Source organism: Streptomyces sp. NPDC052109, from assembly GCF_040680195.1.
Taxonomy (GTDB): Bacteria; Actinomycetota; Actinomycetes; order Streptomycetales; family Streptomycetaceae; genus Streptomyces.
The window spans coordinates 1-57,671 of record NZ_JBFAWF010000032.1 but is presented as its reverse complement, the minus strand read 5'-3'; the positions used below and the strand labels follow the sequence as shown (position 1 = coordinate 57,671).

The 57,671-nt window shown below is 70.6% G+C and carries 50 protein-coding genes and 1 pseudogene (1 of these 51 running past the window's edge); 14 read left to right on the top strand and 37 right to left on the bottom strand.

The genetic code is table 11. The annotated features are described in order from the left end of the window. From AB0L59_RS38640 to AB0L59_RS38565, 16 genes are all read right to left on the bottom strand, one after another. A protein-coding gene (locus AB0L59_RS38640) for a cytochrome P450 (RefSeq protein ID WP_365591821.1) crosses the window boundary here: on the bottom strand, positions 1-395 show its 5' end (the start). Its footprint begins 1,096 nt before the window's first position; 395 of the gene's 1,491 nt are visible here — the first part of the coding sequence; its start codon is at positions 393-395; its stop codon lies off the left edge, out of view. A 47-nt stretch (positions 396-442) separates the two neighbouring features. Continuing rightward, positions 443-1,063: an ATP/GTP-binding protein gene (locus AB0L59_RS38635; RefSeq protein ID WP_365591819.1), complete on the bottom strand. Its 621-nt coding sequence runs from the start codon at positions 1,061-1,063 to the stop codon at positions 443-445. Then, positions 1,044-1,469: a DUF742 domain-containing protein gene (locus AB0L59_RS38630; RefSeq protein WP_365591817.1), complete on the bottom strand. Its 426-nt coding sequence runs from the start codon at positions 1,467-1,469 to the stop codon at positions 1,044-1,046. Before AB0L59_RS38630 ends, AB0L59_RS38635 begins: the two co-directional genes overlap by 20 nt. Continuing rightward, the gene (locus AB0L59_RS38625; protein ID WP_365591815.1) at positions 1,466-1,870 is read right to left on the bottom strand and encodes a roadblock/LC7 domain-containing protein; all 405 of its coding nucleotides are present in this window, start codon (positions 1,868-1,870) and stop codon (positions 1,466-1,468) included. Before AB0L59_RS38625 ends, AB0L59_RS38630 begins: the two co-directional genes overlap by 4 nt. Further along, a complete protein-coding gene (locus AB0L59_RS38620) occupies positions 1,867-3,534 on the bottom strand; it encodes an ATP-binding protein (protein ID WP_365591813.1) in 1,668 nt (555 codons plus the stop codon). Before AB0L59_RS38620 ends, AB0L59_RS38625 begins: the two co-directional genes overlap by 4 nt. A gap of 402 nt (positions 3,535-3,936) precedes the next feature. Beyond that, positions 3,937-6,789, bottom strand: coding sequence for a DEAD/DEAH box helicase (locus tag AB0L59_RS38615; RefSeq protein ID WP_365591810.1), 2,853 nt, complete (start codon positions 6,787-6,789; stop codon positions 3,937-3,939). 82 nt (positions 6,790-6,871) lie between these two features. Next, entirely contained in the window at positions 6,872-7,816 is a 945-nt protein-coding gene (gene tatC / locus AB0L59_RS38610) for a twin-arginine translocase subunit TatC (protein ID WP_365591808.1), read from the bottom strand. A gap of 47 nt (positions 7,817-7,863) precedes the next feature. Next, positions 7,864-8,148, bottom strand: a complete 285-nt coding sequence (gene tatA / locus AB0L59_RS38605; protein WP_365591805.1) for a Sec-independent protein translocase subunit TatA — start codon at positions 8,146-8,148, stop codon at positions 7,864-7,866. A gap of 236 nt (positions 8,149-8,384) precedes the next feature. Continuing rightward, positions 8,385-8,579: a hypothetical protein gene (locus AB0L59_RS38600; RefSeq protein ID WP_365591802.1), complete on the bottom strand. Its 195-nt coding sequence runs from the start codon at positions 8,577-8,579 to the stop codon at positions 8,385-8,387. 470 nt (positions 8,580-9,049) lie between these two features. Beyond that, positions 9,050-9,310 carry a hypothetical protein gene (locus AB0L59_RS38595; protein WP_365591883.1) on the bottom strand — a complete coding sequence of 87 codons (261 nt, stop codon included), beginning with the start codon at positions 9,308-9,310 and terminating at the stop codon, positions 9,050-9,052. Positions 9,311-9,464: 154 nt separating this feature from the next. Further along, on the bottom strand, positions 9,465-10,457 hold the full coding sequence (locus AB0L59_RS38590; protein ID WP_365591800.1) for a WYL domain-containing protein: 993 nt from the start codon (positions 10,455-10,457) through the stop codon (positions 9,465-9,467). A gap of 15 nt (positions 10,458-10,472) precedes the next feature. Next, positions 10,473-11,426 (bottom strand): WYL domain-containing protein, encoded by a 954-nt coding sequence (locus AB0L59_RS38585; RefSeq protein WP_365591797.1) that lies wholly within the window; start codon positions 11,424-11,426, stop codon positions 10,473-10,475. Positions 11,427-11,593: 167 nt separating this feature from the next. Then, on the bottom strand, positions 11,594-11,965 hold the full coding sequence (locus AB0L59_RS38580; protein WP_189880969.1) for an FKBP-type peptidyl-prolyl cis-trans isomerase: 372 nt from the start codon (positions 11,963-11,965) through the stop codon (positions 11,594-11,596). Between the two features lie 85 nt (positions 11,966-12,050). After that, positions 12,051-13,067, bottom strand: a complete 1,017-nt coding sequence (locus AB0L59_RS38575) for an FKBP-type peptidyl-prolyl cis-trans isomerase (protein ID WP_365591794.1) — start codon at positions 13,065-13,067, stop codon at positions 12,051-12,053. Positions 13,068-13,210: 143 nt separating this feature from the next. Further along, complete coding sequence (gene pafA, locus AB0L59_RS38570; protein WP_365591791.1) at positions 13,211-14,572, bottom strand: Pup--protein ligase; 1,362 nt, start codon at positions 14,570-14,572, stop codon at positions 13,211-13,213. A gap of 9 nt (positions 14,573-14,581) precedes the next feature. Further along, entirely contained in the window at positions 14,582-15,841 is a 1,260-nt protein-coding gene (locus AB0L59_RS38565; RefSeq protein WP_365591880.1) for an MFS transporter, read from the bottom strand. A 121-nt stretch (positions 15,842-15,962) separates the two neighbouring features. Here AB0L59_RS38565 and AB0L59_RS38560 point away from each other — a divergent pair, with 121 nt between their 5' ends. Next, a complete protein-coding gene (locus tag AB0L59_RS38560; RefSeq protein WP_365591788.1) occupies positions 15,963-16,991 on the top strand; it encodes a LacI family DNA-binding transcriptional regulator in 1,029 nt (342 codons plus the stop codon). A 73-nt stretch (positions 16,992-17,064) separates the two neighbouring features. On the opposite strand, the gene prcA is transcribed toward AB0L59_RS38560, so the two are convergent. The 6 genes from prcA to arc all read right to left on the bottom strand — a co-directional run bounded on the left by prcA (position 17,065) and on the right by arc (position 23,126). Continuing rightward, positions 17,065-17,820: a proteasome subunit alpha gene (prcA, locus tag AB0L59_RS38555; protein WP_365591785.1), complete on the bottom strand. Its 756-nt coding sequence runs from the start codon at positions 17,818-17,820 to the stop codon at positions 17,065-17,067. 62 nt (positions 17,821-17,882) lie between these two features. Further along, a complete protein-coding gene (gene prcB, locus AB0L59_RS38550) occupies positions 17,883-18,728 on the bottom strand; it encodes a proteasome subunit beta (protein WP_365591783.1) in 846 nt (281 codons plus the stop codon). Continuing rightward, positions 18,680-18,856, bottom strand: a complete 177-nt coding sequence (locus AB0L59_RS38545) for an endonuclease domain-containing protein (protein ID WP_365591877.1) — start codon at positions 18,854-18,856, stop codon at positions 18,680-18,682. Before AB0L59_RS38545 ends, prcB begins: the two co-directional genes overlap by 49 nt. Before the next feature lie 365 nt (positions 18,857-19,221). Next, positions 19,222-19,440, bottom strand: coding sequence for a ubiquitin-like protein Pup (locus tag AB0L59_RS38540; RefSeq protein WP_365591780.1), 219 nt, complete (start codon positions 19,438-19,440; stop codon positions 19,222-19,224). Between the two features lie 172 nt (positions 19,441-19,612). After that, the gene (gene dop, locus AB0L59_RS38535) at positions 19,613-21,124 is read right to left on the bottom strand and encodes a depupylase/deamidase Dop (protein ID WP_365591777.1); all 1,512 of its coding nucleotides are present in this window, start codon (positions 21,122-21,124) and stop codon (positions 19,613-19,615) included. A 235-nt stretch (positions 21,125-21,359) separates the two neighbouring features. After that, on the bottom strand, positions 21,360-23,126 hold the full coding sequence (gene arc, locus AB0L59_RS38530; RefSeq protein ID WP_365591775.1) for a proteasome ATPase: 1,767 nt from the start codon (positions 23,124-23,126) through the stop codon (positions 21,360-21,362). A gap of 522 nt (positions 23,127-23,648) precedes the next feature. On the opposite strand from arc, the gene AB0L59_RS38525 reads away from it, so the two are divergent. Further along, positions 23,649-23,951: a ferredoxin gene (locus AB0L59_RS38525; RefSeq protein WP_365591772.1), complete on the top strand. Its 303-nt coding sequence runs from the start codon at positions 23,649-23,651 to the stop codon at positions 23,949-23,951. A gap of 51 nt (positions 23,952-24,002) precedes the next feature. On the opposite strand, the gene AB0L59_RS38520 is transcribed toward AB0L59_RS38525, so the two are convergent. The 3 genes from AB0L59_RS38520 to AB0L59_RS38510 all read right to left on the bottom strand — a co-directional run bounded on the left by AB0L59_RS38520 (position 24,003) and on the right by AB0L59_RS38510 (position 27,792). Further along, the gene (locus AB0L59_RS38520) at positions 24,003-24,584 is read right to left on the bottom strand and encodes a hypothetical protein (RefSeq protein WP_365591767.1); all 582 of its coding nucleotides are present in this window, start codon (positions 24,582-24,584) and stop codon (positions 24,003-24,005) included. 236 nt (positions 24,585-24,820) lie between these two features. Then, on the bottom strand, positions 24,821-25,723 hold the full coding sequence (locus AB0L59_RS38515) for a tRNA (adenine-N1)-methyltransferase (protein ID WP_067050546.1): 903 nt from the start codon (positions 25,721-25,723) through the stop codon (positions 24,821-24,823). Between the two features lie 143 nt (positions 25,724-25,866). Further along, positions 25,867-27,792 (bottom strand): site-2 protease family protein, encoded by a 1,926-nt coding sequence (locus tag AB0L59_RS38510; protein ID WP_365591764.1) that lies wholly within the window; start codon positions 27,790-27,792, stop codon positions 25,867-25,869. Positions 27,793-27,970: 178 nt separating this feature from the next. Between AB0L59_RS38510 and AB0L59_RS38505 the strand changes: the two genes are divergently transcribed. After that, complete coding sequence (locus AB0L59_RS38505) at positions 27,971-29,086, top strand: PD-(D/E)XK nuclease family protein (RefSeq protein WP_365591761.1); 1,116 nt, start codon at positions 27,971-27,973, stop codon at positions 29,084-29,086. 14 nt (positions 29,087-29,100) lie between these two features. Then, entirely contained in the window at positions 29,101-29,772 is a 672-nt protein-coding gene (locus AB0L59_RS38500; RefSeq protein ID WP_365591758.1) for a response regulator transcription factor, read from the top strand. 72 nt (positions 29,773-29,844) lie between these two features. On the opposite strand, the gene AB0L59_RS38495 is transcribed toward AB0L59_RS38500, so the two are convergent. From AB0L59_RS38495 to metH, 4 genes are all read right to left on the bottom strand, one after another. Further along, entirely contained in the window at positions 29,845-31,425 is a 1,581-nt protein-coding gene (locus tag AB0L59_RS38495; protein ID WP_365591755.1) for an ABC transporter substrate-binding protein, read from the bottom strand. 96 nt (positions 31,426-31,521) lie between these two features. Then, a complete protein-coding gene (locus AB0L59_RS38490; protein WP_365591752.1) occupies positions 31,522-33,126 on the bottom strand; it encodes an ABC transporter substrate-binding protein in 1,605 nt (534 codons plus the stop codon). 433 nt (positions 33,127-33,559) lie between these two features. Continuing rightward, a complete protein-coding gene (locus tag AB0L59_RS38485; protein WP_365591749.1) occupies positions 33,560-34,261 on the bottom strand; it encodes an HAD family phosphatase in 702 nt (233 codons plus the stop codon). Positions 34,262-34,589: 328 nt separating this feature from the next. After that, positions 34,590-38,105, bottom strand: coding sequence for a methionine synthase (metH, locus tag AB0L59_RS38480; protein ID WP_365591747.1), 3,516 nt, complete (start codon positions 38,103-38,105; stop codon positions 34,590-34,592). A 280-nt stretch (positions 38,106-38,385) separates the two neighbouring features. On the opposite strand from metH, the gene AB0L59_RS38475 reads away from it, so the two are divergent. The 6 genes from AB0L59_RS38475 (at position 38,386) to AB0L59_RS38450 (ending at position 45,553) form a co-directional block, all read left to right on the top strand. After that, complete coding sequence (locus tag AB0L59_RS38475) at positions 38,386-39,150, top strand: IclR family transcriptional regulator (RefSeq protein WP_365591744.1); 765 nt, start codon at positions 38,386-38,388, stop codon at positions 39,148-39,150. A gap of 369 nt (positions 39,151-39,519) precedes the next feature. Further along, the gene (locus AB0L59_RS38470; protein WP_365591742.1) at positions 39,520-40,314 is read left to right on the top strand and encodes an MIP/aquaporin family protein; all 795 of its coding nucleotides are present in this window, start codon (positions 39,520-39,522) and stop codon (positions 40,312-40,314) included. Between the two features lie 63 nt (positions 40,315-40,377). Beyond that, complete coding sequence (gene glpK, locus AB0L59_RS38465; RefSeq protein ID WP_365591740.1) at positions 40,378-41,916, top strand: glycerol kinase GlpK; 1,539 nt, start codon at positions 40,378-40,380, stop codon at positions 41,914-41,916. Positions 41,917-41,963: 47 nt separating this feature from the next. Next, complete coding sequence (locus AB0L59_RS38460; RefSeq protein ID WP_365591737.1) at positions 41,964-43,580, top strand: glycerol-3-phosphate dehydrogenase/oxidase; 1,617 nt, start codon at positions 41,964-41,966, stop codon at positions 43,578-43,580. A gap of 214 nt (positions 43,581-43,794) precedes the next feature. After that, positions 43,795-44,466, top strand: a complete 672-nt coding sequence (locus AB0L59_RS38455) for a FadR/GntR family transcriptional regulator (protein WP_365591734.1) — start codon at positions 43,795-43,797, stop codon at positions 44,464-44,466. 166 nt (positions 44,467-44,632) lie between these two features. Next, the gene (locus AB0L59_RS38450; protein WP_365591732.1) at positions 44,633-45,553 is read left to right on the top strand and encodes a PAC2 family protein; all 921 of its coding nucleotides are present in this window, start codon (positions 44,633-44,635) and stop codon (positions 45,551-45,553) included. Positions 45,554-45,689: 136 nt separating this feature from the next. On the opposite strand, the gene mshC is transcribed toward AB0L59_RS38450, so the two are convergent. The 4 genes from mshC to AB0L59_RS38430 form a co-directional block, all read right to left on the bottom strand. Next, entirely contained in the window at positions 45,690-46,919 is a 1,230-nt protein-coding gene (gene mshC / locus AB0L59_RS38445; RefSeq protein ID WP_365591729.1) for a cysteine--1-D-myo-inosityl 2-amino-2-deoxy-alpha-D-glucopyranoside ligase, read from the bottom strand. Between the two features lie 102 nt (positions 46,920-47,021). Further along, entirely contained in the window at positions 47,022-47,861 is an 840-nt protein-coding gene (locus tag AB0L59_RS38440; RefSeq protein WP_365591726.1) for an SCO1664 family protein, read from the bottom strand. Then, a complete protein-coding gene (locus AB0L59_RS38435; RefSeq protein ID WP_365591723.1) occupies positions 47,825-48,415 on the bottom strand; it encodes a DUF3090 domain-containing protein in 591 nt (196 codons plus the stop codon). The genes AB0L59_RS38440 and AB0L59_RS38435 overlap by 37 nt, the downstream gene beginning before the upstream one ends. A 111-nt stretch (positions 48,416-48,526) precedes the next feature. Continuing rightward, complete coding sequence (locus tag AB0L59_RS38430) at positions 48,527-49,213, bottom strand: histidine phosphatase family protein (protein ID WP_365591721.1); 687 nt, start codon at positions 49,211-49,213, stop codon at positions 48,527-48,529. 62 nt (positions 49,214-49,275) lie between these two features. Here AB0L59_RS38430 and corA point away from each other — a divergent pair, with 62 nt between their 5' ends. Then, positions 49,276-50,271: a magnesium/cobalt transporter CorA gene (corA, locus tag AB0L59_RS38425; RefSeq protein ID WP_365591718.1), complete on the top strand. Its 996-nt coding sequence runs from the start codon at positions 49,276-49,278 to the stop codon at positions 50,269-50,271. 15 nt (positions 50,272-50,286) lie between these two features. Here the strand turns inward: corA and AB0L59_RS38420 are convergent. Then, positions 50,287-50,886, bottom strand: a pseudogene (locus tag AB0L59_RS38420) (ferritin-like domain-containing protein). Positions 50,887-51,114: 228 nt separating this feature from the next. Beyond that, a complete protein-coding gene (locus AB0L59_RS38415; protein WP_365591715.1) occupies positions 51,115-52,170 on the bottom strand; it encodes an LLM class F420-dependent oxidoreductase in 1,056 nt (351 codons plus the stop codon). 162 nt (positions 52,171-52,332) lie between these two features. Here AB0L59_RS38415 and AB0L59_RS38410 point away from each other — a divergent pair, with 162 nt between their 5' ends. Next, positions 52,333-53,316 carry an aldo/keto reductase gene (locus tag AB0L59_RS38410; RefSeq protein WP_365591712.1) on the top strand — a complete coding sequence of 328 codons (984 nt, stop codon included), beginning with the start codon at positions 52,333-52,335 and terminating at the stop codon, positions 53,314-53,316. Continuing rightward, on the top strand, positions 53,313-55,526 hold the full coding sequence (locus AB0L59_RS38405) for an ATP-dependent RecD-like DNA helicase (protein ID WP_365591710.1): 2,214 nt from the start codon (positions 53,313-53,315) through the stop codon (positions 55,524-55,526). Before AB0L59_RS38410 ends, AB0L59_RS38405 begins: the two co-directional genes overlap by 4 nt. A 97-nt stretch (positions 55,527-55,623) precedes the next feature. On the opposite strand, the gene AB0L59_RS38400 is transcribed toward AB0L59_RS38405, so the two are convergent. Further along, positions 55,624-56,316 (bottom strand): hypothetical protein, encoded by a 693-nt coding sequence (locus AB0L59_RS38400; protein WP_365591708.1) that lies wholly within the window; start codon positions 56,314-56,316, stop codon positions 55,624-55,626. Between the two features lie 47 nt (positions 56,317-56,363). On the opposite strand from AB0L59_RS38400, the gene AB0L59_RS38395 reads away from it, so the two are divergent. After that, the gene (locus AB0L59_RS38395; protein WP_014671721.1) at positions 56,364-56,552 is read left to right on the top strand and encodes a DUF5703 family protein; all 189 of its coding nucleotides are present in this window, start codon (positions 56,364-56,366) and stop codon (positions 56,550-56,552) included. An 83-nt stretch (positions 56,553-56,635) separates the two neighbouring features. Here the strand turns inward: AB0L59_RS38395 and AB0L59_RS38390 are convergent, their stop codons facing one another. Then, positions 56,636-57,463 (bottom strand): chaplin, encoded by an 828-nt coding sequence (locus tag AB0L59_RS38390; RefSeq protein ID WP_365591705.1) that lies wholly within the window; start codon positions 57,461-57,463, stop codon positions 56,636-56,638. Between the last annotated feature and the right edge of the window lie 208 nt (positions 57,464-57,671).

Sequence of the window (57,671 nt, the reverse complement as noted above, 5' to 3'; positions counted from 1 at the left end):
ACCGCCGCGCGCAGCCGCTGGTGCTCGTCGCCCTCGGCGTGCGAGCAGATCGGCTGCCAGGCGATGTGCGGCATGAGGGGGTGGTCGGGCTTGACCGTGCCCTCCGTCAGCGGGCTCCAGATCCGGCTGTCGCGGGTGAACAGCGAGGGGCTGCGCACCAGATGTAGGTTCTCGGCGTGCCCGAGGACCACCCACATCGGTACGTCCTCGTGCAGCAGCACGGGTGCCACGGAGCCGTGCTGCTCCCGCAGCCGCTCGTAGAGGTCGCCCAGGTCCGCCGCGTCGGGGCCGTAGAGCCGGTGCAGCCCGCCGGGGCCGAGGGCGTGCGCGGGGCAGCCCGGCGGCGGGCCCGGGGTGGGGTCGGTGTCGGTCAGCGAGGGGGATTCAGACGTCACGGTGTCGCTCCGGAACGAAAAAGGGTGTGGGGGTGGATCGGCTGCGGTCAGGTCAGGGCGCGGGACAACGCGATGGAGTGCAGGAAGCGCATCAGGGTCATCAGCACGTCCTTGCTGGAGGCCCGGCGGCGCACGTCGCACTCGACGATCGGGATCTCCGGGGTCAGGTCGAGCGCGGTGCGCAGTTCGTCGACCGGGTAACGGGGCGCGTCGGGGAAGGAGTTGATGGCGACGACGAAGGGCACGCCGCGTTCCTCCAGCCGGCCCATGACGTCGAAGCTCACTTCCAGGCGTCTGGTGTCGACGAGGACGACCGCGCCGAGCGCGCCTTCGAACAGGCCGTTCCACAGGAACCAGAAGCGCTCCTGGCCGGGGGTGCCGAAGAGGTAGAGCACCAGCCTGTCGGTGATGCTGATGCGGCCGAAGTCCATCGCCACGGTGGTGGCCGTCTTGGAATCGGATCCGTAGTTGTCGTCCACGCCGATGCCGGCCTGGGTCATGGTCTCCTCGGTGGTCAGCGGCCTGATGTCGCTGACGGAACCGACCATGGTGGTCTTGCCGACACCGAAACCGCCCACGATCACGATCTTCACCGCGGTCTCGGCCGTGTGCGGCAGATGATCCTCGGTGCGCGGACCGGGGATGGTGTCAGAGCCGTTGAAGTCCATGCATCACCGCTTCGAGGAGTGAACGGTCGGGGAGCGCCTGGCGGACGACCGGGGCGCGCACCTTTACCAGTTCGGCCGTGATCAGCTCGGTGATCAGGACGGTCATCGCGCTGAACGGCAGGTTCAGATAGGCCGAGAGCTCGGCCACGGACAGGGGGTTGGCACACAGCCGCAGCACCGCGGCCTGCTCCGGTGAGGCGGCCGGCTGGGGCGCGTCGCGCGCCACGATCAAGGTCACGAGGTCGAGTTCGGCGCGTGCGCCGTCCTCGGATCCGGCGACCGTGTAGAGCCGTTCGGGGTTCTTGGGCTCGGCCTCGCCGTCCGCCGGCCCGGACGCCGGCGGCTGCGGCCGCGGAGGCGGCGGTGGGGGCTTCGGTTCGCGCCGTTTGCGCCGTGGAGGTGTCATACGCTCTGCCCGTTCCGCCGCGGCGGACTGGTGAGGTGGGCGCCGATGCGGACCACGAGGTCGCGCATCATGCCGCTCATCCGTCCCGGCTCGCAGGTCACGTCGGCGAGCACGGCGAGGTAGGCGTTGTCGCCGGCGTTCATGAGGTAGAAGTAGCCGCCGTCGATCTCGAACACGACGACCTGCATGTCTCCGGCGCCGGGGAGCTCCTTGATGATGGCGCCGGCCAGGCTCTGCACGCCGGCGCAGGCGGCGGCGACGCGGTCGGCGGCGTCGGGGTCGCCTCCGTAGCGGGCGATGCGCAGTCCGTCCGCGGAGAGGACCACGATCATCTCGATGCCCGGCACGCCGTCGTTCAGCTGCTTGAGCATCCAGTCGATGTTGCCTCGCTGCTGGATCACTTGAGGTCCCCCTCGTCGTCGGCCTCGGTGGTGCCCTCGACGGGCTCGTCCGCATAGTCGTTGAGCAGGTGCACGTACTTTTCCGGGTGCCTCGTGAAGTCGGTCAGTTCCGGCCCGGTGGCGCCCTCGGGCATGCCCTTGCGCAGGCCGTTCCAGAAGTCCTCGATCCCCTGGCCGAGTGGCCGCTCCATGAGCTTCTTGCGCTCGGGGTCCATCTCGGGCTCGGGTTCGGGTGTGGGCTGTGACCAGATGGTCGGCCTGCCCTCCCGCTCGGCCCGCTCGAGCTCGGCCTTCTCGGCGAACCGCTGGCTCAGCGGCGTCTTCATCCGGCTGCGGCGCTGCGGCAGCCCGCCCGCCGTCCACTCGGTGACCACGGGGACGTCGTCCTCCATGGAGATGCCGGCCGGGATCTTGGGGCTGGTGGGGCGGCGCCTCTTCGGCGGGCGCTTGGGGCCCTCGACGGCGCCGAGCGCGGGAATCGGCGTACCGGTGGCGCCGATGCCGTGGGCGGCGCCGACACCGGGCTCGGTGGTCGTCATCACACGCGGCACGATGAGGATCGCGCGGACACCGCCATAGGCGGAGGCCCGCAGCGAGACCTCCATGTCGAACATCTTGCACAGGCGGCCGACGACGGCGAGCCCGAGGCGCGGGTTCTCCCCGAGGTTGTGGGCGTCGTCGCCGTTCTTGGCGTCCTCGATCATCCGCTCGATGCGGGCGCGGGACTCCTCGCTCAGGCTGACGCCGGCGTCCTCGATCTCGATGACGACGCCGGACTGCACCTCGGCGGCCGTGACGTGCACCTTCGTCGAGGGCGGTGAGTAGCGGGTGGCGTTGTCGAGGAGTTCGGCGGCGGCGTGGATGACCGGCTCGACGGATGTGCCCTTGATGTTGATGTTGACGATGGAGTTCAGCTGGATGCGGCGGTACTCCAGGATGCGCGACATGGCGCCGCGCAGCGTGCTGTAGAGGGAGACCGGCAGGGGCCACTGACGGCCGGGGCGGCCGCCGCCGAGGACGGAGATGGTGTCGGCGAGACGGCCGATGAGCGAGGTGCCGTGGTCGATGCGCAGCAGGTCGTCGAAGACCTCGGGGTTGCGGCCGTGGTCCTCCTCCATCTCCCGCAGTTCGTTGGACTGCTGGTGGACGATGGCCTGGACGCGGCGGGCGATGCTCACGAAGGACTGCTCGGTGGCCTCGCGCATGTTGATCTCGTGCTCGGCTCCGCGCATCGCGGCGCGGAACAGCTGCCGGTACGCGTCCGGCAGACTGCGCAGTTCGGGGTCGACGTCGTAGCCCTTGACCATGACGTCGCGCAGCGGTTCTCCCACGCGCAGCCGCAGCAGGCCGTGGGGGATGACGTCGGTGGCGAAGCGCTCGATCAGCTCGTCGTGGGCGGCGATCCGGTGCTCCAGATACGCGCTGTGACGGGCGTGCTCGGCCTGTTCCTCGCGGAGCCTGCGGCCGCGGCGGGCGGCCTCCCCGCCCGTGGCGAGGACCAGCAGCACGGCCAGCGCCCCCACCGCGCCGACGGCGATCCGGGCCGACGCCGGCACCAGGGCGACGGCGGCCCCGGTCGCGGCGGCCATCAGTATGGCCGGGGGCAACAGCACGCGCGCATAGGGACGTTCACGGCGACCGGGAGGCTTCTGAACACTCACCATGGATGCCTTCTGAGACGAATCGGCTGGGTGTCGGGAGAGCTTTCGGGGGGAAGGTTCATGAACTGTCGGGATCTATCGCATGTTTGGGAACAGGCGCACGAATTCACCTCAACTCGGTGCGCCGCGGGCGAGCTTAGTCCGACCGGATCATCGCCGTGTCATATTCGGCAAGCACCTGAAATCGCCCGTACGACAGGAGTACGCTCGGCCCCATTTACACGCAGGGCTGCCATTCGAACACGTTCGGTCACTGGGTACGGGCATGCGAAAGTGACTCACCGTGATGAGTGAAAGTGCAGGTGGGTCAGGGTTCTTCCGGGCACCGGACAGGTGCCACTCCGTGGAGGAGCGCGGGGAACTGCGCGATCAACGGCAGTTCACCCGCGCCCGCGATGCGTCAGGTCATCCCACCGACGAGTAGGCGACCACACCCCGCAGCAACTGATCCACGGCCTTGCGCGCGGCCTTGGCCACGGTCGAGCCCTCCACAGGAGCCGCCGCGGAGATCTGGCCCAGCACGTCGATCACCTGCTTGCACCACCGCACGAAGTCCCCCGCGGGCATGTCCGCCTCGCGCAGCACCTCGTCGAGCCCCTTGCCCGAGGCCCACATGTACGCGGCCCAGGCGAAGCCCAGATCCGGCTCGCGCTGCCCGACGCCCTCGGTCTGGTTGATCCGGAACTCCTCCTCCAGACCGTCCAGCCGGCCCCAGATCCGCACCATCTCACCGAGCGCGGCCCTCGCCTGGCCCGACGGGAGCTTGGGCGCCATCGCGTCGTCGCCGACCCGTGCCTCGTACACCAGCGCCGAGACGCAGGCGGCGAGTTCGGCCGGGCCGAGGCCCTCCCAGACCCGCTCGCGCAGGCATTCGCTGGCCAGCAGATCGAGTTCCCCGTAAAGCCGGGCGAGCCGCTTGCCGTGCTCGGTGACCTCGTCGCCGCGCAGGTAGTCCAGCTCGGTCAGCAGGGCCACGATCCGGTCGAAGGTGCGCGCGATCGTGTTCGTACGGCCCTCGATGCGGCGCTCCAGCTGCGAGGTGTCGCGCAGCAGCCGGTGGTAGCGCTCGGCCCAACGGGCGTGGTCCTCACGGTCGTTGCAGCCGTGGCAGGGATGCGCGCGGATGGCGGTGCGCAGGCGGGCGATCTCACGGTCGTCGGCGGCCTGGGAGCGCTTCTTGCGGGCCCGCTCCGCGGGGATGTGCCCGGCCTTGGTGCGCAGCGCGGAGGCCAGGTCCCTGCGGGACTGTGGCGAGCGCGGATTGAAGGACTTCGGGATGCGCATCCGGTCCAGCGGCTCCACCGGCACCGGGAAGTCCATCGCCGCCAGCCGCTTGACCTGGCGTTCGGCGGTCAGCACCAGCGGGCGCGGGCCGTCGTAGTGATCGTAACCGCGATGGCCGTTGGAGCGGCCGGCGGGCAGGCCCGGGTCGAGCACCAGGGCCAGGCCCGCGTACTTGCCCGTGGGGACGTGGATGACGTCGCCCGGCTTGAGCCGCTCCAGGGCGCCGGCCGCCTCGGCGCGCCGCAGGTTGGCGCCCTGCCGGGCCAGCTCGGTCTCGCGGTCCTTCAGTTCGCGGCGCAGTCGCGCGTACTCCTCGAAGTCGCCGAGGTGGCAGGTCATGGAGGCCTTGTAGCCTTCCAGGCCCTCCTCGTTGCGCTGCACCTGGCGGGAGATCCCGACGACCGACTTGTCGGCCTGGAACTGCGCGAAGGACGTCTCCAGCAGTTCGCGCGAGCGGTGCCGGCCGAACTGCTCGACCAGGTTGACCGCCATGTTGTACGACGGCTTGAAGCTGGAGCGCAGCGGGTACGTGCGCGTGCCCGCGAGACCGGCGAGGTGCTCGGGGCTCATGCCGCGCTGCCACAGCACGACCGCGTGTCCCTCGATGTCGATGCCCCGGCGGCCGGCGCGGCCGGTCAGCTGGGTGTACTCGCCGGGGGTGATGTCGGCGTGCTGCTCGCCGTTCCACTTGACGAGCTTCTCCAGCACCACCGAGCGGGCCGGCATGTTGATGCCGAGCGCGAGGGTCTCGGTGGCGAACACCGCCTTCACCAGGCCGCGCACGAACAATTCCTCCACGACCTCCTTGAAGGTCGGCAGCATGCCCGCGTGGTGGGCGGCGATGCCGCGCTCCAGGCCCTCCAGCCATTCGTAGTAGCCGAGGACGTGCAGGTCCTCGGGCGGAATGGAGGCGGTGCGCTCCTCGACCAGGGCGCGGACCCGTTCCCGGGCCTCCTCGTCGTTGAGCCGCAGGCCCGCGTACAGGCACTGCTGGACGGCGGCCTCGCAGGCGGCGCGGCTGAAGATGAAGGTGATGGCCGGGAGCAGGCCCTCGGAGTCCAGTCGCTCGATGACCTCGGGCCGGCCCGGTGTCCACACGCGCGAGCGCTGTCTGCGCTCGCGCTCCCGGTCGGCCTCGCGCATCGCCCGGCCGCGCCGCCGGTCCTGGTACGAGGGTCTGCTGGCCTCCATGCGGGCCAGGCGGACCAGGTCGGGGTTGACGGCCTTCTTGTGGCCCTCGCCCTCCTCGAACAGGTCGTACATCCGGCGCCCGGCGAGGACGTGCTGGAACAGGGGCACGGGCCGGTGCTCGGAGACGATCACCTCGGTGTCGCCACGGACGGTGTCCAGCCAGTCACCGAACTCCTCGGCGTTGGACACGGTGGCCGACAGCGACACCAGGGTCACCGACTCGGGCAGGTGGATGATCACCTCTTCCCAGACGGCGCCGCGGAAGCGGTCGGAGAGGTAGTGGACCTCGTCCATGACGACGTAGCCGAGGCCGAGGAGGGTCTGGGAGCCGGCGTAGAGCATGTTCCGCAGGACCTCGGTGGTCATCACGACCACCGGGGCGTCGGAGTTCACGCTGTTGTCGCCGGTGAGCAGGCCGACCTTGCCGGTGCCGTAGCGGCGGCACAGGTCGGCGTACTTCTGGTTCGACAGCGCCTTGATGGGTGTCGTGTAGAAGCACTTCTTGCCCTGCTGCAGGGCGAGGTGGACGGCGAACTCGCCCACGATCGTCTTGCCCGAGCCGGTGGGGGCGGCCACCAGTACGCCCTTCCCCGCTTCGAGTGCCTGGCAGGCCTCGATCTGGAAGGGGTCGAGGCCGAAGTCGTACATCTCGCGGAAGGACGCGAGCGCGGTGGCCTGCTCGGCTGCCCGCCTGCGGGCCGCCGCATACCGCTCGGCCGGTGAGAGGTCCTCTGTCATCGTGCTTTCGAGCGTACCGGGCCCCGCTGACAACAGGACGATCATTATCCCGATCATTTGCCTCGCGACACGACGATGCCCCCGTCCACCAGGGCGGGGGCATCGTGCGGCTCGGTGAGGCGCGGGCTCAGGTCACGTCGTCGTAGCCGTTGACCCGGTCCGTGCCGGTCGGCTCGGGCAGGGACCGGCTGGCCGCGACGGGCTCGATCTCGCCGATGTCCTCGGGAGTGAGGTCGAGCTCGGAGGCCTCGTCGTCGGCGGGGCCCTGCGCCTCGCGGCGGGCCCGGCGCCGGTCGTTGAGCAGCGAGAAGCCCACGGCGATGAAGAACAGCCCCCAGATCGGTGCCGCCAGCGCCAGCATCGTCCCCGGGTCGGGGCTGGGTGTGGCCACGGCCGCGAAGGCGGCGATACCGACGATCATGCCGCGCCACCAGCCGAGCATCCGCCGACCGGACAGGATGCCGGTGAGGTTGAGCATCACCAGCAGCAACGGCATCTCGAAGGCGAGGCCGAAGACGACGACCATGCGCGTGACCAGGTCGAGGAGGTCGTCCAGCGGGAGCAGGTTCTCCGCACCGCCCGGCGTGAGGTCGACGAGGAACTTCGCCGTCACGGGCAGCACGTGGAAGGCGAGGTAGCCACCGACCAGGAAGAGGGGGAAGCCGAAACCGACGAACGCGTAGGCGTACTTCTTCTCGTGCCGGTGCAGGCCGGGTGCGACGAACGCCCACAGCTGGTAGAGCCAGACCGGCGCCGCCAGTACGACACCGGCCGTCAGCGCGGTCTTCAGGGCCAGGGTGAACGGCGCCAGCAGGCCGCTGACCGTGATGTGCGCACAGTGGACGTTCTTGGTCTTGGCCAGCTGCCCGAAGGACTGCCCGCAACCGACCGAGTGGAGCACCGGCTGGGTGATGAAGTTGATGATGTCCTTGTAGAAGAAGGCCGACACCACCGCGACGACGACGATCGCCAGAACGCCCTTCGCGAGCCGGTTGCGCAGCTCACGCAAGTGATCCGCGAGCGGCATCCGCCCCTCGGGATCCTTCTCCGTATTGCGGGCAGACTTGAGCAACCCACATCCTCATCTCGTGCAACGGACCGGACGCCCCGGTCCTCGCGTCAGCGCTGGGTCGTGTCGGTCGGCTCGTTGACCGGGCGGGAGCTGGACACGTCGCCGGGCGCGGCCTGGATCGTGCGCTGGGCGGGGGTCGGCTCCTCGGCGGGCTGCGCGGAGGTGGTGGACTGCTTCCCCTCGTCCTTCATCGCCTTGGCCTCGCTCTTGAGGATGCGCGCGGACTTGCCGAGAGAACGCGCCATGTCCGGAAGCTTCTTGGAGCCGAACACGAGGACGATCACCAGAATCAGCAGCACCAGGTGCCACGGCTCAAGTGCGTTGCGGAACATAAAGTCTTCACCTTCTCACTGAGGCGGGGCGACGGGGCGTGTCCGACGGGTCGGACATTTGTCTGACCATCGTGCTGGCAGCGATCGTAACGCCCTGGGGTGAACGGTGGACAATCCCCGTGCGTACGCCCGCTCCGCGGACCGCGCCTCAAATTCCGGGCCGCGACCAGCAGCGTACCTGGCCGAACCCGCAAGGTGACAGGCCGAAGTGCCCCAAATCGCACGACGTGACGCAATCACAGGGCATCTACAGCGCGGGCCGCGCTGCCGGCCGCCCGCTCCAGATCCTCGGCCGCCCTGTCGATACGGCGCGCGGAGTCGGCGACCTGCTGTCCGAGGCGCCTGGCCTCCAGGAAGACCCGGACGGCGAGCACCCCCAGCACCGCTAGACCCAGGAAACCCACCGCTACCGCGAACATCGGCCAGAACATGACGTCGAGACTAGACCGTCCCCAGCGGTGCGACGCAGCCGCCTGCGCCGCGAAGTGCGGCTCCGGGGCCCCCGCACCGGGCGGCTTCGGGGGGCCTGGTACCTGGGCTCGCGGCCGCGGGGAGCTGCACGTCGATTCCACCCTCAGGGCCCTCCACCCCGAGTCCGGCGTCCGGGTCCCGCACCCGGCTCCGCCCTCAGCACCCCGCACCCCGAGCGCGGCCTCAGGCTCCCGCACCCCGAGTCCGGCTTCGGGGTCCTCCACCCGACTCCGCCCTCAGGGCCCGACACCCCGAGCACGATCTCAGGCGCCCGCACCCCGGGCCCGGGCCAGGCTCCCGCGCCCCGGGCCCGGCTTCCCGGTCCTGCACCCCGAGTCCACCCTCAAGGCCCGACACCCACCTCCGCCCTCAGCACCCCGCACCCCGAGCGCGGCCTCAGGCTCCCGCAGCCCCGGCGGGCCGCGGCGTGCTACACCGTGGAGTGCAGCCGCAGCGTGCTGACGCCGCCGCCGGTGAGCAACTCGACAATGCGCTCACCTGCGGGCTTGCGGACGGCGGCACCGCACTCCGGGCAGGTGAAGGAGTAGAACGTCGTCCGGCTGCTGGCGCCGATGGCCAGGCGCAGCGCGCTCGCGGCGAGCTCGAAGCGGCCCCGGCAGTCCGGGCAGCCCGCCTTGAACACCACGGGGACCGCTCTCCTCATCCCGGCGAAGGCGGCCGCCACCGTCATCTCACCCGCACCGGACACCCGAGACTCGCTCACAGGCCTCGCTCCTTCTCGTGGGTCGTTCACCGGCCGTCGATGCGCCGTTGTCATCTGCGGCGCCGTCGTGGCTGGTCGCGCGGTTCCCCGCGCCCCTGGGCGCGCGCAGCGCCCCGGCAGCTCACTCCGGCGGCGCCGTGTCGTACGCCGCCAGGGCCTCCGCCGCCGCCCGGCGGGCGCTCTCGGCCAGCTCGGGCGGGGAGACGATCCGGCCGTCGGCGCCGAGCCGCAGCGCGAGGCGCCGCAGGGAGGCCGGATCGGGGGTCCGCAGAGTGATACGCAGCCCGCCGTCGGGAAGCTCATCGGCGCTGTCGTGCGGGTAGTACTCGGCCACCCAGCGGCCGCCCGGGCCGACCTCGACCACGACCTCCGGGTCCTCGGCGGCCGGCTGCACCAGCCCCTCGGAGAGGTCGCGCAGCTCTATCTCGGGCGGCGCGGACGGCTCGTCCAGGATCCTGATCTCGGCGACCCGGTCGAGCCGGAAGGTCCGCCGGGCCTCGGAGCGACGGCACCAGGCCTCCACATAGGTGTGGCCGACGCTGACCAGGCGGATCGGGTCGATCTCGCGCTCGGTGACCTCGTCGCGGGCCGGGGAGTAGTAGCGGATCCACAGCCGGCGGCGCTCGGAGATCGCCCGGTCGACGTCGGCGAAGACCCCGCCCTCGGACTCGAAGGTCACCGACAGCCGGGAGCTGGCGCCCGCAGCTTCGCCGGCGGCGGCCTCCACCTTGGCCGTGGCGCGCAGCAGGGCCTGCCGGTCGCCCTCCCGCAGGCCCGGCAGGGTCGAGACCGCGCGGGCCGCCACCAGCAGCGCGGTGGCCTCGTCGGCGGCCAGCCGCAGCGGCTCGGCGGCCTCCTCGCCGAGTGCGGCCGGGTTGTGCCACCAGATGCGCTCGCCGTCGGTGTCGATGTCCAGCAGGTCACCGCCGCGGAAGCTGGTGCCGCACATGGGCAGCAGATCGAGGTCGGCGACCAGCTCGTCCTCGGTGATGCCGAAGGCACGCGCCACGTCGGCGATCCGCGCGCCGGGCCGCTCACGCAGATACGTCACCAGGGAGAGCATCCGACGGGTCTGGTCGATGGCGTTCACGGGCCTGACCGGTTTGCCTGCCACAGTCCTGCTCCCCCCTCAGCCCTTGGCCACGGCACGCAGCCGGTCCACCACGTCCGCGCGCAGCTCGGCCGGCTCCAGGACCACCACGTCCGGCCCGAACTCCACCAGCCAGGCGTCCAGGCCGTGCCCGTACGGAATCTCCAACTCGTCCCACCCGTCGCCGAGTTCCCGCACCTTGCCGGCCTTCGCCCGGAGGGGGTAACCGGCGCCGGAGCGCAGCCGGATCAGGGCCGTGCCGTCGGCGATCTCGCCCGCCCAGCTCGCGACGGTCTCGCGCACGGTCACCACGTCGGGCACGGGCGCGGTGAAGCCCGTACCGCGCGAGCGGACCCGGCCGGTGATCCGGGACAGCCGGAAGACCCGCTCGGCGCCCCGGTCCCGGTCGAAACCGGCCAGGTACCAGTGGCCGCGCCAGCACTCCAGCGCCCATGGCTCCACGTGCCTGGGCTCGGGGTGGGCGGCGGAGGCCTTGCGGTAGTCGAAGACGACCGGGCGGCGGTCGCGGCAGGCCAGCATCAGCGGCTCGAACGCGGCCTCGTGCACCGGAATGCGGGGTTCGAGGGCGCCGTGCGCCTCGTACGGGTCGACGCCCTCGGGGAGCCCCGCGGCGCGCAGCTTCTGCAGCGCACCACTGGCGGCGCCGGCCAGACGGGCCTGCTGCCACACCTTCGCGGCGAGGCCGAGCGCCGCGGCCTCTTCGGCGTCCAGGGTGATGGGCGGCAGACGGTTGCTGTCGCGGCGGGCCATGTAGCCGACCTCGCCGTCGAGGTTCTCCACCGTCTCGATGACCAGACCCAGCTCGCGCAGGTCGTCCTTGTCCCGCTCGAACATCCGGTTGAAGGAGTCGTCCGAGCCCGCCTCGAGGTAGGCCTCGATGGACGCACGCAGCTCACGCTTGCTGAGTGGCCGCCGGGTGCCGAGCAGACACAGCGCGAGGTTCATCAGCCGCTCGGCCTTGGCAATGGCCATCGACGCCCTTCACCTTCCCTATCGTGCTTCCGACCGATGACCGTACCGCTCCTCGGTGCGGTGACAAAAGCCGAGGGCCCATGCCCGGACAGGCATGGGCCCCAGGTGATCGGATCCGGTCGGACACGGCCGGTCGATCAGGCGATCATGTGGGGATCGGGCGGGGATCAGACGCCCAGGAGGTCCACCACGAAGATCAGCGTCTCGCCCGGCTTGATCGCCGGGGTCGGGCTCTGGTTGCCGTAGGCGAGGTGGGCGGGGATGGTCAGCTGGCGGCGGCCACCGACCTTCATGCCCTGCACACCCTGGTCCCAGCCCGCGATGACACGGCCCCCACCCAGCGGGAAGCGGAACGGCGTGCCCCGGTTCCAGCTGGCGTCGAACTCCTCGCCGGTGCTGAAGGCGACACCCACGTAGTGGACGGTGACGGTCTGACCCGCCTGCGCCACCGGCCCGTCGCCCTCCCAGATGTCCTTGATCTCGAGGTCCGCCGGGGGCTCGCCGCCCGGGAAGTCGATCTCGGGCTTATCGATGCTCACGTCAAAAGCTCCTGCTTGTGTACGACACGAAACGCCGACAGTCTTTCATCTCCGCAGCTCTGCCGCCCGCAACGGACACGAGCGACTACATCGCCGCCAGGATGTCCACCGTGAACACGAGCGTCGCACCCTTCTTGATGACACCACCGCTCGGCGGAGTGTTGCCGTAACCCAGCTCCGGCGGCACGACGATCAGCACCCGGCTGCCCACCTTCTTGCCGGTCAGCCCCTGCGCCAGGCCCTTCACCGCCTGCTGCATCTGCTCCAGCGCGAACTCGCTGAGCCGGCCCGAGCCGTACGTCCGCTCGAACGTCTTCCCGCTGTCCCAGACCAGCCCCTGGAACTGGCACAGCACCGTCTGGTCGGCCTTCAGCTCGGGGCCGTCGCCTTCCAGGACGTAGGTCGACACGAGCTTCTTCGGCGGGTTCGTCTTCGGGACGGTGACCTTCGGGACGCCGCCGTCGGTGTTCGTGGCCACCTTCGGCAGCGCGGCGTCGCTCTGCGCGACCTCCTTGCCCTTGGCCGAGCTCTTGGAGTTGAACGACTCGATCAGGTCGATGACGAACACGAGCGTGTCCGTGCCCTTGATGCCCGCCTGCGCGTTCCCCGACGTGCCGTAACCCCACGTCGGCGGCACCGCCATCAGGACCCGGCTGCCCGTCTTCCTGCCCGCGAGCCCGTACCGCCAGCCGTCGATGATGCTGCCCTGGGCCAGCTGCATCACCAGCGGACGCTTGCGGTCGTAGGAGTTGTCGAAGACCTTGCCCGTGTCCCAGATCTGCCCCAGGTAGTTCGCCTGGATGAAGTCGTTCTCCGCGACCGTACGACCAGCGCCCGCGATCACCGTCTTCACCGCCAGGTTCTTCGACGGCTCACCCGGGCCCTTGGCCACCGTCGGCTTCTCACCGAACTTCGTGCCCGCCGTGATCGCCGGCAACGGCCCGTCCACGATCTTCGGCGGAGGAGGCGTGGACACCGACGGCGACGGCGACGGCGACGGCGAGGCACTGGCCTTGCTGGAACTGGACTTGTTGTCACCGCACGCGGCGAGTGTGACCAGACCTGCGGGAACGGCGGCGAGGATGAGGGAACGTCGGCGCACGGAAGAGCCTCGTAATCGGTCGATCTTGTGGATGGCGTGCGCGCAACTCTACGGCGTGAGAAGGGCGCCGTACGGGAAACGTACGACGCCCGTGTGGCGTTCCGGCATTTCACGCCCGAAACGCTTGACTCACCAGCCTTTGGCTACATTCCGGCGATCAGCTTCTCCACCCGGTCGTCCACCGAACGGAACGGGTCCTTGCACAACACCGTCCGCTGCGCCTGGTCGTTCAGCTTCAGATGCACCCAGTCGACCGTGAAGTCCCTGCGCTGTTCCTGTGCCCGCCGGATGAAGTCGCCGCGCAGCCGCGCCCGAGTGGTCTGCGGCGGGACCGACTTGCCCTCGAAGATCTTCAAGTCGTTGCAGACCCGGGTCGCCTGACCCTTCTTCTCCAGCAGGTAGTACAGGCCACGACGACGGTGGATGTCGTGGTAGGCGAGGTCTATCTGAGCGACCCGCGGATGCGACATGGTCATGTTGTGCTTGGCCCGGTACCGCTCGATGAGCTTGTACTTCATCACCCAGTCGATCTCGGTGGCGATCCGGTCCAGTTCCTCGGTCTCGATCGCGTCCAGCGTACGACCCCACAGCTCCAGCACCTGCGCGACCGTGCCCGTGCGGATCCCGCGGCGGTCGCAGAAGTCCACCGCCTTGTCGAAGTACTCCCGCTGCACCTCCAGCGCCGACGCCTCCCGGCCGCTCGCCAGACGCACCTTGCGCCGGCCCGTGATGTCGTGACTGACCTCCCGGATCGCCCGGATCGGGTTCTCCAGCGTCAGATCCCGCATCACCGTGCCCGCCTCGATCATGCGCAGCACCAGGTCCGTGGCCCCGACCTTCAGCAGCATCGTCGTCTCGGACATGTTGGAGTCACCGACGATGACGTGCAGCCGGCGGTAACGCTCCGCGTCCGCGTGCGGCTCGTCGCGCGTGTTGATGATCGGCCTCGACCGGGTCGTCGCCGAGGACACGCCCTCCCAGATGTGCTCCGCGCGCTGGCTCACGCAGTACACCGCACCACGCGGCGTCTGCAGCACCTTCCCCGCACCGCACAGCAACTGCCTGGTCACCAGGAACGGGATGAGGATGTCCGCGAGCCGGGAGAACTCCCCGTGCCGCGCCACCAGATAGTTCTCGTGGCAGCCGTAGGAGTTGCCCGCCGAGTCGGTGTTGTTCTTGAACAGGTAGACGTCGCCCGCGATTCCCTCCTCGTGCAGGCGTCGTTCCGCGTCCACCAGGAGTCCTTCGAGAATGCGCTCGCCGGCCTTGTCGTGGGTGACCAGTTCGATCACGTTGTCACACTCGGGTGTCGCGTATTCCGGATGTGAGCCCACGTCGAGATAGAGCCGGGCGCCGTTTCGCAGAAAGACATTGCTGCTGCGGCCCCATGACACGACACGGCGGAAGAGGTACCGCGCCACCTCGTCAGGAGACAGGCGCCGCTGTCCCCTGAACGTGCACGTGACGCCGTACTCGTTCTCCAGCCCGAAAATGCGGCGGTCCATGAGTGAACATTACGCCCGATCCCCTGAGCTGAAACGGGGTTCGACAGCACGATTTGGATCATTTTCCGATGAAGACGCAACGACCCCGCCCCGCGCGGGAGCTGCGAGGACCTTCCCCGTGGCCAGCAGCACCAGCAACGACACGGCCCCCGCCGCACCCGGAACCGCGAAACCCCACACCGTGCCACCCGCCTGGACCACCGGACCCGTCACGCCCGTCCCCGCCGAGGCACCCACGGTGAACGTCGTCACAAGCCACGAGAACGCCTCCGTGACCGTCCCGCTCGGCGCATGCCGGTCCACGATGATGAACGCACAGGCGATGCACGGCGCCAGGAAGACCCCCGAGACCACCGACAGCACCACCATGGCCACCGCGCCCGGCGCCAGCGTCAACGGCAGATAACACACCGCCAGAAGCGCCACCAGCACCCGCAGTCGCCGCTCCGGCGGACCCGCCCACTCCCGGGCCCCGTACAGCGTGCCACCGACCAGTGCCCCCAGCCCGAGCCCCGCCATCATCCAGCCGTACACCGCGTCACCACCGTGCGCATCGGCGTACGACACCGACGCCACCGTGATCGAGCCCAGCGCGACACCCACGAACAGGAACGCGCCGAGCAGCGCGAGCAGGCCGGCAGAGCGCAGCGCACCCAGCCAGTGCGCCTCACGCGGAGCCGACCGCCACGCGCGCGAAGGCGGCGACACCACCACCGACAGCGCCCCCAGCACCCCCAGCACGTTCAGCACGAGAAGAGCCGCACGCTGGTCCCACAGCGACACACACAGCGTCACCAGCAGCGGCCCCACCGTGAACATGATCTCCTGCGCGACCGCGTCCATCGCGTACGCCGTGTGCACCTGCTCCTCACGACGGAGCACCGACGGCCACAGGGCACGCAGACCCCCCTCCAGCGGGGGCGCGAACAGGCCGGCCGCCGCGACGGCCACGTACGCCTGCGGCAGCGGATCGGTACCCGAGAACGCGAACAGCGTCATGGACGCAGCCGCGAGAACGGCCGCCGGCAGCTGGACACGCGGCTGACCGTACAGGTCCACCAGCCGGCCCAGCACCGGCTGACCGACGGCGTTGGCCACGCCGTAGACCGCCGCGAGCGCACCCGCGAGGCTGTAGGTGCCGCCCTCGGCACGAACGAACAACACCAGGGCGATCGCGGCGGTGGCGTTCGGCAGCCGCCCCACCAAGGTGCCGGTGAGCAACCGCAGCGCATGCCTCGCCCGGAGTATCTCCAGATAGCCCGTGGCCATGTGCCTGCCCTCCCGCGGCTCGACCGGGCCACCGAGACAACCCGACGTTTTACGTATAACTTCCTCTCCCATACGTACCATGTGCGCTGTTCACGCGTCCAGACGAAGGAGCAGCCCGCCGGTGGCACGCAGCAGCACGCGCCCGACCAGCAGGGACGTCGCCCACGCGGCCGGCGTCTCCCAGGCCGCCGTCTCCCTCGTCCTCGGCGACAAATGGCGCGGCCGGGTCTCCGAAGCCACCGCCGAACGAGTCCGCGAAGCGGCGCGCGAACTCGGCTACCGCCCCAACCTCGCCGCCCGCAACCTCCGCCTCGGCCACACCCGCACCGTCCTGCTCGTCGTCCCCGCCCTGACCACCGAGTTCTTCGCCGGCGTCTACACAGGCGCCGCCCGCGTCGCCGCCGACAACGGCTTCGGCGTGGTCCTCTACCCCTCCCCCGAAGGCATCGGCCCCGCCCGCGACCCCTTCGCCTCCGCCCAAGCCGCCCTGGACGGCGTCATCGCCTCCTCCATGGCCGCCGACGCGCTCACCGCCATCCGCGGAGACCAGCTCCCCCTCGTCATGCTCGACAGCGACCCCCACGGCAGCCTCGGCGCCGCCACCGTCAACCTCGACATCACGGACGGCATCCGCCAGATCGCCGAACACCTGCTGGGCCTCGGCCACCGCCACATCCTCCACCTGGCCGCCGACGTACCCTCCTGGACCTTCGAAGTACGCGCGCGTGAACTGGCGGCACGCCTCGCCGCCGTACCAAACACACACGTACGTACGGCCCCGGCCCCGATCTCCATCGAGGGAGCCCTGGCCGCCACCGAGACCGCCCTCACCGCACCCGGCCCCCGGCCCACCGCCGTCGTCTGCGACGACGACAAACTCGCCGCCGGCGCCTACAAGGCCCTGCACCGCCTCGGCCTGCGCGTACCGGACGACGTGTCCGTCACCGGCGTCGACGACCTCGGCCTCGCCACCGCCATCGACCCCGAGCTGACCACCGTACGACTCGACGCCGAACTCTTCGGCGAACGCGGCATGCAGGCCCTGCTCGCCGTCCTGGACGGCCGCGAACCGGAGCGTGGGGACATCCCGGTCCACCTGGTCGTACGGGGTTCCACGGCCCCGCCACGCGCCGCCCAGACACCACGGTGACGTATGAGAACGCCGTGTGCCCCGGCCAGGACGACGGCCGGGGCACACATGAGCGGGCAATCGGGGCGGCGGGTCACTCCTCCTCGGAGCCGTCCTCCTCCTCCGAGCTCTCCGCCTCCGTGGCCGCACCGTTCGCAGCCAGCAGACGCGACAGCTGACGACCGACGATCCGCTTGAACTTCCGCTTCTGCGGACGCGTACGATCCAGCACCGCCACTTCAAGGCGCTCCGCGGGAATCTCCCGCTCGCTGCCGTTGGTGTCACGGGACAAGGCCTGCACCGCCAGCTTCAGAGCCTCCGCCAGCGACATGCCGTCACGGTGACGCTGGTCCAGGAAACTGCTGATCTGCTCGGCGTTGCCGCCCACCGCGACCGAGCCGTGCTCGTCCACGATGGAGCCGTCGTGCGGCAGCCGATAGATCTGGTCACCCTCCGGGGTCTCCCCCACCTCGGCCACGACCAGCTCCACCTCGTACGGCTTCTCGGCGGCCGACGAGAAGATCGTGCCGAGCGTCTGGGCATAGACGTTCGCCAGACCACGGGCGGTCACATCATCACGGTCATAGGTGTAACCCCGCAGGTCGGCGTAACGCACACCACCGATGCGCAGGTTCTCGTACTCGTTGTACTTGCCGGCGGCCGCAAAACCGATCCGGTCATAGATCTCGCTGAACTTGTGCAGCGCACGGGACGGGTTCTCACCGACGAACACGATGCCGTCGGCAAACTGCATGACCACCAGGCTGCGGCCACGGGCAATGCCCTTCCGGGCATACTCCGCCCGGTCGGCCATGGCCTGCTGGGGGGAGACATAGAACGGCGTCGACACCGGTTATCCGTCCCTTTCTGTCATGGTCACTGGATCACCTTGATAAGAACCGGGGCCCGCGCTCAGAGCAGGGCGGCCTTCGGGCCGTCGGGCTCCTCCAGGCGCTTCTGCAGCACCGCACGGGCGATCTCGGAGGCCTCCTCCTCCGTCAGCCGGCGGAAACCGTCCTCGGTGATCACGGTGATGATCGGGTAGATCCGGCGGGCGACATCGGGACCACCGGTCGCCGAGTCGTCGTCAGCCGCGTCGTAGAGGGCCTGCACCACCAGCGTGGTCGCCTGCTCCTCGGTCAGATCGTCACGGAACAACTTCTTCATCGCGCCCCGCGCGAAGATCGAGCCGGAACCCGTCGCCGCGAAGTTGTGCTCCTCGGAACGGCCGCCCGTGACGTCGTACGAGAAGATGCGGCCCTTCTCCCGGTCCACGTCGTAACCGGCGAAGAGGGGGACCACCGCCAGGCCCTGCATGGCCATGCCCAGGTTCGACCGGATCATGGTCGACAGCCGGTTCGCCTTGCCCTCCAGCGACAGCTGCGCACCCTCGACCTTCTCGAAGTGCTCCAGCTCCAGCTGGAAGAGCTTGACCATCTCCACGGCCAGGCCGGCGGTGCCTGCGATACCCACCGCCGAGTACTCGTCCGCGGGGAACACCTTCTCGATGTCCCGCTGAGCGATCACATTGCCCATGGTGGCCCGACGGTCACCGGCGAGCACCACGCCCCCGGGGAACGTCGCGGCCACGATCGTCGTCCCGTGCGGCGCCTCGAGCACGCCCTGCGTGGGCGGCAGCTGCCGGTTGCCGGGCAACAGCTCCGGCTGGTGCTCGGAGAGAAAGTCCATGAAGGAGGAGGATCCAGGCGTCAGGAAGGCAGCTGGTAGACGCCCGGTGCTACGAGTGTTGGCTTCCACGCGTTTCCTTCCACGTATGCAGCAGCCCGGCTTGTGACGTCGGGCCGATCTTTGAACTGCCCCAGTGCGGCGTTGCAGCTGAAGCACAGTACGCCACGGACCCTACCCGTCTCATGGCAGTGATCCACATGTGCCGGCACGGCGGCCAGGCATACACGGCAGACGCCCCCGCCCCGGTTGGTCCTCTCGTCCGAGCGCAGCCCGGCACGCCCTTGCAGCGCGTCGACAGCCCGTCGGAAGCGGTCGCGTTGCCGTGCCGTTCTCCCGGACCGGCTTGCCCATGGCCTCCCGGCGGCGCCGGTGGTGCGCAGCGCCGTACTCCGCCGCGCACTCCCGGCGATACGCCTGGAGGCCGTCAGGTCGATTCCTGTCGCGCGCGAAGGCGTCAGGAGGCAGTTCCCGCCCGCACTTCCCGCATACCCTCGCGTTGGGTCCCTCTGCCACCAGACTCCCCCGCCACCTTCACTTCGAAGGCACTGCGACCGACTGGCCTTTACTCTCCACCCTTTTGCACGAATGAGCGCACGAAATCCTCGGCGTTCTCCTCGAGTACGTCGTCGATCTCGTCCAGGACGGAGTCCACGTCGTCGCTCAGCTTCTCGTGCCGCTCCTTGAGGTCCCCCTGGGCCTGCGCGTCCTGCGCCTGCTCCTCGACCTCTTCGGTGTCGCGCGTGGCCTTCTGCTGGCCGCCGCCGGTGTCCTTGGTTGCCATAACCCTCACCCCGCTCAGATCGCCTGCCGATCGGTGATGATCAGACCCTACAAGCCGGGTCCGACATCGGCCCCGCACTTTCTCCAACGTACGGGGGCCACCTCGATGATTCCCGGCGGGCCGGATTTCCACCCTGTCCGCCGGGGCCGCACCGAGTACCCCCCTGGCCCGCTCAGCCGCCTGACAGGACCCTGACCAGGTCTTCCGCGGTGCGGCAGCGGTCCAGCAGTTCCTTGACGTGATTTCGCGTTCCGCGTAGCGGTTCCAGGGTTGGAACGCGCTGCAACGAGTCCCGGCCGGGCAGGTCGAAGATCACCGAGTCCCAGCTCGCCGCGGCGACGTCGTCGGCGTACTGCTCCAGGCAGCGGCCGCGGAAGTAGGCACGCGTGTCCTCCGGCGGCCTGGTGCGGGCCTTGTCGACCTCGGACTCGTCCAGGAGCCGCTTCATGCGGCCGCGGGCCACGAGGCGGTTGTAGAGGCCCTTCTCGGCGCGCACGTCGGCGTACTGGAGGTCGACGAGGTGGAGGCGGGCCGCGTCCCAGTCGAGGCTGTCGCGACGGCGGTAGCCCTCCATGAGTTCGCGTTTGGCGACCCAGTCGAGTTCGCCGGCGAGGCTCATGGGGTCGTTCTCCAGCCGCGTGAGGGTGTCCTCCCAGCGGGTGAGGACGTCCTTGGTCTGGTCGTCGGCGTCGGCGCCGTAACGCTCCTCGACGTACTTGCGGGCCAGCTCGAAGTACTCCATCTGAAGTTGGACGGCGGTGAGCGTGCGTCCGCTGCGGAGGGTGACCAGGCGCTCGAGGGAGGGGTCGTGGGAGACCTGGTGGAGGGTGCGGACGGGCTGGTCGACGGCGAGGTCCACGGCGATGAAACCGTCCTCGATCATGGACAGGACCAGGGCGGTCGTGCCCAGCTTGAGGTAGGTGGAGATCTCGGAGAGGTTAGCGTCGCCGATGATCACGTGGAGGCGCCGGTACTTCTCGGCGTCGGCGTGGGGCTCGTCGCGGGTGTTGATGATGGGGCGCTTGAGGGTGGTCTCCAGGCCCACCTCGACCTCGAAGTAGTCGGCGCGCTGGCTGAGCTGGAAGCCGTGTTCGTGGCCGTCCTGGCCGATGCCGACACGGCCGGCGCCTGCGAAGACCTGGCGGGAGACGAAGAAGGGCGTGAGGTGGCGCACGATGTCCGAGAAGGGGGTTTCCCGCTTCATCAGGTAGTTCTCGTGCGTGCCGTAGCTGGCGCCCTTGTTGTCGGTGTTGTTCTTGTAGAGGTGGATGGGCTGCGCGCCGGGGAGCTGGGCGGCGCGTTCCGCGGCCTCGGCCATGATCCGCTCGCCGGCCTTGTCCCAGAGGACGGCGTCGCGGGGGTTGGTGACCTCGGGGGCGCTGTATTCGGGGTGGGCGTGGTCGACGTAGAGGCGCGCACCGTTGGTGAGGATGACGTTGGCGAGGCCGATGTCCTCGTCGGTGAGCTGGCTGGCGTCGGCGGCCTCTCGGGCGAGGTCGAAGCCTCGTGCGTCCCGTAGCGGGTTTTCTTCCTCGAAGTCCCAGCGGGCCCGGCGGGCCCGGTGCATCGCCGCCGCGTAGGCGTTGACGATCTGGGACGAGGTGAGCATGGCATTGGCGTTGGGGTGGCCGGGGACGGAGATCCCGTACTCCGTCTCGATGCCCATTACTCGCCGTACGGTCATGCGGCCCTCCTTGCCCGGCGGCACCCTCTGTCGTGGGCGCCGCTCACGTACCGCTTGCGCTCCGGTGCGTGTGCGGTGCCCGTCCCCGCACTGCGCGACTCGGCGGTAGGAACGAGCCTAGAACGCCTTTGCGCTGGTGGGGAGATCATTTGCGTCATTGGCTGCTCCGGTCGTGGCCTGAAAAAACGAGAGGGCTGCGGGCCCCCCGGTGAGGGCACCCGCAGCCGCCCCGCTGTTACAGGTACTGACCGGTGTTCGCCACCGTGTCGATGGAGCGTCCGGTGTCTGCGCCCTGCTTTCCGGTGATGAGGGTACGGATGTAGACGATCCGTTCGCCCTTCTTTCCGGAGATGCGGGCCCAGTCGTCGGGGTTGGTGGTGTTGGGGAGGTCCTCGTTCTCCTTGAACTCGTCCACGCAGGCCTGGAGGAGGTGGGAGACGCGGAGGCCCTTCTGGCTCTTCTCGAGGAAGTCCTTGATCGCCATTTTCTTGGCGCGTCCGACGATGTTCTCGATCATGGCGCCGGAGTTGAAGTCCTTGAAGTAGAGGACTTCCTTGTCGCCGTTGGCGTAGGTGACTTCCAGGAAGCGGTTCTCCTCGGATTCGGCGTACATCTGCTCGACCGCCGTCTGGATCATGCTCTGGACGGTGGTGGCCTTGTCGCCGCCGTGTTCGCCGAGGTCGTCGGCGTGCAGCGGGAGGCGTTCGGTGAGGTACTTGCCGAAGATGTCCTTGGCGGCCTCGGCGTCGGGACGCTCGATCTTGATCTTCACGTCGAGTCGGCCGGGCCGGAGGATGGCGGGGTCGATCATGTCCTCGCGGTTGGAGGCGCCGATGACGACCACGTTCTGGAGGCCTTCCACGCCGTCGATCTCGGCGAGCAGCTGGGGGACGATGGTGTTTTCCACGTCGGAGCTGACGCCGGAGCCGCGGGTGCGGAAGAGAGACTCCATCTCGTCGAAGAAGACGATGACGGGGGTGCCCTCGCTGGCCTTCTCACGGGCACGCTGGAAGACGAGGCGGATCTGCCGCTCGGTCTCGCCGACGTACTTGTTGAGGAGCTCGGGACCCTTGATGTTGAGGAAGAAGCTCTTGCCGGCCGCTTGGCCGGTGACCTCGGCGACCTTCTTGGCGAGCGAGTTCGCGACGGCCTTGGCGATCAGTGTCTTGCCGCAGCCGGGGGGCCCGTAGAGCAGGACGCCCTTGGGCGGGCGCAGCTCGTGCTCCTTGAACAGGTCCGGGTAGAGGTACGGCAGCTCGACGGCGTCGCGGATGGCTTCGATCTGGTTGCCGAGGCCGCCGATCTGTTCGTAGCCGATGTCGGGCACTTCTTCGAGGACGAGTTCTTCGACCTCGCTCTTGGGGACGACCTCGTAGACGTACCCGGAGCGGGGTTCGAGCAGGAGGGCGTCGCCGGCGCGGATGGTGACGTCCAGCAGCGGCTCGGCGAGCCGTACCACCCGTTCCTCGTCGGTGTGGCCCAGTACGAGGGCGCGCTCGCCGTCCTCGAGGATCTCCTTGAGGGTGACGATGTCGCCGACGCGCTCGAACTCCATGGCTTCGACCACGTTGAGCGCTTCGTTGAGCATGACTTCCTGGCCGCGCCGCAGGTCGTCCAGGTCGACGCTCGGACTGACGTTCACGCGGAGTTTGCGGCCGCCGGTGAAGATGTCGGCGGTGCCGTCCTCGACGGCCTGCAGGAAGACTCCGAAGCCGGCCGGCGGCTGCGCGAGCCGGTCGACTTCCTCCTTGAGGGCCACGATCTGGTCGCGGGCCTCGCGGAGGGTGTTGGCCAGCCGTTCGTTCTGGGCGGACACGCCGGCCAGGTTGGTCTGCAGCTCGACGATCCGCTCTTCGAGAATCCTCGTGTGTCGCGGAGAGTCGGCGAGCTTGCGTCGCAGGACGGCGATCTCCTGCTCAAGGTAGGCGATCTGCCCGGCCGGGTCGTCGGACCCTCGTCCCGGGCGGATGCCGCGGTTCATGTCGTCGTCGTGGGCTGCCACGGTCCTCACCTCCTCCAAGGGGAGCTGGACGCTTCCAGACCCTACCTGGGTGGGTGTCGATTGAAACCCCTAGATCACAATGACTGTCAAGGTGTGTCGTCGGTCACCCGTTGCGCTCTCCCTCGCACCGAGGGGATACCCACTCAACGTGATGTGGAAGCGGCTTGTTCCGGGCATCGCGTGGTCAAAACCCTTCCTGAGTGGCCGGAGTTGTCCGTTCCGGGCTGATCGGCTCGGACTCGGGCACCCCGGAGGCCGCTCGCGCGTTCATCACGCAGAGCGACGGTGCGGGCGTTGGGCGTCACGGCGGGCCCGGCTTGAAGTAGTGGTTGCCGCGGCGGGGATGTGTCTGTCCTGATCGAGCGCTGGTACCCGAGGGGCGAGGGGCGGAAACCCCCGGTGCCGGTGCAAGGCTGCCGGTACGCGGGCGGAGGTAGGGTCGGGAGTGTTCAACAGCCGCTGGCGCGGACCCGGCTGGCCCTCGTGGTGCCGACTCCCGCCGGTGTACCGACGGCAGGAGAGGTGACCGTGCAGCAGGAGGCCCCGGGCGGGGAGGCGCTGGAGGTCTGGATCGATCAGGACCTGTGTACCGGCGACGGGATCTGTGCCCAGTACGCCCCTGAGGTGTTCGAGCTGGACATCGACGGGCTGGCCTACGTGAAGGGTGCGGACGACGAGCTGCTGCAGTCCGCGGGTGCGACGGTGCCGGTGCCGTTGCCACTGCTGGCGGATGTGGTGGACTCGGCGCGGGAGTGTCCTGGTGAGTGCATTCATGTACGCCGGGTTTCGGACAGGGCGGAGGTGTACGGGCCCGACGCGGAGTGAGTGCGGAGTGAGTGGCGTCGGCCCGGGCTGGTCGCCGGGCCGGGCCGGGTGTCAGACGCTGTGGGTGTCGGCGGGGGTGGAGCGGATGAACGCGTTGCCGTTCCAGTGCCACTTGGTCGGGGTCTTCAGGTCGGGGCAGCAGTTGGGCACGGCGTCGGAGGAGTAGCCGAGCAGGGTGGCGGCGACTGTGCCCGCGTGCAGGGAGAGGTCGGTGACGGTGAGCCGGTCCTTGGGGTCGACGAGGGTGGCGACGACGCGGGCTGTGCCTGTGTCCGTGGAGCGGGTGAGGACGTAGACGCCGTCGGGCGGCGTGCCCATGGCGGAGTCGCAGTGGACGACCGCGACGGTTTCCGGTCTGCCGTCGCCGTCGAGGTCGCCGGTGGTTTTCTTGGCGACGACGGCTTTCACCGGTCCGCACTGCAGGGGGAAGTCGACGCCGGTGGTGGCGGGCGGTGCGACGGCTGCGTGGGCGGGCTTGTGCCGGGCCCCGGCGGTGGGCTGGGCGGCCGTGGCCGATCCGGGCTGTACGACGGAGGAGAGGGCTACGACACCGGCGACGGCTGTCGCGGTGGCGACCCAGTGGATGGGCCGGGTGTGGGTGTGGGCGAGCTCCGGAACGGCGGATTGCTGCACTAGGAGTGTCTCCCGTGAGGGCTGTGCCGGTGGGGTGGCCAGCATGGTGCCATACGTCACAGTGCCGGGGAACGGCGGGGTCGGGGATTTCCGCAGGCGGGGCGTCCGCGCGGGTGGCGGCCGCTGGGGGGCGGAAGTCCTGGTGTGCCGTCAACGGACGGGCGCCGTGCCCGAGTTCCCGGCTGTTGGCGGGAACTCGGGCACGGCGCCCTGGCGTTGTGCTGCGTACGGGGTGGTCAGCGGCCGGTGCCGCCGTCGGCGTTGGGTCCGGCGTAGTCCTCGCCGTAGGCGCCCTTGGCGGGGCGGCGGCGGCGCATCGGCGGTTCGACGCCGTCGGCGAGGCGCCGGGCGGTGAGCAGGAAGCCGGTGTGACCGATCATGCGGTGGTCGGGGCGGACGGCAAGGCCTTCGATGTGCCAGTTGCGGATCATGGTTTCCCAGGCGGTCGGCTCGTTGAAGCAACCGATCTCCCGGATGGACTCCACGGTCCGGGCGAGCTGGGTGGTGGTGGCCACGTAGCAGCACAGGATGCCGCCGGGGACGAGTGCCTTGGAGACGGCCTCGAGGCATTCCCAGGGGGCGAGCATGTCGAGGATGACGCGGTCGACGTCGGTGTCGGACAGGTTGTCCTGGAGGTCGCCGACGGTGAGCTGCCAGGCGGGGTGGGGGCCGCCGAAGTAGCGTTCCACGTTCGCCTGGGCGATCTCGGCGAAGTCCTCGCGGCGCTCGTAGGAGTGCAGCATGCCCTGGTCGCCGATGGCGCGCAGCAGGAAGCTGCTGAGCGAGCCGGAGCCGACGCCGGCCTCGACGACGCGTGCGCCGGGGAAGATGTCGGCGAAGGCGAGGATCTGCCCCGCGTCCTTGGGGTAGACGACGGCTGCCCCGCGGGGCATGGACAGGACGTAGTCGGGGAGCAGGGGGCGCAGCGCGAGGTAGGCGACGTTGCCGGTGGTGCGGACAACGCTGCCCTCGGGAGCGCCGATCAGTTCGTCGTGCGGGAAGGAACCCTTGTGGGTGTGGAAGTTCTTCCCGGCTTCGAGCGTGAACGTGTAGTGGCGACCCTTGGGGTCGGTCAGCTGTACCTGGTCCCCGACCTTGAAGGGCCCGCGCCTGCGGGCGGCACCGGTCGGTTCGGACATGTGACCAGCCTACCGGTTCCCTGCCGGGGCTTGGCCGACGGAGGGGGGCGGGACCGACGGTACGGGGGCACGGTGCGGGGTGTCCGGGGCTGGTCGCGCCGTTCCCGGCGTCCCTGCCGGGGGCGCTCCGGCGCAGCGTGCCGTCAAGCCGGCCGCGCCATCGCTCTGACGAAGGCCCGCTCCACGTCCGCCGCTGACAGGACGCCGTAGATCTCGCCGGACTCCTCGACGACCAGGTATTCGGTGGCGGGGGTGGCGCGGAGGACGTCGAGGAGTTCTTCCCCGGCGAGCTCGGCGGAGACGCGCATGCCGTCGGTGAGTTCCTGGGCGAGGCCGCTGACGGAGACCCAGGGGCGGCGGTGTTCGGGTACGCCGACGATGGCTGACTCGCGGACCAGGGAGAGGGGGTTGCCGTGGGCGTCGACGACGACGAGGGCGCGGGCGCCGGCGGCGTTGGCGCGGCGCAGGGCTTCGGAGAGCGGGGTGTCGGTCTGGACGGGTACGGCGCGGCGGGTGAGGGTGCGGGCGCGGAGTTCGGGGAGGTGTTCGCGCAGGCGGGCCATGCGCAGGCTGTTGCCGGCGCCGGTCCAGATGATCGCTGCGAGGATGGCGGCGAGCAGGGCGTCGGTGACGGTGTCCATGCCGCCCACGTCCTCGTTGTTTCCGCCGAGGGCACCGGACTGGTTGAGCAGGGGCAGGCCGATCAGGACGGCCACCGCGAGGGCGCGCCCGACCCAGGCGGCGGCGACGGTGCCGCTCATGGGCCTGCCGGTGATTTTCCAGACGACGGCGCGGAGCATGCGGCCGCCGTCGAGGGGGAGGCCGGGCAGGAGGTTGAAGATCGCCACGATGAGGTTGGAGATCATCAGGCCGGCGAGCAGGACGCCGGGTACCGTGCCGGGTTCGACGGGCTTCATGGCGAGGTAGAACAGCCCGGCGAGGACGAGGGAGAGCAGCGGGCCGACGAAGGCCAGCACGAATTCCCGTCCGGGGGTCTCGGCCTCCTTCTCGATCTCGGAGACGCCCCCGAAGAACTGGAGCTGGATGCGGCGGACGGGGAGTTTGAAGCGGATCGCGGCGACGGTGTGGGCGAGCTCGTGGACCAGGACGGAGGCGTAGAAAGCCACGGCGAAGAACAGGGAGACCAGGTAGCGGGCGGCGCCGAGCCCGGGCAGCACACGGTCGAGCTGGCCGCCGAAGACCCAGGTGATCAGCGCGGCGACGAGGAACCAGCTCGGCGCGACGTACACCGGCACGCCGAAGGGCCGGCCCATGAGGATGCCTCCGCCTGGTTCCTTGGGCCGCGGCTGCGGCGGCTCGCCCTTCGCGATGCCGGAGTGGGCGAGGGACCGGTGCTCGTGGTGTGGGTCGTGGCCGGTGCCGGTGGGGTGCGCCGGGGCGTCTTCGGGCCGGGCGGGGGTGCCGGTGGCGTGGGACGGGCTGCTGGTGCCGGGGGTCTGCGTGCCCGTGGCGCGGGTGTCGCCGGCGGTGCCGTGACCGCCGCTCGTGCGGGGGTTCTCCGCGCGGCCGGCGCTCCCGCCGGCGTCCGGTTCCGCGGTGCCGCCCGGCGTCCCGGTGGTGGCGGGCCTGGCCGGGGCGTCGGGCGTCCCCGTGGCGCCGAAGCCGGCGTCGGCGTCGCGCTCGGTGGCGCCGGCGCCATCGGCTTGTGTGCCGCGGGTGGTCTCGCCGGCCTCCGGACCGCGGGTGCTCTCGCCGGCCTCCGGACCGCCGGTGGGCTCCCCGGCCTCCGGGCCGTCGGTGGTCTCCGGGCCCTCTCCGTGGCCGGAGGCGTCGGCCTGCGCGGCCGGGGCAGTGACGGTCGGGGCGTCGTCGGTGCCAGGGGTGTCGCTGTGGGGCTCCGGGGGCTGTGGGGCCGGGTGCCGGTCGGTCGTGGCTGCGGCGCGCTCCGGGTGGTGGTCCGTGGTGTCGTGTCCGTCCGCGGGAGACGCCGGGGTCCCCTGAGGCTCCGGGCCGCCGGGGTCGGCCGTCGGGGCCGTTGGACCTGCGGGGTGCTCGGCCGGCTTGTCGTTGCCGGACCGCGGCTGCCCGCTCCCGCCGCTCACGTCCACGGTGTCCCCTCGTTCGAAGCGTCTTCCGTACCTGCCGGACGGAAGGGTCTCTGCTCGATGGTATGCGGCCGTGGTGACGCGTTTCGCCCCGGCACCCCTTGTGTTTGCCCCACGGTCGCGTGGTCGAACGCGGCTGCGGCTGGGTCACTGTCAGTGGTGGGCCGTAAGGTCTGTGGACATGGACAGCAGCATCGAGGACGCGGGAGCCCAGCCCGGCGGCGCCGAGCAGACGGATCCGGCCGGGGCCCCACTGCCGTCGCCCATGACGGCTCCGCCGGCCGAGGTGTCGTCGCCGAGCCCTTCGACGGCTGCGGGGACCACGGTGGCAGCCCTTGATCCCGGCACGTCCCCCGAGCCGGAGGCCGGTGCCGGGCGTCCCGGCACGTCCCCCGAGCCGGAGGCGGTGGTGCCGGCTCCGCCGGAGGCCGGTGCCGAGCGTGTCGCCGTCCCGCCCACCTCGCTCTCCCCGTCCAGGGCCGGCGATTTCATGCAGTGCCCGCTGCTGTACCGGTTCCGGGTGATCGACCGGCTGCCGGAGAAGCCGAGCGCGGCGGCGACCCGGGGCACACTGGTGCACGCGGTGCTGGAGCGGCTGTTCGACGCGCCGGCCTCGGAGCGGACGGCCCCCAGGGCCAAGGCGCTGATCCCGGGCCAGTGGGACCGGCTGCGGGAGAGCAGGCCGGAGGTCACCGAGCTGTTCGCCGACGATCCGGACGGGGAGCGGATGGCGGGGTGGCTTCAGGAGGCCGAGCGGCTCGTGGAGCGCTGGTTCACGCTGGAGGATCCGACGCGGCTGGAGCCGGCCGAGCGGGAGCTGTTCGTCGAGGCGGAGCTGGAGTCGGGGCTGCGGCTGCGCGGGATCATCGACCGGGTGGACGTGGCGCCGACGGGTGAGGTGCGGATCGTCGACTACAAGACGGGGAAGGCGCCGAGGCCGGAGTACTCCGAGGGCGCGCTCTTCCAGATGAAGTTCTACGCCCTGGTGGTGTGGCGGCTGAAGGGCGTGGTGCCGCGCCGGCTGCAGCTGGTCTACCTGGGCAGCGGGGACGTGCTGACCTACGACCCCGTGCTCGCCGATCTCGAGCGTGTCGAGCGCAAGCTGCACGCGCTGTGGGAGGCGATCCAGCGGGCGACGGAGACCGGACAGTGGCGGCCGCGTCCGACGAAGCTGTGCGGCTGGTGCGACCACCAGGCGCACTGCCCGGAGTTCGGTGGCACTCCCCCGCCGTACCCCTTGCCGGTGAGGGCGCCCGAGTCGGGGCCGGTGTCGCAGGGCAGAATGGGCCCGGACTAGCGAAGGAGTGTCAGGTGGCCATCCGTGTCCTACTGGTCGACGACCAGCCCCTGCTGCGTACGGGTTTCCGGATGATCCTGGAGGCCGAGCAGGACATCGCGGTCGTGGGCGAGGCCGGTGACGGTATGCAGGCCCTCGATCAGGTGCGGGCGCTGCAGCCGGACGTGGTGCTGATGGACATCCGTATGCCGCGGATGGACGGGGTGGAGGCGACCCGGCAGATCACCGGGCCGGGACGGGACGGTCCGGCGAAGGTGCTGGTGCTCACCACGTTCGATCTGGACGAGTACGTGGTGGAGGCGCTGCGGGCCGGTGCCAGCGGCTTTCTGCTGAAGGACGCGCCGGCCGATGAGCTGGTGCAGGCGATCCGGGTGGTGGCGGCCGGGGAGGCGATGCTGGCGCCGAGCATCACGCGCCGGCTGCTGGACAAGTACGCCACGCATCTGCCGTCCGGCGAGGAGCCGGTGCCGGACACTCTGAACACCCTCACCGACCGTGAGGTGGAGGTGCTGAAGCTCGTGGCGCGCGGCCTGTCCAACGCGGAGATCGCGGCGGACCTGTTCGTCAGTGAGACGACGGTGAAGACGCATGTGGGGCATGTGCTGACCAAGCTGGGCCTCAGGGACCGGGTGCAGGCGGCGGTGTACGCGTACGAGAGCGGTCTGGTGCGCCCCGGCGCGCAGTAGCGCGTTGGTCCGGTGCGACACCGAAGGGCGCCCCTCCCGCCGGGAGTTGGGCGCCCTTGGCGTCACGAGGGGTCAGCTCTTGCTGAGTTCCCAGAACCGGAACACGGTGGAGGCGTCCAGGCAGTACTCGAGGCCGTAGACGCCGTCGCGGACGACCGCGTACTGCTTGGCCTGCCAGACCGGCAGGACGGGCAGTTCGGCGGCGACGATGTCCTGCAGTCGGCCGAAGTCCTTGTCGGTGGCGGCCCGGTCGCTCTGTGCGGCGGTGGCGGGGATGAGGGTGCCGGTGATGGCGCGGTTGGCGTAGTTGTTGCCCAGCACGTTGCCCTTGCCGAAGAAGGGCGCGGTGAAGTTGTCGGCGTCCGGGTAGTCGGGCACCCAGCCCTTGACGTACACGCCGTACTTGCCGGCCGCGATGTCCTTCTCGTACTGGTCGAAGGCGACGGACTTGACGTCGGCGTCGAACAGGCCGCTGGCGTTGAGCTGACCGGCGATGGCCTTCAGTTCCTCGTCGGTGGCGGGGCCGTAGCGCGACGGCGTGGACCACAGGGTGAGCCTGACCTTGCCGGTGACGCCGTCGGCGCGCAGTGCGGCGGCGGCCTTGGCGCGGGAGGGGCGGGCGCCGTAGGTGTCGAAGAAGGCCGTGTTGTGGCCGACGATGCCCGCCGGGATGATCGAGTACAGCGGGGTGGCGGTGCCCTGGTAGACGTTCGCGATGAGGGCGTCGCGGTCGATGAGGTAGGCCATGGCCTTGCGGACGCCGAGGTTTCCGGCGACCGGGTCGTCCATGTTGAAGACGAGGTGCTGGACTTCGGCGCTGCTGCCCTCGATGACGTCGACGCCCTTGCTGCCGTCCTGCTGGTCGAGGCCGGCGATGTCGGAGGCGGAAAGGCCTCGGTAGGCGATGTCGACGGTGCCGTCGAGGAGGGCCTTCTTCAGGGCGGTGCGGTCTCCGTGGAAGAACTTCAGGGTGACGCCGGAGTTCTTGATCTTGGCGGTGCCCTTGTAGTCGCCGTTGACGGAGAAGACCGCCTTGTCCTTGTCGAAGGAGTCCAGCTTGTAGGGGCCGGAGCCGACGGCCTTGTGGTCGGTGCGCACACCGTTGGCGTCGTACTGGCGGTGGTCGACGATGGAGCCGGCGCCGGAGGCGATCTTGCTGGGGAAGGTGGCGTCGGAGGACTTCAGGTGGAAGACGACCGTCTTCGCGTCCGGGGTGTCGATGCCGCCGAGCATCGGGAACATGACCGCCGGCCCCGCGGGGTCGTTGATCTTCAGCATGCGGTCGAAGGAGAACTTGACGTCCTTCGAGGTGAGGGGGTCACCGTTGCTGAACTTCAGACCGGGCTTGAGCTCGCACTGATAGACCGTGGCGCGGGAGTCGGTGAAGGAGCACTGCTTGGCCAGTTCGGGCTGGGGTTCGGTCTGGCCCCTGGGGAAGCTGAGCAGCGACTGGAAGACGTTGTCGAACAACAGCCAGGAGCCGGGGTCGTAGCCGGAGGCGGGGTCCGTGGCGAGGACGTCGTCGGACATCCCCATCACCACGGAGGAGCCGGTACCCCCGGAATCACCGGTCTCCGAGCCGCAGCCGGTCAACAGGCCGGAGGCCAGCCCCGCCACGACGGGCAGGACTGGCCACTGGTTGCGCATATTCACTTGCATGTGCCTTGTCGTCGGTCCGTCAGCCCGGGGCCGCCGTCCTGGCCCCGGGGTGTCCGGGGCAGACGTACCCGGCCCCGGAAGAGAGAGCCGTCAGCCGCTCACACCACGGCCGAGCTCCCACAGCTGAAGCGTCGAGGAGGAGTTGAGGGCGTAGGCGACGCCCGTGATGTCGTCCCGCGCGGCGACGTACTGCTTGCCCTGCCACAGCGGCAGGACCGGGACGTCCTCGGCGACGGTGTCCTGGATCTCCTGCAGGCTCTTGGCGGCGTTGAGCCGGTCGGCCTCGCGGCGGGACTGCGGGATCAGAGTGCGCTGGATGGTGGTGTTGGAGTACGGCGAGCCGAGGAAGTTGTCCTTGTCGAGGAAGGGCGCGAGGAAGTTGTCCGCGTCGGGGAAGTCGGGGAACCAGCCCATGCCGTAGACGTCGTACTGGCCCTTCTGCTCGGCGGGCCGGAAGGTGTCCCAGGGGTGGCCCTGGATGGAGGCGTCGAACAGGCCGCTGTCGTTGAGCTGCTTCTGCAGGATCTGGAACTCCTGCTTGGTGGCCGAGCCGTAGTGGTCGGTGGTGTAGTGCAGGGTCAGCTTGACCGGGGTGGTGATGCCGGCCTTGGTGAGCAGGTCCTTGGCCTTGGCGGCGCTGGGGTTGCCGTACTTGTTGAAGAACGAGTTGGAGTGGCCGGTGAGGGTGGCCGGGACGAGCGAGTACAGCGGCTCGGCCTGGGTGCCGTAGACCTTGCCGACGATTTCGGCGCGGTTGATGAGCTGGGCCATGGCCTGGCGCACGGCCTTGGACTTCACGCTGGGCGCGTTGGTGTTGAAGGCCAGGTAGCGGATTTCCAGGCCGGGCATGTCGACGAGGTCGACCTTGGCGTCGCTGCCGGCGTCCAGCTTCTGGATCTGGGCGGGCGACATGGTGCGGGTCATGACGTCGATGTCGCCCTTGTCGATGGCGGCGCCCATGGCGTCGGCGTCGGCGAAGGACCGCAGCTCGACCTTGTCGTTGTTCACCTTCACGAAGCCCTTGTAGTTGGGGTTCTTGGTGAAGGTGGCGTTGGTGATCGCGTCGCCGCTGACGTCGGCGTGGAAGGTGTACGGGCCGGAGCCGTCGACCCCGAAGCCGTCGCGCAGCTTGTCCTTCTGGTAGTCCTTCGGGTCGACGATGCCCGCGACCGGGGTGGACAGCTTGTACGGGAAGGTGGCGTCGGCGGTCTTGAGGTGGAAGATGACCTCGTGGTCGCCCTGCGTCTCGACCGTGTCGATGGTGTTGAGCAGGGAGGACACACCGCTGCTCGACTTGATGCGCAGGGCACGCTCGATGGAGTACTTGACGTCCTGGGCGGTCACCGGGTCGCCGTTGGCGAACTTCAGCCCGTCGCGGAGCTTGCAGGCGTAGCGCTCGCTGCCGCTGTCGGTGAAGGAGCAGCTCTCGGCGGCGTCCGGGACAGGGTCGCCTTCGCCCTTGGGCTGTGCCATCAGGGTCTGCACGGTCTGGCGCAGGATGTTCCAGGTGCCGACGTCGTAGGCGTAGGCGGGGTCGAGGGGCGCCGGGGCGTCGCTGGTGGCGGTGAACCGGTCCGTGGTGCCGACGACGATGGCGTCGCCGCTCTTGCTCCCGCTGTCGGATCCGCCGCAGGCGGCGAGAACCGGGGTGAGCAGGCCGGCGACGGCCGGCAGCACCAAAGTCTTGCGGTTCATGCGGGAGTTTCTCCAGAGCTGTTCGGGTCCGTGTATCCGGCAAGCATGGTGGTGCGGCGGATCACGGGGGGTTGCGGCGATGTTCTCGCGATGAGATTAGTCCGCGCCCGCAGGAGGGTTCACGGCCGCGTGAGTTGACCCCCCATCACGCAGTGAAACCAGGTGCGGACACACCGAAAACCCGACAGCGGCAGGATTAGTGCAGCTTTCCATCAATCGGGACACAAAGACCCGTCGTTCCGGGCCCGACGGGATCGTCAAGCACACTCCGACCGACCTGTCGAGGGACGCCGGAGTGGCGAACGTCACACTCCCAACTGTGTGGTGAGTCAGCGGAATTCGGCCGGGCGGCCGGCCCGTGAATTCCACCGGGGTGTACTTCCCCGGAAATTTGTCCAATCGGGCCAATGGACTTTTCACCCTGGGTGAACGGCTAGCGCATTTCCGTCATCAGGCCGCGCAGAAAAGCCAGGTCGACCTCTTCCAGAGAGGTCACCACGGTGCGTCCCGCGGCGGGGGTGATGGGAGCGACGGAGGGTACGGCGACCACGCGGCAGCCCGCGGCCTCGGCGGCGGCGACACCGGTCGCCGTGTCCTCGACCACCGCGCATCTGTCCGGCTGTGCGTCGAGCCCCGCCGCGGCGAGCAGGTAGGGGTCGGGGAAGGGCTTGGTGCGCGAGACCTCGTCGCCGGCGATGGACAGGGCGAAGTGGTGCGGCCCGAGCACGCTCAGCACCCGGTCGATGATGCGCCGGTGGGAGGCCGAGACCAGGGCCGTGGGGATGGCGTGCTCGTGGAGTTCGGTGAGCAGGCGGGCGGCGCCCGGCATCAGGGGCAGGGCGCGGTCGATGCGGTCCTCGAAGCCCTCGTTGAGCAGCACGGTGAGGTCGGCGAGGGCGATGTCGGCGCCGGTGGCCTCGATGAGGAAGCCGGCGCTGCGGGTCATGGGTCCGCCGACCACGACGTGCCGCCAGGAGTCGTCCAGGGTGTGACCGAGGCCGGCGAAGACCTCGACCTCTACGTCCCACCAGAAACCCTCGGTGTCCACCAGGGTGCCGTCCATGTCGAGGAGCACCGCCTGCAGGGCGGAGCCTTCGGCCGTAAGGGTTCCTAGCGCGGGGACCGTGCTGGTCATCCGGGCGCACCTCCTTGAGGGACGATCAGGCCGGTTCCCGGACGGGAACCGGCCTGCGGTGGACCGACAAGTGTACGTCCCCGACGCCGGAAGCGCCTCATTTGTCACGCGTGTCCTGGGGTGCCCCCTGGGACACCCCCGGCGCAGGCCAGAGGGCCGTCGGCACGCCGCCGTGAAGGGGCGCTCGCCGCGTCGGCGGGTGCCGCGAAGGCCGACGCACCCTGAGGGGCGCGGGGAACTGCGCGACCAGCCCACCACCCACCCGCACGCGCGCACGGCCGGACGCGGAACGGCGGGTGGGCGACGACGGCCGAACCCGCCGGAGGGCTCAGCGGGCGTTGAAGTACTTCGCCTCCGGGTGATGGATCACGATCGCGTCGGTGGACTGCTCGGGGTGCAGCTGGAACTCCTCGGACAGGTGGACGCCGATCCGCTCGGGCCGCAGCAGGTCCGCGATCTTGGTGCGGTCCTCCAGGTCGGGGCAGGCACCGTAGCCGAGGGAGAAGCGGGCGCCCCGGTACTTCAGGGCGAACATGTCCTCGATGTCGGCCGGATCCTCGCCGGCGAAGCCGAGTTCGGAGCGGACCCGGGCGTGCCAGTACTCGGCGAGGGCCTCGGCCAACTGGACGGACAGGCCGTGCAGTTCGAGGTAGTCGCGATAGGAGTTGGCCTCGAAGAGCCTGGCGGTCTCCTCGCCGATGCGCGAGCCGACGGTGACGACCTGGAGGCCGACGACGTCGGTCTCCCCCGACTCCTCCGGGCGGAAGAAGTCGGCCAGGCACAGCCGGCGGCCGCGGCGCTGGCGCGGGAAGGTGAACCGGGTGCGCTCGTTGCCCCGCTCGTCCAGGATGATCAGGTCGTCGTCCTTGGACACGCACGGGAAGTAGCCGTAGACGACGGCGGCTTCGAGCAGGTTCTCCGTCTGGAGCCGGTCCAGCAGACCGCGCAGCCGGGGGCGGCCCTCGGTCTCCACCAGTTCCTCGTACGAGGGTCCCTCGCCGGTGCGGGTCTGCTTCAGCCCCCACTGGCCCTTGAACAGGGCGCCCTCGTCGAGCCAGCTCGCATACTCCTTGAGCTGGATGCCCTTGACGATCCGGGTGTCCCAGAACGGCGGGGCCGGCACGGGGTTGTCGGTGGCGACGTCGGAGCGGACGTGGCCCTCCTGGGGGCGTTCCTCGACCTCCGCGGTGGCCGTGGCCCGCACCCGGCGCTGCTTGAGGTCGGGCAGCTTGGCGCCGGGCAGGCCGCGCTTGACGCCGATGAGGGCGTCCATCAGGCGCAGGCCCTCGAAGGCGTCGCGGGCGTAGCGGACCTCGCCCTCGTAGATCTCGTGCAGGTCCTGCTCGACGTAGGCACGGGTGAGGGCGGCGCCGCCGAGGATGACCGGGAAGCGGGCGGCGAGGCCGCGCTGGTTCAGCTCCTCCAGGTTCTCCTTCATGATCACCGTGGACTTCACCAGCAGCCCGGACATGCCGATGACGTCGGCCCGGTGCTCCTCGGCGGCCTCCAGGATCGCCGAGACGGGCTGCTTGATGCCCAGGTTGACGACGTTGTAGCCGTTGTTGGACAGGATGATGTCGACGAGGTTCTTGCCGATGTCGTGGACGTCGCCGCGCACGGTCGCCAGCACGATCGTGCCCTTGCCCTCGGCGTCCGACTTCTCCATGTGCGGTTCGAGGTAGGCGACGGCGGCCTTCATGACCTCGGCGGACTGCAGGACGAACGGCAGTTGCATCTGGCCGGAGCCGAACAGGTCGCCGACGACCTTCATGCCGTCCAGCAGGGTCTCGTTGACGATGTCCAGCGCAGGGCGGTCCCGGAGGGCGGCGTCCAGGTCGGCCTCCAGGCCGTTGCGCTCGCCGTCGATGATGCGGCGCTTGAGGCGCTCCTCCAGCGGCAGCGCGGCCAGTTCCTCGGCCTTGCCCGCCTTCAGCGACTGGGCCGTGGCGCCCTCGAAGAGCCGCATGAGCTTCTGCAGGGGGTCGTAGCCCTCGGCACGGCGGTCGTAGATCAGGTCCAGGGCCGTGGTGACCTGCTCCTCGTCGAAGCGGGCGATCGGCAGGATCTTGGAGGCGTGCACGATCGCCGAGTCCAGGCCCGCCTTCACGCACTCGTCGAGGAAGACGGAGTTCAGCAGGATGCGCGCGGCGGGGTTCAGGCCGAAGGAGATGTTGGACAGGCCGAGGGTGGTCTGGACGGCCGGGTGGCGCTTCTTCAGCTCGCGGATCGCCTCGATGGTGGCGAGGCCGTCCTTGCGGGACTCCTCCTGACCGGTACAGATGGTGAAGGTCAGGGTGTCGATGAGGATGTCGTCCTCGCGGATGCCCCAGTTCCCGGTCAGGTCGGCGATCAGCCGTTCGGCGATCTCGACCTTCTTCTCGGGGGTGCGGGCCTGGCCCTCCTCGTCGATGGTGAGCGCGATCAGCGCGGCGCCGTGCTCCTGGGCGAGCCTGGTGACCTTGGCGAAGCGGGAGTCGGGGCCGGCGCCGTCCTCGTAGTTCACGGAGTTGATCACCGCGCGGCCGCCGAGCTTCTCCAGGCCCGCCCGGATGACGTCGACCTCGGTGGAGTCCAGCACGATCGGCAGGGTGGAGGCGGTGGCGAAGCGGCCGGCGAGTTCCTCCATGTCGGCGACGCCGTCGCGGCCTACGTAGTCCACGCACAGGTCGAGCATGTGCGCGCCCTCGCGGATCTGTTCCCGGGCCATCTCCACGCAGTCGTCCCAGCGGCCCTCGAGCATGGCCTCGCGGAACTTCTTGGAGCCGTTGGCGTTGGTGCGCTCGCCGATGGCCAGGTAGGAGGTGTCCTGGCGGAAGGGGACGGTCTGGTAGAGGGAGGCGGCGCCGGGCTCGGGGCGCGGGTCGCGCTCGGGCGGAGTGAGGCCCTGGACGCGTTCGACGACCTGGCGCAGGTGCTCGGGGGTGGTGCCGCAGCACCCGCCGACGAGGGACAGGGCGTACTCGCGGACGAAGGTCTCCTGGGCGTCGGCCAGCTCCGGCGCGGTCAGCGGGTAGTGGGCACCGTCCTTGCCGAGGACGGGCAGGCCCGCGTTGGGCATGCAGGACAGCGGGATACGGGCGTGGCGTGCGAGATAGCGCAGGTGCTCGCTCATCTCGGCCGGGCCGGTCGCGCAGTTCAGGCCGATCATGTCGATGCCGAGTGGCTCCAGCGCGGTGAGGGCCGCGCCGATCTCGGAGCCGAGGAGCATGGTGCCGGTGGTCTCGACGGTGACGGAGACGATCACCGGCAGGTCGAGGCCGAGGGCGTCGAGGCCGCGGCGGGCGCCGAGCACGGCGGCCTTGGTCTGCAGGAGGTCCTGGGTGGTCTCGACGAGCAGCGCGTCGGCGCCGCCGGTGACCAGCCCCTCGGCGTTGCGCTGGTAGGCGTCGCGCAGGGTGGTGTACGGGGCGTGGCCGAGGGTGGGCAGCTTGGTGCCGGGGCCCATGGAGCCGAGGACCCAGCGGGGGCGGCCGTCCCTCGCGGTGAACTCGTCGGCGACCTCGCGGGCCACGCGGGCGCCGGCCTCGGAAAGCTCGTGGACGCGGTCGGAGATGTCGTACTCGCCGAGGGCCGAGTGGTTGGCCCCGAAGGTGTTGGTCTCGACGCAGTCGACGCCCACGGCGAAGTACGCCTCGTGGACGGAGCGGACGATGTCGGGGCGGGTGAGGTTGAGAATCTCGTTGCAGCCCTCGAGCTGCTGGAAGTCCTCGAGTGTGGGTTCCTGGGCCTGGAGCATGGTGCCCATGGCCCCGTCGGCGACCACCACACGGGTGGCGAGCGCCTGGCGGAGCGCGGACGCACGGGTCCGGCTGTCGGCGGAAGGGGACGGTGGCAACGAGGCCATGAATGGGCTCCCTAGATGCGACGGCTGTCGGCTATGCGGCGCCCCGGACGGGCGGGGATGCCGCACGGCGCCAGCGTAACCGGGAGTCGGCTTGGATGGGCAGCGGCGTCCACGGGGCGGACGCCCGGTGGCGGGTGTGCCACTCCCAGGCCACGTGTGATGTAACAAGTGCCGACCGACCATTAGCGGGAGGTCGGCATGGACCGGTAGTGTTCGACATTGCCGAACGGGATGGTCGCGGCACCCCAGGGCAGGTCGATGGGACGGAGGCAGGACGGCGATGGCACGGAACATCCAGTCGCTCGAACGGGCGGCCGCGATGCTGCGATTGCTCGGGGGCGGCGAGCGGCGGCTCGGCCTGTCGGACATCGCCTCGTCACTGGGTCTCGCCAAGGGCACCGCCCACGGCATCCTGCGCACCCTCCAGCAGGAGGGCTTCGTGGAGCAGGACGACGCCTCCGGGCGCTACCAGCTGGGCGCGGAGCTGCTGCGCCTGGGCACCACGTATCTGGACGTGCACGAGTTGCGGGCCAGGGCCCTGGTATGGACCGACGACCTGGCCCGCTCCAGCGGGGAGAGCGTCTACCTGGGGGTCCTGCACCAGCAGGGGGTACTGATCGTGCACCACGTCTTCCGGCCGGACGACAGCCGGCAGGTACTGGAGATCGGCGCCATGCAGCCGCTGCACTCCACCGCGCTCGGCAAGGTGCTCTCGGCCTACGACCCGGTGGCGCACAGCGAGGCGCTGGAGAGCGAGCGGAAGCAGTTCACCGATCGCACGGTGTGCGAGGCCGCCGACTTCGAGAACCTGCTCGACGTCATTCGCGCGCGCGGGTACGCGGCCGACGTGGAGGAGACCTGGGACGGGGTGGCGTCCGTCGCCGCGCCCATCCACGACCGGCGGCGGATGCCCGTGGGCGCGGTCGGCATCACCGGCGCCGTGGAGCGGCTTCGCCCGGACGGCGAACTGCGCCCCGAGCTGATCGCCGCGGTGCGCGACTGCGCCCGCGCGGTGTCCAGGGATCTGGGCGCGGGACGGTTCTGAGCGCTGCACGCTCTCCCCCAGGACGGACCCTGGGGCTCCCCAGGGGGCTTGACCGGGACGCCGGGCGGCGTTCCGGTTCTCGACCTACCCTGAAGTCGACAAATCGGGCGAGTGCCTACGTCAGTGCGCGAAGAGTGACAGTCGGCGGCGATCAATAACGATCCTGTTTCCGATAACAGAACCCTTGACGCATGCGTAACACCGAAGCAGACTCCCGTCCATCGGTCGGCATTGTCGAACACCTAACGGCAATACGCGCTAGAGTGTGACAACGCCAAGGGCCGGCATCGCTCTCACCCCCGAGGGCGCCAGAACCCCCGGCGGGTCCCGGGGTTCGGTAACCCTGGACGAAGGACAAAGGAGTCGCGGGTGTCCAGCTCCGACATCTTCATCGGCGAGACCATCGGTACCGCCATACTCATCCTGCTCGGCGGCGGCGTCTGCGCGGCCGTCACGCTGAAGGCCTCCAAGGCCCGTAACGCCGGCTGGCTCGCCATCGCCTTCGGGTGGGGCTTCGCCGTCATGACGGCCGTGTACATCTCCGGACCGCTGTCCGGTGCACACCTCAACCCGGCCGTCACCGTCGCGCTCGCCATCAAGAACAACGACTGGACCAACGTCCCGGTCTACTTCGCCGGCCAGCTGCTCGGCGCGATGATCGGCGCGACCCTGGTGTGGGTCGCCTACTACGGCCAGTTCCACGCCCACCTGACCGACAAGGAGATCGTCGGCGGTCCGGGCGCGCAGGCCACCACGGCCAAGGCGGTCGAGGCCCAGGAGAAGGGCGCGGGTCCGGTCCTCGGCATCTTCTCCACCGGTCCGGAGATCCGGAACGCGGCGCAGAACCTCGCCACGGAGATCATCGGCACGGTCGTGCTGATCCTCGCGGTCCTCACGCAGGGCCTGAACGACAAGGGCAACGGCCTCGGCGTCCTCGGGGGTCTGATCACCGCGCTCGTGGTGGTGTCGATCGGTCTCTCGCTCGGCGGCCCGACGGGCTACGCGATCAACCCGGCCCGTGACCTGGGCCCGCGCATCGTGCACGCCCTGCTGCCGCTGCCCAACAAGGGCGGTTCCGACTGGGCTTACGCCTGGATCCCGGTGGTCGGCCCGCTGATCGGCGGCGCGATCGCTGCAGGCATATACAACGTCGCTTTCGCTTAGACAACGCCTCCGAGCACGCGCCGTACGTACAGCCCCCTACCACGGATCTTTCAGGAGCACACAGTGACCGACGCCCACACCGCAGGCCCCTTCATCGCGGCGATCGACCAGGGCACGACCTCTTCCCGCTGCATCGTCTTCGACAAGGACGGCCGGATCGTCTCCGTCGACCAGAAGGAGCACGAGCAGATCTTCCCCAAGCCGGGCTGGGTCGAGCACAACGCCAACGAGATCTGGACCAACGTCCAGGAAGTCGTCGCCGGAGCCGTCGCCAAGGCCGGCATCACCCGGGACGACATCAAGGCCATCGGCATCACCAACCAGCGCGAGACCACCGTGCTGTGGGACAAGAACACCGGTGAGCCCGTCCACAACGCCATCGTCTGGCAGGACACCCGCACCGACGCCCTGTGCCGGGAGCTGGGCCGCAACGTCGGCCAGGACCGCTTCCGCCGCGAGACCGGCCTCCCGCTGGCCTCGTACTTCGCCGGCCCCAAGGCCCGCTGGCTGCTCGACAACGTCGACGGTCTGAAGGAGCGCGCCGAGGCCGGCGACATCCTCTTCGGCACCATGGACACCTGGGTCATCTGGAACCTGACCGGCGGTGTCAACGGTGGCAGGCACGTCACCGACGTCACCAACGCCTCCCGCACCCTCCTGATGAACCTGCACACGATGGAGTGGGACGACAAGATCGCCGAATCCATCGGCGTGCCGCTGCAGATCCTGCCCGAGATCCGCTCCTCCGCCGAGGTCTACGGCGAGGTCACGGGCGGCAAGCTCGGCGAGCTGCTCGGCGGCATCCCGGTCGCCTCCGCGCTCGGCGACCAGCAGGCGGCCCTGTTCGGCCAGTGCTGCTTCGCCGAGGGCGAGACCAAGTCGACCTACGGCACCGGCACCTTCATGGTGATGAACACCGGTGACAAGATCATCAACTCCTACGCCGGTCTGCTGACCACGGTCGGCTACAAGATCGGCGACCAGAAGACGGTCTACGCCCTGGAGGGCTCGATCGCCGTCACCGGCTCGCTGGTGCAGTGGATGCGCGACCAGATGGGCCTGATCTCCACCGCCGCCGAGATCGAGACGCTCGCGCTCTCGGTCGAGGACAACGGCGGCGCCTACTTCGTGCCGGCCTTCTCCGGTCTGTTCGCCCCGCACTGGCGCTCCGACGCCCGCGGTGTGATCGCCGGCCTGACCCGGTACGTCACCAAGGCGCACCTCGCCCGCGCCGTCCTGGAGGCCACCGCCTGGCAGACGCGGGAGATCGCCGACGCCATGGTGAAGGACTCCGGCGACGAGCTGGTGGCCCTGAAGGTGGACGGCGGCATGACCTCCAACAACCTGCTGATGCAGACCCTCGCCGACGTTCTGGACGCACCGGTGGTGCGCCCGATGGTCGCCGAGACCACCTGCCTCGGCGCCGCCTACGCCGCCGGTCTCGCCGTCGGCTTCTGGTCCAGCACCGACGAACTGCGCGCCAACTGGCGCCGGGCCGCCGAATGGACCCCCCAGATGGACGCGGACACCCGCGACCGTGAGTACAAGAACTGGCTCAAGGCCGTCGACCGGACCATGGGCTGGATCGAGGACGAGAGCTGAGCGGTCCCCCCGGCTCAGACATCTCTGACGAGGAGTAAGTACCCGACATGACCAGTCAGTCCACCCTGAGTTCCGTGCCTGCCCTGGGGACGCACCCGGCCTCCGGCTCGAACCCGAGCCGGGCCGAGACCAGGGAGCAGCTCTCCAAGGCGTCGTACGACCTTCTGGTGATCGGCGGCGGCATCCTGGGCATCTCCACCGCCTGGCACGCCGCGCAGTCCGGCCTGAGGGTGGCTCTGGTCGACGCCGGCGACTTCGCCGGCGCCACCTCCTCCGCCTCTTCCAAGCTGCTCCACGGCGGTCTGCGCTACCTGCAGACCGGCGCGGTGAAGCTGGTGGCGGAGAACCACTTCGAGCGCCGTGCGGTCTCCCGCCAGGTGGCCCCCCACCTGGCGAACCCGCTCACCTTCTACCTCCCCGTGTACAAGGGCGGGCCGCACGGCGCTGCGAAGCTCGGCGCGGGCGTCTTCGCCTACTCCGCGCTCTCGGCGTTCGGTGACGGTGTCGGCCACCTCCTCTCCCCCGCCAAGGCGGCGCAGGACGTGCCCGAGCTGCGCACCGAGAACCTGAAGGCCGTGGCCGTGTACGGCGACGACCAGATGAACGACGCCCGCATGGCGCTGATGACGGTCCGCGCGGCCGTCGAGGCCGGCGCGGTCGTCCTCAACCACGCCGAGGTCGCCGGCCTGCGCTTCACCAACGGCCGCGTGACGGGCGCGGAACTGAAGGACCGCCTCTCCGGCGACGAGTTCGGTGTCAACGCCCGGCTGGTGCTGAACGCGACCGGTCCCTGGGTCGACCACCTGCGCAGGATGGAGGACCCGAAGGCGGCCCCGTCCATCCGCCTGTCCAAGGGCGCGCACCTGGTCCTGAAGCGGACGTCTCCGTGGAGGGCCGCCCTGGCCACCCCCATCGACAAGTACCGCATCACCTTCGCCCTCCCCTGGGAGGACATGCTGCTGCTCGGCACCACCGACGAGGAGTACGAGGGCGACCCGGCGGACGTGTCCGTCAACGACAAGGACATAGCCCAGATCCTGGACGAGGCCGCGTTCTCGGTCCGGGACCAGCAGCTGAAGCGGGACCTCATCACCTACGCCTTCGCCGGTCTGCGGGTGCTGCCGGGCGGCCCCGGTGACACCGCGAAGGCCAAGCGCGAGACCGTGGTGACCGAGGGCAAGGGCGGCATGCTGTCCGTCGCGGGCGGCAAGTGGACCACCTTCCGCCACATCGGCCGTACGGTGATGCAGAAGCTGGAGGCGCTGCCGGGCCACCCGCTGGGCGACGACTTCGAGCCGATCTCCTCGCTGCCGAAGAAGCTCCCGCTGCCCGGGGTCGCCAACCCGCGCGCGGTCGCGCACCGTCTGCTGGTGGACCACCCGGCGCCGGGGCCGCGCATGGCCGCCGACACCGCCAAGCACCTGGCCACCCACTACGGTTCGCTGGCCTTCGACATCGCCCGCCTGGCCAACGAGAACCCGGAACTGGCCGAGCGCGTCCACCCCGACGCGCCGGAGATCTGGGCGCAGGTCGTCTGGGCCCGTGACCACGAGTGGGCCGAGACGGCGGACGACGTGCTGCGCCGCCGTACGACGCTGACGATCCGGGGTCTGGCCACGGACGAGGTCCGCGCCCGGGTCCAGGACATGCTCGACGAGGAGTAGGCCCCGGTGGCGGCCGCACCGGGTCCGGGCCGGCGGGAGGGGCGGCCCCACGCCGATGGGGCCGCCCCTCCGGCGTACCCGGAGTTCGGGGGCGGGAGGTCACGGCTCTCGTGCGGCGGTGACGCTCAGCGACGCGGACGCCGTCCGGTGAGGCCCGCATAATGTGCTCAGACATCCGATGTCTGAGCAGGGCGCGGGCGACAGGAGGCCGGTCATGGCAGTCACCGACGAGGCGATCGAGAAGATCAAGGACATGATCGTCTCGGGCGCGCTGCGCCCCGGGGACCGCCTGCCCAAGGAGAGCGAGCTCGCCGCCGAGCTGGGCCTGTCCCGCAACTCGCTGCGGGAGGCGGTACGGGCGCTGTCGCTGATCCGGATCCTGGATGTGCGCCAGGGCGACGGCACGTACGTCACCAGCCTCGATCCGCAGCTGCTGCTGGAGGCGATGAGCTTCGTCGTGGACTTCCACCGCGACGACACCGTGCTGGAGTTCCTGGCGGTGCGCCGGATCCTGGAGCCGGCCGCGACGGCGATGGCGGCCTTCCGGATCAGCGAGCGGCAACTGGACGCGTTGTCGGCCCAGTTGGACGCGCTGGGCGAGGAGCCCTCGGTGGAGGAGCTGGTCGCGGCCGACCTGGAGTTCCACCGCGGGATCGTGCGCGGCGCCGGCAACTCGGTGCTGTGCTCGCTGCTGGACGGGCTGTCGGGGCCGACCACGCGGGCGCGGATCTGGCGGGGTCTCACCCAGGAGGACGCGGTCGGTCGCACCCTGCGCGAGCACCGGGCGATCCTCGCCGCGCTGCGCGACCGGGACGCCGAGGCGGCCCGCTCCTGGGCGACCGTGCACATCGCCAGCGTGGAGCAGTGGCTGCGCAGCACGCTGTGACACACCGGTGCGGAACACTCCGGTCTCCCGGTTGACGCGGGGTGTCCGACGCGGACGAACGGGGCAGTGATCCGGTCACTCCCCCACGCAAGGGGGCTGCGGGCGCCCCCGCCGGACGCCGTAAGGTTGGTGAGTCAAGCGAGGGCACGTCGGAAGGAGGCACTGGGTGATCGAGCTGGAGGGGGTTCCCGAGCTGATCGACCCAGTCATGGTGGCCGCGTTCGAGGGCTGGAACGATGCCGGTGACGCCGCCTCCACGGCGGTCGCGCATCTGGAACGCGAGTGGAAGGGCGAGGTGTTCGCGGCGCTGGACGCCGAGGACTACTACGACTTCCAGGTGAACCGGCCCACGGTGTTCATGGACGCCGGTGTGCGCAAGATCACCTGGCCGACGACGAGGTTGTCGGTGGTCCGCGTCGGCGGCGACAAGCCGCGCGACCTGGTGCTGGTCCGCGGCATCGAACCGTCCATGCGCTGGCGCTCGTTCTGCAACGAGCTGCTCGGCTTCGCGCACGAGCTGGGCGTGGAGCTGGTGGTCATCCTGGGCGCCCTGCTCGGTGACACCCCGCACACGCGCCCGGTGCCGGTCAGCGGGGTCACCTCGGATCCCGACCTGGCCCAGCGGATGGACCTGGAGGAGACCAAGTACGAGGGCCCGACGGGCATCGTCGGCGTCCTGCAGGAGGCCTGCACGCACGCCGGCGTCCCGGCGGTGTCGCTGTGGGCGGCCGTACCGCACTACGTCTCCCAGCCGCCCAACCCGAAGGCCACGCTGGCGCTGCTCAACCGCCTGGAGGACCTGCTGGACCTGCGCATCCCGCAGGGCGAGCTGCCCGAGGACGCGCGCGCCTGGCAGGTGGGCGTGGACCAGCTGGCCGCCGAGGACAGCGAGGTCGCCGAGTACGTGCAGACGCTGGAGGAGGCCCGGGACACCGCGGAGCTGCCGGAGGCGTCGGGCGAGGCGATCGCCCGCGAGTTCGAGCGGTACCTGCGGCGCCGGGATGTGGGCCCTCCGGGCGGGAAGCAGAGGCCTCCGGCCGGTGGCGGGGGGTCCAAGGAGGATGACGAGGACGGCTCGGAGGACTGAGCGTACGACGAAGGGGCGGTTCCCGTGCTGGGAACCGCCCCTTCGTGTTCTCGCCCACGCGCTATGGGGTGCCGGAACGTCTCGTCGCGCGTCTGACGTGCCGTCGTGGCTGGTCGCGCAGTTCCCCGCGGGGCGCTTAGAGGGCGACCCCCAGCAGCGCGTCCACAGCCCTCGTGACCAGGCCCGGTGCGCCCGTGTCCGTGCCGCCCTCCTGCTGCTGCCGGGCCGCCCAGCGGTCCACCGCCGCGAGGGCCGCGGGGGCGTCCAGGTCGTGCGCCAGGGCCTCGCGGACCTCCTCGACGAGTGTGTCGGCGGGCGGGCCGTCGGGGCGGGAGACGGCCGCGCGCCAGTGGCCGAGGCGGTCCACGGCGTCCTGGAGGACCTCGTCGGTCCACTCCCAGTCGGCGCGGTAGTGGTGGGCCAGCAGGGAGAGCCGGATGGCGGCGGGGTCGACGCCGTCGCGGCGCAGCTTGGAGACGAAGACCAGGTTGCCCTTGGACTTGGACATCTTCTCGCCGTGCAGGGCGACCATGCCGGCGTGGACGTACGCCTTGGCCATGGGGAACTCGCCGGTGAGCACCTGGGCGTGCGAGGCGCCCATCTCGTGGTGCGGGAAGGCGAGGTCGGAGCCGCCGCCCTGGACGTCGAAGCCCATGCCGAGGTGGTCGAGGGCGATGGCCACGCACTCGATGTGCCAGCCGGGCCGGCCCCGGCCGAGGGAGCCGCCGTCCCAGCTGGGCTCGCCCTCGCGGGCGGCCATCCACAGCATCGGGTCCACCGGGTTCTTCTTGCCCGGACGGTCCGGGTCGCCGCCGCGCTCGGCGGACAGCAGCCGCATGGCGGCCGCGTCGAGGTTCGACACCTTGCCGAAGTTCGGGTCCGACTCGACGGAGAAGTAGATGTCACCCTCCAGCTCGTAGGCCGCGCCGAGGTCACGCAGCCGCTGCACGAGCGGGACGATGCCGGGTATCGCCTCGACGGCGCCTATGTAGTGCTGCGGCGGGAGCATCCGCAGGGCGGTCATGTCCTCGCGGAAGAGGGCGGTCTCCTTCTCGGCGAGGGCGACCCAGTCGACACCGTCCCGTTCCGCGCGCTCCAGCAGCGGATCGTCGACGTCGGTGACGTTCTGGACATAGTGAACCTGCCGCTTGGTGTCGAGCCACACGCGCTGAACGAGGTCGAACGCGTTGTAGGTCGCCGCGTGTCCCATGTGGGTGGCGTCGTACGGCGTGATGCCGCAGACGTAGATACGGGCGACGGGACCGGGGTCGAGGGTGACGAGGCCGCCGGTCGCGGTGTCGTGGATCCTCAGGTCGCGGCCCTGACCAGGCAGGGCGGGGACCTCGGAAGCGGGCCAGGCATGCATGTACATGAGCCTAACCGGCTCCCAGCTGCGTATACGAACGGGATCTCGTCGGATGGCCGGTTAGGCGCTCTTGTACATCGGAGCCGGATGTGCTGATCGGGCTCACACCGGCGGCCAGGGGATGGCCGGCCACTCCCCGCCGGGCTCCGGGTGGACCCCCGAGGTGAGCAGCGCGTCGACACGCGCGCGTGTGGCGTCGAGCTCTGCCGGGGTGATCAGTGCGGTCAGCCGCGCGCCCAGCGGCCCCTCCAGGGCTCCGCGCAGCCCCGCGAGGGCGTCGACCGCCTCCCGGGTCAGCGGCTCCCCGGCCCAGCCCCACAACAGCGTGCGCAGCTTGTTCTCCACGTTGAAGGTGACACCGTGGTCGATGCCGTAGAGCCGGCCGTCGGTGGTGGGCAGCAGATGGCCGCCCTTGCGGTCGGCGTTGTTGATCACGGCGTCGAGGACGGCGAGCCGGCGCAACCGCTCGTCGTCGGCGTGCACGAGGAGCGCGGTGCGGCCCTCACCGACCTCGGCGAGCCCGATCGCCTTCCAGCCCGGCTCCGGTTCCTCGGCGTCGACCAGGGCGAGCAGCTCGGCCTCGGCCTGCACGTCGATCCACAGCTGGCACATGCCCTCGCCGTACGGCCCGTCGCGCAGCACGGTCGGCGGGACGAGCCCCCAGCCGGTGGCCTCGGAGACCTCGTAGGCGGCCACCTCGCGGCCGGCCAGGGTGCCGTCGGGGAAGTCCCACAGGGGACGCTCCCCGGCCACCGGCTTGTAGATGCAGGAGGCTTCCCGGCCGTCGAGGGCGACGGTGCAGAACAGTGCGGCGTTGGAGGCCTCGCGGATCCGGCCGCGCACGGTCAGCTGACCGTGCGCGAGCAGCTCGGCGGCGGCCGCGTCGGCCGCCGCGTCGACGGGCGTCACGCTCCGCGGCGGTATCCGTTCTGGCGCGGACATACGTGTCCTTCCGGATCGAGCGGGAGGCTGCACAGCGGGCACGGCGGCCGCCCGGCGTTGACGACGTCGAGGGCGCGCTTGGCGAAGGCCCGGGCCTGCGCGCCGGTCAGCCGGACCCGCAGCATCGGGGGCCCGTTCTCCTCGTCCTGGAGCAGCCGCTCCTCGGCCTCGGCGAGGTCCTCCTCGGTGTCGGCGTCCAGCTCCACGAGAGCCTGCGCCTCGACGATCATGCGCTGTTCCTCGCCGTCCCAGGCCAGTGCCATGGTGCCGACGCGGAACTCCTCCTCGACGGGGGTCTCCAGCGGGGCGGTGTCGGCGATCTCGGTGGGCGCCATGGCCGGGACGGCCGCGCTGCCGCCACTTCGCCGTACGACCTCGTCGAGCAACTCGTCCATGCGCTCGGCGAGCGCGGCCACCTGGGTCTTCTCCAGTGCCACGCTGGTCACCCGGGAGCCTGCGATGGCCTGGAGGAAGAACGTACGGCGTCCGGGCAGTCCGACCGTGCCGGCCACGAAGCGGTCCGGCGGGTCGTAGAGGAACACCTGACGGGACACGTCCTGTCTCCATTGAGAGAGTGCGAAGAGTGAGTTCGGGGGGGGTTCAGCGGTGCGGACCGTCGCGGACACGCGACCGTGCGGATCGCTTCACCCTACTGCGGCCGACGATCACGGTGCGCCCGCACCACCTCCGACCGGTGCGTCGCCCTCACCAGGTTCCTCGCGCGGGGCGAGTGAAGCGAAATCCCCGGTGTCGCCGAGACGAACGAGAAACGGCCGAAGGCGGGTGTAGCGGATCGCGGTGACGGAACACGGTTCCACGGAGATCCGCTGGAAGAGGTCGAGATGGAGTCCGAGGGCATCGGCGACCAGGGATTTGATGATGTCACCGTGGGAGCACATGAGGTAGACGGCGTCGGTGCCGTGATCGCGCTCCACGCGCGCGTTCCACTCGCGGACGGCCTCGGCGGCGCGGGTCTGCATGGCGCGCATGGACTCGCCGCCGGGGAAGGCGGCTGCCGAGGGGTGGGCCTGGACGACCTCCATCAGCGGCTCGTCCTTGAGCTCGGCGAGTTTGCGGCCGGACCAGTCGCCGTAGTGACACTCCCCGATCCGATCATCGGTGTGGGCGCGCAGCTGCGGGCGGGCCTCGAGCAGCGGCCGTACGGTCTCCTGGCAGCGCTGCAGGGGGCTGGTGACGACCTCGGAGATCGGCAGTGCGCCGAGCCTGCCGGGGAGCGCGGCGGCCTGGGCGGCGCCGCGCTCGTCCAGGGCGACCCCTGGCGTCCACCCGGCGAGCATGCCGGAGGTGTTGGCGGTGGAGCGTCCGTGCCTGACGAGGATCAGCGTGGGCATGCGGCCCAGGGTAGGCGTATCAGCACATGCATCGGTGAACAGGCGAAGGGAGAATGCGCTCCGTGATCGTCGACTGTGCCATCTACCGGGACGGGCACCGCACCGAGGGCCCGGAGGATCTGTCCGACGCGCTCGCCGAGGCACGGGCGGCCGGCGGGTTCGTCTGGATCGGCCTGCACGAACCGTCCGAGCGGGAGTTCGACCTGGTCACCCAGGAGTTCGCCCTCCATCCACTGGCCGTCGAGGACGCACTGAACGCGCATCAGCGGCCCAAGCTGGAGGTGTACGACGACTCGCTGTTCATGGTGCTGAAGCCGGTCGTGTACGACGCGGCGAGCGACACCGTCTCAGCCGGCGAGATCATGGTCTTCGTCGGAGACTCCTTCGTGGTCACCGTCCGTCACGGCGAGATCTCGCCTCTGGCCGCGGTACGGCACCGGCTGGAGGAGGAGCCCGACATGCTCGACAAGGGGTCGACGTCGGTGCTGTACGCGATCTCCGACGCCGTCGTCGACCACTATCTGCAGGTGGCGACGGCACTGGCGACCGACCTGGAGGAACTGGAGGCGGAGGTGTTCCGGCCGGAGGGCGGCGGTTCGCGGGGCATCGCGTCGCGGATCTACGGCTTCAAACGGCAGGTCCTGGAGTTCCGCCGGGCCACCGGCCCGCTGGCGCTGCCGCTGACCCGGCTGGCGGGCACCGGGCCGTTCGGCGGCACGGTGCCCTTCGTGCACGAGAAGGCGCGCCCGTTCTTCCGGGACGTGGGGGACCATCTGATGCGGGTGAACGAGTCCGTGGAGGGCCTGGACCGGCTGGTGTCGGACGTCCTGTCGGCGCATCTGGCGCAGATGAGCGTGCGGCAGAACGACGACATGCGGAAGATCTCCGCGTGGGCGGCGATGGCCGCGGTCCCGACGATGATCGCGGGGATCTACGGCATGAACTTCGACCACATGCCGGAGCTGCACTGGCAGTGGTCGTACCCGGCCGTGATCCTGGCCATGGCCGCTCTGGAGGTGCTGCTGTACCGCCTGTTCAAGCAGCGTGGCTGGCTGTGACGCGCGGTTCGCGGTTCAGGCGAGCTCGTGGGCGGCTGTGACGGGGCCGCCGAGGACGTCGCGGCGCGCGGGCATGCTGAGGGTGACCATGCGGCGCCGGCCGACGAGGCGCTCGTGGGCACGGACCGCGTGGATGCCGGCCGCGAGCAGGACGCACCCGGCCCTGGGCCAGCCGGGATGCGGCCCATGTGGGCTGTGACGGCGAGGCCGACGTCCCGGTTGGACGCGGATCTCGGCGAGGGCGCACGCACGCAGGGTGTGCTGGATCAGCCGGCCGTGCCCTGCGGCGGCGAACCGCAGCAGCTCCTCGGGGGTGTGGGCCAGGTGGTCGTCCTCGTCGCCCGAGATCATCCGTACCGCCCTGCCGACCTCGGGATGGTCGGCGAAGTGCTTCAGGAGGAGCCGCATCTGCTCGGAGGCGCGCTGTTCGGCCTCGTCGGCGCCGTGCCGGGCGATCCTGGGGGCCAGCGCGCCTTCGCTCTGCGGTACCAGCACGGCGATCCGTCCGTTCTCCCAGCCGCCCTGGGCCTCCCCGCCGGCGGCGATGGAGCAGGAGAGCCGGAACGACTCGTCGTTGTCGAGGATCTCCTGGAACAGACTCCTGACCGACAGCATCGACGCCACCTCTCCGCAGGATTCCGCGGGCCCTCCACAAAAAGTCCGCAGGTTTCCGCAGAGAACGAGTCGGATGCGGGCAGAGGGGAGCCGCAACACGGATGTCCCGAGGCTCGGCCGAAAGATGGAACACCGGGGTCGTAACCGGGCGGCGCCCGGCGCGTTGTACCCGGTGACGGCCGTGGCGGGGAAGACCCCCGAGCCCCCACCACGGCCGCTGAAGCGTCCCTAGGCCAGTCCGGCGCGCTCCAGGGCCTCACTGCCGGCGCGCAGGGAGGCGATCCGCTCCTCCAGCGTGAATCCGGCCGGTGACAGGCTCAGCGTGGTGACACCGGCGGCGGCGTAGGCCTTCATCCGGTCGGCGATGCGGTCGACGGAGCCCAACAGGGTCGTGTTGTCGATGAGCTCCTGCGGGACGGCGGCCGCGGCGCCCTGCTTGTCGCCGGAGAGGTACTTCCGCTGGATCTCGGCGGCTTGCTTCTCGTAGCCCATGCGCTGGGCGAGCTGGTTGTAGAAGTTCTGCTTGGCGCTGCCCATGCCGCCGACGTACAGCGCGGTGTAGGGGCGGAAGGTGTCGGCGAGCCGGGCCACGTCCTTGTCGTCGCCGACGGCGAGCGGCAGGGTCGGGCACACGTCGAACCCGTCCAGGGTCTTGCCGGCCTTCTCGCGGCCCGCCCGCAGGTACCTGAGGGCGGTGTCCTCGAGGTGGTCGGCGGAGGGGAAGATCAGCAGGGCGCCGTCGGCGATCTCACCGGTCTGCTCCAGGTTCTTCGGGCCGATCGCGGCGATGTACAGCGGGATGTGCTCGCGCTGCGGGTGCACGGTCAGCTTGATCGGCTTGCCGGGGCCGCCGGGCAGCGGCAGCGTCCAGTGCTCGCCCTCGTACGTCAGCCGCTCCCGGGTCATGGCCTTGCGGACGATCTCCACGTACTCGCGGGTGCGGGCGAGGGGCTTGTCGAACTTGACGCCGTACCAGCCCTCGGAGACCTGCGGGCCGGAGACGCCGAGGCCGAGCCGGAAGCGGCCGCCGGAGAGCGAGTCGAGGGTGGCCGCCGTCATCGCGGTCATCGCGGGCTGGCGGGCCGGGATCTGGAAGATGGCCGAGCCGACGTCGATGCGCTCGGTCTGCGCGGCGACCCAGGACAGGACCGTCGCCGCGTCGGAGCCGTAGGCCTCGGCGGCCCAGCACACGGAGAAGCCCAGCCGGTCCGCCTCCTGCGCGACGGCCAGATTGTCCCCGTCCATTCCGGCACCCCAGTAGCCGAGGTTGATCCCGAGCTGCATGGCCGATTCCCCTTACCCATGAGTAACGTCCTTGGGGGGTGACCTTAGCGCGGGGGCGGGGTCCGAGGGCAGGGGAGGGAGCGCCGTGTCGGTGGCTTCCCGGCGAATCCGGTTGTCCACAGGCAACCCACCGCACCGGTTCTGGCCAGTAATCTCCCGCACATGGAGCAGAGGCATCTCGGCCGCACCGGCCTGCGCGTGTCCCGGATCGGACTCGGCACCCTCACGTGGGGCAGGGACACCGACGAGCACGACGCCGCGGACATGCTGAAGGCGTTCTGGGAGGCCGGCGGCACCCTCGTCGACACCGCCGACGTGTACGGCGACGGGGAGGCGGAGTATCTGCTCGGACAGCTGATGGACGGCCTGGTGCCGCGCCGGGACCTGGTGATCTCCACCAAGGCGGGCAGTGTCCCCGATCCCGACCGGCGCTTCGACGGCTCCCGCGGCCATCTGCTCGCCGCGCTCGACGCCTCCCTGGCCCGGCTGGGCACGGACCACGTCGACCTGTGGCACCTGCACGCCTACGACCCGCAGACACCGCTGGAGGAGACGCTCCAGGCCCTCGACATAGCCGTCAGCAGCGGCCGCGCCCGGTACGCGGGCGTCTCCAACTTCTGCGGCTGGCAGCTCGCCAAGGCCGCCACCTGGCAGCTCTCGGCACCGGGCATGCGCACACGGCTGGCCAGCACGCAGATGGAGTACTCGCTGCTGCAGCGCGGCGTGGAGCGGGAGGTGCTGCCCGCCGCGCTGGACCTCGGCGTCGGTCTGCTGCCCTCCTCGCCGCTCGGCCGGGGCGTGCTGACCGGCAAGTACCGGCGCGCCACGCCCCCGGACTCGCGCGGGGCCTCCGAGCACCTGGCGCCGTTCGTGGAGCCCTATCTGGACGACACCGCGACCCACATCGTCGACGCGGTGACGACGGCAGCCGACGGGCTCGCCGTCACCCCGCTCCAGGTGGCCCTCGCCTGGGTCCGGGACCGGCCCGGCGTGGCCGCGCCGATCGTCGGCGCGCGCAACGCGCAGCAGCTCACGGCGGCATTGTCAGTGGAGGCCCTTAGTCTTCCTGACGAGATCTGCCGGGCGTTGGACGATGTGTCGGCGCCCGTGCACCGCTACCCCGATCACGACTGGAGCACGCTGTGAGCACGGAGCCGGAGACCACGGAGGAACCCGGGCCGGGGACGCCGGACACACCCGAGGCCCAGGGCGGGGAGACCGCGCCCGAGGAGAGCCGTGCGGACGGCGTCGGGACGAGCGACGGGGGCGCCGACGGCGGCACGAGCGGCGCGGACGCTGCCGAAGGCGACACCGGTGCGGGCGGCGACGACGGGGGCGCGGCCCAGGTGTCCGAGGCGGAGGCCGAGTTGGCCGCGCAGCGGGTCGAGCGGGAGCGGATCGAACGGCGCAAGGCCGAGAGGAAGGGCCCCATCGACAGCGGCGCCAAGCTCAGCGGCACGGCGGCCGACCTGCTCGCCGCGGTGCGGGCGGTGGAGAGCGGCGAGAAACCGTCGGCCACGGTGTTCGCCGAGCCGGCGCCGGCGCCGCGCCGTCCGGCCCCGGAGCCCGCACGCCGACCGCAGCCCACGCCCGCACCGGCCGCCGTCGCCCCCGGCACCCCGGCACCGGAGGCGGTGGAGAGCGTCCGCCGGGTGCTGGCCGAGGGCGGCGCGCCCGAGGCCCTGGCTCCGCAGGTGGCCGCGGCGCTCGGCGAGGGTGCCGACGCGGCGCTCCGCGAGGACCCCTGGCAGCTGCTGCGGACCAGCGGCGTACGGCCCGAACAGGCCGACGGCTTCGCACGAGCCCTGCTGGGCGCCGACTGCGGCCCCGACGACGAGCGGCGGGGGCGGGCGATCACCGGGTGGCTGCTGGAGCAGGCGGCGCTGGCCGGGCACACCGCCCTGGAGCTGCCCACGCTGACCGCGGCGCTGGAGCGGCAGAGCGTGCCGGACCCGGACGCGGCGGTGCAGGCCACGCTCGCGGAGGCCGAGGCCCTGGCGTTCCAGGACGCCCTGACGGAACCGGGAGCGGCCGCCCCGCAGGCGACGGAAGACGGCGAGGACGAGGAGGAGCGGCCGGTCCGGGTCCTCGTCGGCCTGGAGCGGTACGCGCTGGCCGAGGAGAGCCTCGCCGACGGCCTGGCCCGGCTGGTCGACTCGCCGGCCAAGGAGACCGAGCAGGCCTGGCAGGCGGCCGCCGACGCCGTGTCCGGTGGGGCGGCAGAGCTGGCCCGCGCGGTCGCCGGGCACGGCCTGGTGCTGCACACCGGTGGCGAGGCGGCCCGGGCCGAACCGGCCGCGCTGCTCGGTGCCGTGCGCGCCGCCGGCCTGCGGGCGTTCGCCGCATGCCACACGCCCGACGGCGGCGCCCGCCTCGCGGCGCTGCAGGGCGCGGACCTCGCGGAGCACGGCGTGGGCACGGTCGCCGGTCTGCTGTCCGGCGCCGAAGGACCTGGCCGGGACGCGGACGGCGCGCTGGAACTGGACCTGCTGATCGTGCTGGACGCGCCGCAGCTCGACGTGGAGAGCGCCGCGATGCTGGTGGAGTCGCTGCCCGACGGGGCCCGGCTGCTGCTCAGCGGTGACCCCGCGGTGCTGTGGTCGGCCGGTCCGGGCCGGGTCTTCGCCGACCTGCTCGCCGCCCGGTTCTGCCCCCAGATCGCCTCCCGCATCCCCGACCCGGGCCCGATCGGCGAGCTGGTCTCGGGCATCGGCGTCGGCGAGCTGAACCAGGTCGCCGCGCCGGGCAAGGAGATCGTCATCGTCCCGGTGCGGGACGCGGGCGAGGCCGTGCACCGTACGGTCCAGCTGGTCGCGGACTCGGTGCCGAGGGCGATCGGTGTCCCGGCCGACCAGACCGTGGTGATCACCCCGGGGCACGGCGGCGCGGCGGGCACCCGCGCCCTCAACTCGGCGCTGAAGGAACGCCTCAACCCCGGCCCCGGCCGCTTCGGCGGCTTCGACCCCGGCGACCGGATCGCCTACTCCCCCGCTCCGGGCCGTACGGTGCCGGGTGTCGTGGTGAAGGCGGACGCCGACGGGCTGCACCTGTCCTGTGCGGGCGCCCCGGTGGTCGTATCGCGTGAGCGGGTGGAGGGCGCCGTACGGCACGGCTGGGCGCTGACCGCGCACCAGGCGGTGGGCGCGCGCTGGCCCGCGGCGGTCGTGGTGCTGCCCGGCGATGCGGCGCAGGCGCTCAGCAGGCCCTGGGTGTACACGGCGTTCGGCCGGGCGGAGCGGCATCTGTCCGTGGTCCACGGCGTGGAGCAGGCCCTGCCGAAGGCGGTGGCGGAGACGCCGGCCAGGCCCCGCACGACCCGTCTGCAGACGCTGCTGCGTCCGCAGGTGCCTGCCTAGGTCTTCTCGGAACTCTTCCTGCCCCGACGGTGATCAGCCACGAGGGCGGAGCCGGCGGTGCCGTACCGGCCTCGGGCCCCGGCACCACCGGTTCCGCTCACTTCTCGGTGTCCAGCGGCTCCAGATCCTCGTCCGCGTCCTCGACGAACTCGAGATCGTCCTCCTCGTCGGAGTCGTCCTCGTCGTCGAAGACGGCGCTGACGTCGAACCGGCACACCACCCCTTGCGCATCGATGTGCTCGAACGGTGCCTCCAGCCACTCCCCCGCCTCCGGGGTCTCGTCCGACGCGGTGACCCAGAGCGTGGAGTCGCCCTCCTCCAGGCCGAACTCCTTGTGCCGGGAAGCGATCTCGTCCGGTTCGAACTCGCCGAACAGGACGCCCAGCGCCCCCGGAACCGTCCCGGCGGCGTCGTCGGCCAGGCCGCCCGCCGCCTCGTACTCGGCCGCCTCGACCCGCTGGGCCTGCGCCAGCAGCCGCTGGGGTTCCACCACGGCGTAGTCGCGTCGGATGAGCACGGTGATCGCGTTCGGTTCCTCGGGACCCGCGTACGGCGGCAGGGACTCCTCCGCACTGGGGATCTCGAAGGGCGTGACCTCGTCGTGGCGGTCGTAGAGCAGCTCGTCGTACGCCTCGGCGGCCGCGGCCAGCTGGTTGAACGCCTCCAAGACGGCCGGGTCGTCCTCCCCCGACCTGCGTTCGACCGCGGCGAGATGACGGTCGAGCGCGGTCTTGACCGCCTCGGCGGCGGCGCGTACCTCGGCAGCGGTGGGCTGCGCAGCATCAGACATAGTGCAGACGCTATCCGTACCGGGCCCCAGCCCGCACAATAGATGCGATGCCGGAATACGAATTTGTCGACGTGTACGTGCCTCGCGGCGTGTCCCGCAAAGAGGCCACACGTCTGCTGACGGACCATGCCGAGTACGGACACTGGGAGTTGGACCGACTGAGCCTGCTGCGCGACGGCAGCCGCAGGGTGCGGTTGCGCCGGCGGATCATCCGCCAGGTGCGTGCCACGTGGTGAGGCCGACCCTCTGACACGGAACGGGCCCCGCCGACATGGCAGGGCCCGCTCCGATCATCGTGCTGCGTACCCGGTGCCGAGGGCTACGCCGCGGCCCGCGCCTTGCGGTAGAGCACGGCGCCCGCGAGCAGCGCGCCCGCGCCGACGGGCAGCGCGAGCCCCAGCGGCAGATCGCTGCCGGTGTGTGCGAGCTGGGCGCCGCTCAGGGCCTGGGCGGAGCGGCCGCCCGTCTGCTGGACCTGAGTCGACCCGTGCGGCCCCTGCGGCGTGTGACCGCCCTGGCCGGGCGGGGTCGTCGGGTTTCCCGGGTGGTGCGGCTTGCCCGGGTGGTGCGGGGTGCCGGGGTGACCCGGGTGACCCGGGTGACCGGGATGGCCCGGGTGACCAGGGTGACCGGGATGGCCCGGGTGACCGGGATGACACGGGTGACCGGGCGGGTTCCCGTGGCCGCCGCCCGGCGGCCGGCCGTGGTGACCGCCGCCACCGTTGGCGCAGTCGTTGCCCGTGGTGGCGTTGCCGGCCCCGATGACGTTCACGCTGTTGCCGCAGACGTTCACCGGGACGTCGATCGGCACCTGGACGGTGTTGCCGGAGCCGACGCCGGGCGAGCCGCCGGTGTGGCCGCCGGCGTGCGAGCCACCGGAGCCGCCGTGGCTCCCCGAGGTGCCGCCGTGGTTGGCACATGTGTTGCCCATGGACGGATTGAGCAGCCCGACGACGTTCACGGTGTTGCCGCAGACGTTCACCGGCACGTGCACCGGCGCCTGCACGGTGTTGCCGGACAGTACGCCGGGTGAGCCGGTGGCGTAACCGGCCGCGCCCGCGTCGGCGTGCGCGTAGCCGCTCGCGGCGGCGATCACACCGGTCGCGGCGGCCATGGTCATCAGGCCCTTGCGGGTGGCCTGTCGCATGGTGAGTTTCCCCCCTGCCTTCGTTTGCCCGAAATGACCGGTCCCGTAGCTCGGGCCGGTGTCGAAAAGACCGGTCGGCCCCGGAGCGCATGGCACGCGCTCCGGCGTATGGCGGGCGCGTCGATGGCATTCCCTGGGACGAGGAGTAGGGTGCCCGCATGTCTCGCAGCATCGATCTCGCAGTGGCCCCGCCCGAGCCGCCGGCCTC

What these genes read in the sequence shown, in the direction of transcription:
- AB0L59_RS38635 (WP_365591819.1), bottom strand. Translation starts at nt 1,063, where the DNA reads ATGGACTTCAACGGCTCTGACACCATCCCCGGTCCGCGCACCGAGGAT.
- AB0L59_RS38630 (WP_365591817.1), bottom strand. Translation starts at nt 1,469, where the DNA reads ATGACACCTCCACGGCGCAAACGGCGCGAACCGAAGCCCCCACCGCCG.
- AB0L59_RS38620 (WP_365591813.1), bottom strand. Translation starts at nt 3,534, where the DNA reads ATGGTGAGTGTTCAGAAGCCTCCCGGTCGCCGTGAACGTCCCTATGCG.
- AB0L59_RS38615 (WP_365591810.1), bottom strand. Translation starts at nt 6,789, where the DNA reads ATGATCGTCCTGTTGTCAGCGGGGCCCGGTACGCTCGAAAGCACGATG.
- tatA (WP_365591805.1), bottom strand. Translation starts at nt 8,148, where the DNA reads ATGTTCCGCAACGCACTTGAGCCGTGGCACCTGGTGCTGCTGATTCTG.
- AB0L59_RS38600 (WP_365591802.1), bottom strand. Translation starts at nt 8,579, where the DNA reads ATGTTCTGGCCGATGTTCGCGGTAGCGGTGGGTTTCCTGGGTCTAGCG.
- AB0L59_RS38595 (WP_365591883.1), bottom strand. Translation starts at nt 9,310, where the DNA reads ATGACGGTGGCGGCCGCCTTCGCCGGGATGAGGAGAGCGGTCCCCGTG.
- AB0L59_RS38585 (WP_365591797.1), bottom strand. Translation starts at nt 11,426, where the DNA reads ATGGCCATTGCCAAGGCCGAGCGGCTGATGAACCTCGCGCTGTGTCTG.
- pafA (WP_365591791.1), bottom strand. Translation starts at nt 14,572, where the DNA reads ATGGACCGCCGCATTTTCGGGCTGGAGAACGAGTACGGCGTCACGTGC.
- AB0L59_RS38565 (WP_365591880.1), bottom strand. Translation starts at nt 15,841, where the DNA reads ATGGCCACGGGCTATCTGGAGATACTCCGGGCGAGGCATGCGCTGCGG.
- AB0L59_RS38540 (WP_365591780.1), bottom strand. Translation starts at nt 19,440, where the DNA reads ATGGCAACCAAGGACACCGGCGGCGGCCAGCAGAAGGCCACGCGCGAC.
- dop (WP_365591777.1), bottom strand. Translation starts at nt 21,124, where the DNA reads ATGACCGTACGGCGAGTAATGGGCATCGAGACGGAGTACGGGATCTCC.
- AB0L59_RS38515 (WP_067050546.1), bottom strand. Translation starts at nt 25,723, where the DNA reads ATGTCCGAACCGACCGGTGCCGCCCGCAGGCGCGGGCCCTTCAAGGTC.
- AB0L59_RS38505 (WP_365591761.1), top strand. Translation starts at nt 27,971, where the DNA reads ATGGACAGCAGCATCGAGGACGCGGGAGCCCAGCCCGGCGGCGCCGAG.
- AB0L59_RS38490 (WP_365591752.1), bottom strand. Translation starts at nt 33,126, where the DNA reads ATGAACCGCAAGACTTTGGTGCTGCCGGCCGTCGCCGGCCTGCTCACC.
- AB0L59_RS38485 (WP_365591749.1), bottom strand. Translation starts at nt 34,261, where the DNA reads ATGACCAGCACGGTCCCCGCGCTAGGAACCCTTACGGCCGAAGGCTCC.
- metH (WP_365591747.1), bottom strand. Translation starts at nt 38,105, where the DNA reads ATGGCCTCGTTGCCACCGTCCCCTTCCGCCGACAGCCGGACCCGTGCG.
- AB0L59_RS38475 (WP_365591744.1), top strand. Translation starts at nt 38,386, where the DNA reads ATGGCACGGAACATCCAGTCGCTCGAACGGGCGGCCGCGATGCTGCGA.
- AB0L59_RS38460 (WP_365591737.1), top strand. Translation starts at nt 41,964, where the DNA reads ATGACCAGTCAGTCCACCCTGAGTTCCGTGCCTGCCCTGGGGACGCAC.
- AB0L59_RS38455 (WP_365591734.1), top strand. Translation starts at nt 43,795, where the DNA reads ATGGCAGTCACCGACGAGGCGATCGAGAAGATCAAGGACATGATCGTC.
- mshC (WP_365591729.1), bottom strand. Translation starts at nt 46,919, where the DNA reads ATGCATGCCTGGCCCGCTTCCGAGGTCCCCGCCCTGCCTGGTCAGGGC.
- AB0L59_RS38440 (WP_365591726.1), bottom strand. Translation starts at nt 47,861, where the DNA reads ATGTCCGCGCCAGAACGGATACCGCCGCGGAGCGTGACGCCCGTCGAC.
- AB0L59_RS38430 (WP_365591721.1), bottom strand. Translation starts at nt 49,213, where the DNA reads ATGCCCACGCTGATCCTCGTCAGGCACGGACGCTCCACCGCCAACACC.
- AB0L59_RS38415 (WP_365591715.1), bottom strand. Translation starts at nt 52,170, where the DNA reads ATGCAGCTCGGGATCAACCTCGGCTACTGGGGTGCCGGAATGGACGGG.
- AB0L59_RS38410 (WP_365591712.1), top strand. Translation starts at nt 52,333, where the DNA reads ATGGAGCAGAGGCATCTCGGCCGCACCGGCCTGCGCGTGTCCCGGATC.
- AB0L59_RS38400 (WP_365591708.1), bottom strand. Translation starts at nt 56,316, where the DNA reads ATGTCTGATGCTGCGCAGCCCACCGCTGCCGAGGTACGCGCCGCCGCC.
- AB0L59_RS38395 (WP_014671721.1), top strand. Translation starts at nt 56,364, where the DNA reads ATGCCGGAATACGAATTTGTCGACGTGTACGTGCCTCGCGGCGTGTCC.
- AB0L59_RS38390 (WP_365591705.1), bottom strand. Translation starts at nt 57,463, where the DNA reads ATGCGACAGGCCACCCGCAAGGGCCTGATGACCATGGCCGCCGCGACC.